Origin of the sequence: Collinsella tanakaei (assembly GCF_021531055.1) — a bacterium.
GTDB lineage: Bacteria > Actinomycetota > Coriobacteriia > Coriobacteriales > Coriobacteriaceae > Collinsella > Collinsella tanakaei_B.
Genome location: NZ_JADYTL010000001.1, coordinates 288200 through 345870, shown reverse-complemented (window position 1 = coordinate 345870; position 57671 = coordinate 288200). Strand labels below are relative to the sequence as shown.

Genomic DNA, 57671 nt, shown 5'->3' with positions numbered 1-57671 from the left:
GGCGCGGGCGACGGCCGTGAGGGCAGCGGTTTGCAACGGGGCGCTCGCGCGATGGCGTGCGGAAAAGTCGAGCCCGATCTCGCCGACATAGGGCGTGCTCGCAAGGTACGCGACGAGCTCGTCGATATCGCGCTCATCGCACGTTTCGTCGGTGAGCCACCACGGGTGCAGCCCCGCTCCCACGCGGACGTTGCTCATCCCGGCATAGGCGTCGCGCGCCTTTTCGTAGACGGCGGGCGTGACGGTCACGTCGAACAGAGCGAGTCCGCGCGCGGCGGCATCGCGTGCCACGTCGGGCCCGTTCGCCATCAGATCGAGATGACAGTGCATGTCGACGAGGCGCATGGGTGCTCCTTTCCGTCGGGCTCTCCGTCAGCCGATGCGGGTGCCGTCCGGTCGGATGCGCTCGCATCCGACGCCCGAGATCCGCCTGATCACCTCGCCGGCGATCATCTGGCCCATGATGGGAGGCATGAAGCTCGCGGTGCCGAGCTCGGGCCGGGTACCTGCGGGGTCGGACGCCTGCGCGCGGGCGGGCGGTTCCTCGCACGAATAGAGGACGCGCAGATGGCGTATGCCGCGACGCCGGCATTCCTTGCGGATCACGCGGGAGAGCGGGTCGCGGACCGTGTCGTGGATGTCGGCGATGCGCAGGCATTCGGGATGCAGCTTGTTGGCCGCGCCCATACTGCTGATGAGGGGGATACCGCGCGCCGGCGCGAGTTCGGCGAGCGCGAGTTTGGTCGCGACGGTGTCGATGGCGTCGACGATGTAGTCGATGTGTCCGTCGCAAGCGGAGAGGCAGTCGTCGAGGAGGGCCTCGAGGTTGTCCGGTAGCACGAACGCGTCGCGGGCGATGACGGTGCAGTCGGGGTTGATGTCGGCGATCATGGCGGCCATGGCGTCGACCTTGCGCTGTCCGACGGTGCTGGTAAACGCGATCGCCTGGCGGTTGATGTTGCTCGGTGCGACGACGTCCTTGTCGACGATGACCAGACGCCCGATGCCGCCGCGCGCGAGCGCCTCGATGCAGTTGGAGCCCACGCCGCCCACGCCGAACACCATGACGGTCGCGCGCTGCAGGCGTGCGAGTCCTTCTGCACCCATGATGATGCGGAGTCGATCGGTAGCTGTCTCTGCCATGCGGATGCCTTTCGCGTCTAGACGGTACGGTCACGATTATAGGGGTCCGTGCCGCTTGACGCGACGCTTGGCGAGCGCGCGACGGGGATGGGGCCCTTCTTACCGCGCGCCCCAGTGGTTTCGTCGTGGAGACGGGTGGCGCGTATCGCGTTCGCCTCCGTTATCTGCGACGATGGTCGCATACGTATCAACTGACCCAACAGGGGAGTTCTTCATGGCAGAGTTCATCTACCAGATGTATCAGGCGCGCAAGGCGCACGGCGACAAGGTCATCCTCGACGACGTCACGCTGTCGTTTTACCCGGGCGCCAAGATCGGCGTCGTGGGCCCCAACGGCATGGGCAAGTCCACACTGCTCAAGATCATGGCCGGTATCGAGGAGGTCTCCAACGGCGAGGCGCGACTTACGCCCGGCTACACCGTCGGCATCCTCGAGCAGGAGCCGCCGCTCGACGACGACAAGACCGTCATCGAGAACATCCGCATGGCGTTCGGTGACCTGCTCGCCAAGGTCGATCGCTTCAACAAGATCGGCGAGGAGATGTGCGACCCCGACTGCGACATGGACGCGCTGATGGCCGAGATGGGCAAGCTGCAAGACGAGATCGACGCGGCCGACGGCTGGGATATCGACAGCAAGCTCGGCCAGGCGATGGACGCGCTGCAGTGCCCCGACGCCGACATGCCGGTAAACGTCCTGTCCGGTGGCGAGCGCCGCCGCGTCGCCCTGTGCAAGCTTCTGCTCGAGGCGCCCGACCTGCTGCTGCTCGACGAGCCCACCAACCATCTCGACGCCGAGTCGGTCCTGTGGCTCGAGCACTTCCTGCACAACTATGCGGGTGCCGTGCTCGCCGTCACCCACGACCGCTACTTCCTGGACAACGTCGCCGAGTGGATCTGCGAGGTCGACCGCGGTCATCTGTATCCGTACAAGGGCAACTACTCCACCTATCTGGAGACCAAGGCCGCGCGTATCGCCGCGCAAGGCCAGCGCGACGCCAAGCTCGCCAAGCGTATGGCCGCCGAGATCGAGTGGGTGCGCAGTTCGCCGAAGGCGCGCCAAGCCAAGAACAAGGCCCGTCTGGCCCGCTACGAGGAGATGGAGGCCGAGGCCCGTGCGAGCCAGAAGCTCGACTACACCGACATCCGCATCCCGGTCGGTCCGCGCCTGGGCGCCAAGGTGCTCGAGGTCGAGCACCTGCACAAGGAGTTCGACGGACGCGTGCTCATCGACGACCTGTCGTTCAGCCTGCCGCGCAACGGCATCGTGGGCGTCATCGGCCCCAACGGCGTGGGCAAGTCGACGCTGTTCAAGATGATCATGGGGCTGGAGCAGCCTACCTCCGGCACGATCACGCTGGGTGAGACCGTGAAACTCTCCTATGTCGACCAGGGTCGCGAGGGCATCGATCCCGACAAGTCGCTGTGGGAGGTCGTCTCGGACGGTAACGACATCATGATCGTGGGCGAGTCCGAGGTGCCGAGCCGCGCCTACGTGGCGAGCTTCGGCTTTAAGGGTTCCGACCAGCAGAAGCGTGCCGGCGTGCTTTCCGGTGGCGAGCGCAACCGCCTGAACCTGGCGCTCACGCTCAAGCAGGGCGGCAACCTGTTGCTGCTCGACGAGCCCACCAACGACCTCGACGTCGAGACACTCTCCTCGCTCGAGGCGGCGCTGCTCGAGTTCCCGGGCTGCTCGGTGGTCATCAGCCACGACCGTATGTTCCTCGACCGCGTGGCCACGCATATCCTCGCGTGGGAGGGTACCGACGAGAATCCGGGCAACTGGTTCTGGTTCGAGGGCAACTTCGAGGCCTACCAGGAGAACCGCGTCGCGCGTCTGGGCGAGGACGCCGCCCGTCCGCATCGCATCCGCCGCAAGCTCACCCGCGACTAGCGACGTATCCGCAGTCGACCCAAGCGACGGGGCCGTCTCGAACCATATGGCTCGAGACGGCCCCGTCCTCATTTGTCCCAATATGCGTCCGGCTGGATTATTCGGCGCTATCGATGATCCAAACGGCGCCACCGGGCGTCGTGTTTCGCTTCAGACGGATGGTGACCGCGTGGCGCGCACCGTCACGCGTATAGCCCATGGGGAACGCGATGCGGTTGCGTCCGACCTCGATCGTGCCGCGCAGGCGGGCGATATGGTAGTACTCCGTGAGGATGCCCATGACGTCGGCCCCGTAGGGGAGCAGATACGAAAGTTCGCTCAGAAGATCGGCGGGGCAATAGACGTCGAGCGCGAAGTCGCAGGGGCTGTCGCTCGGGAGGTCGGGCTCCCGCAGGGGGGCGGCGGCGGGAGCGGGCGTCGCCGGAGTAGCCGCTTCGGGAGCTTCGTCCGCTGCCGGTCGGGTCTGTGCGGTTTCCTCGGACGCGGCCGCATCTTCTTCGGTCGCTGCATCCGTGATAGGTTCCGTCGCATTGATCGCGATGCCGGGCGTGGATTCCAACGTCGTCACGCCGGCGTTGGCGTTTTCGGGATCGTAGATCACCGTGAGCGTGATCGCCGGCTGCTCCGGTTCGTCGACGGAGGTCGGCTGCTGTGCGGGGGCTTCCTCCTCGATCGGTGCGTGCTCGCGCTCCGTATCAGATGCTGTTGGCGCATCGTCGGCGACATGATGTGCGGCCTGGTCGGAGGGTTCGGACGCGGACGCGGCGTCAACGTCCGTGTCGACGACCGGCTCGAACGTCGCCTGTCCGTCCGTCTCGCTTCCGTTTGCCGTATCGGCAGTCGCGACCGGCTCGGCCGCGCCATCGGTGGCCGCGATCGCCTCGACTGCGCCGTCTGCGGTCGAGACGGGCTCTGTCGAAGCATCGCCTTCCGCGATCGGCTCGGTCATGCGCTCGTCCGTCGTGTCGTTCGGCTCGGGCTCGTGTGACGTTTCGCGCCTGACTCGTTTCGGTTTTACGGGCTTCAGGCTCTTGTCGGCCTTCTTGCGCTTCCAGGATTTCGCGGAGCCGCCCTGCTTTTGCTTTTCGGGCGCCGCCAGGGCTTCGTCCCAAGCGGGCTGCGCGACGATGGTGGCGTAGATGCGCCCGCCCTTGAACACCTTCAGCTCGACGAAATCGTCGAGTGCCTCGAGCAGGTCGCGCGTGCTATCGAATCCCAGCTCCTCGGCGGTCATCCGGTCGGACGCCAACGCCTCCTCGACATTGGGCATGAGCGTCTGCTTGCCGCATCCGATCTGCTCGGACAGCAAACGGTACAGGTAGATATGGTTTCCGACCGACAGGGTCGGCTTCATCGCGCGCTCGCCCATGGCTCCTCTTTTCCAGATAGTCGTCTGCGTACCATCTTACCATCCGTATGCCACGAAAAAACGGGACCGGGCCGCACGCCGAAGACGCCTGCGACCCGGTCCCGCGAAGACCGGCACGTAAACGGGGGCTACGCACTCGCTCCGTCGGTCGGCACGGTATGCTCGGTTCCGCTGCCATCGGAGGTTCCGGTGTCCGTGCCCGAGGTGGAGCCGCTATCGGACGATGCGCCGCCGCCCGAGCCCTCGGTGCTGTCGATGTCCGTTGTGCCGCCGGCGTCGGTGGCGTCCTCATCGGTGCCCTGGTCGACATCCGTATCACCCGTAGCTCCCTGCTCGCCCGAGACAGGCGTATCCGTGTCGGGTGCCGCATCGGTGTCGGTCTGGGTATCCCCTATGGCCCCGGTCGTGTCGCCGTCGCCGTCATCTGCGCGCACGGCATCTCCCGCGTCGTCGGCAGACGAGGTCCCGTCCACGTGCTGCGCGGTGCTCGGCATGGAAAAGATCGGCTCGGTCTTCTCGCCGATGCCCTGGCCGGCCGTGCCCAGAAGGATCGCGGCGGCGCAGGCGGCGACCGCGACGGTGGCGATGAGCACCGAGAACACGATGACCTTTCGCTGCGTGGCGGCACGCGCCGCGGCCGCGCGAGCGCGGAGCTTGGAGGGGGCTATGCGCGCGTGCGGCGTGGATGCGGTGTCGAGCTGTGCGGTGACGGCCGCGGTGCCGGTGCCGTCGGCGGGGGAGGAGCCGCGCTGGGGGAGCTTCTCGCCGGCAGCCTTGAGGGTCCGGGCGCTCGCATCGAGGAAGCGACGGTACAGCTGCGAGGATACGACGGTGACGACCGAGCTCACGGCGGCGCCGATGATCGAGCCGGCGAGGCCGATGTACGATGCGAGCGCGACGGAGGTCGCCGCCGCGGCGGCGCCGGCGATGATCTGGGCGACGGAGAGCCCGTCGAACAGCTTGGGTTTGATCTGGATGGCCTGCGTCTGACCGATCAGCTCGTCGCGATCTTTGCCGGTGTTGTCGCCGGGACGCTGGTAGATTCTGGTGCGACGTCGGTTCGTGTACGGATCGTTATAAGGTGCCACGGTAGGTGCCTCCATCATGGCCGGGTGCGATGCTGCGGAAATGACGGCCATCGGAGGACGACGGCCGTCAGGTGTGTCCTTTGCATTTTGTACCCGGTCGGGAAAAATAGAAGCCCCTGCGGCAAGAGCACAAAAAGTGGCGACACACAGGGATATCTTGTGGATTTCCCCGCGTGCCTAGAGCACGGGCGCCACATGCCCGGCTGTCCGCCGTTTCGGAGCGAGCGGGGGCATCGGTTTCCAGCTGCGGTCGCGGTACACCTTGCGCGCGTCGCGCATCCCGCGGATGAGCGCGGGGATGCCGGTCGCAAACGACCGGTCGACCATGACAAGACGGATGAGTTCCTTGGAGAGCGTCGCCGCGGTGCCGATCCCGTAGAGCACACGGTGGTAATCCCCGTTGCAGCGCAGGTACCGTGCGGTGTAGCCGCGGTTGCGCATGATGTAGTAGCGGGTGGCGTCGCTCGTCGAGTTGAGCTGGCGTTTGCCGGCGATATCCCAGCTCGATATCGCGCGGGCGCGCCGCAGGATGACGTCGGCCACCACCGCGGTTCGGAAATGCTTGCTCGCAAGGTATCCGTAGACCGCGTCGTCGCCGTAGATGAAGTATCGAGGGTCGGGAAGCCCGATGGCGTCGACGACGCGCCGCGATACCAGGCCGCCCTCGAAGCACAGCTGGTTCGTGGGACGGTATCCCGCCGGACCGAGATCGCTGGTGGCAAAGGGGCTGGGTATGCCGAGCGGCGTGATGAACCGGTACATCCAATAGAACGCGCCGCCGTCGAAATCGAGCCGTGAGCCCTGGATGACGTCGAAGCGTCCTGTCCAGCGGGCAAGCTTGCCGATGGCGTCGGGTTCGCAGGTCACGTCGTCGTCCATGAGCCAAAACCAGCGCGCTCCGAGCCCATAGGCGCAGCGGATGCCCGCCGAGAATCCTCCGGCACCTCCGAGGTTGTCTGCCTGCGGGAAATAGACCGCGCGGCGCGTGCCGCCGCGATCGTCCGGGTCGGACGGGCCCCATGCCGCCTCGAGCCGGGAGTCGAGCTCGTCGACCATGCGCGCGGTGTCCGAGGAGTCCTCGTTGTCCACGACGACGATGCGCCACGGCTTGCCGGCGAGCGATGCGATCGAATCGAGCAGATCGCGGAGAAGCCCCTGTCGCTTATAGGTCACGATGACGATGGAGAGCCGATCGATGTTCGATCGGCGCGCGATCGCGACGCTGGTCTGAGGTTGTTTTCCAAACGAATGCATGGCTATCGCCCGTCTTTCACCATGGACTGCAAAACATCGGGACGCGCTGCCTTCGCGCGAGCGAGGTCCACGGCGCGCCGATGTTTGCCAGTGCGTACCCGGCTCGTGGCACGGCTATCAGAATTCGCCGTTTCACTATCGAAACGTGATGGTTTCTTTAGCTATGTGAAGAGCGCGTGGCAATAGGATGAAGCGGGATTCGGCGCGTGCGCGCCGGGGAACCATGAGCCGAAAAACTACCGGTTCGGTGAGGTTCGATGCGGATGAGGGAACACGATTGCGATGACGAAAGGCTTGCGGAATCACCTGCTCCGGCGCTTTCGTTGCTCATGCCTATCTACAACATGGAGCGCTACCTGCCCGAAAGCCTTGCCTCGGCCTGCGCCCAGACGCTTTCCGATTTCGAGATCGTCTGCATCGATGATGGGTCGACCGACGGCTCGGCGGCGGTTATCGATGAGTTCGCGCGCCGTGACGACCGCATCCGCGTGATCTCGAAGGCCAATTCGGGGTACGGCGATTCCATGAATCGAGGGCTCACTGCCGCGCGCGGTGTCTACATCGGCATCCTCGAACCCGATGATGTGCTGTATCCCGATAGTCTTCGGCTCCTGTACGACACGGCGCGCAGGACCGACGCCGACATCGTCAAGGGCAATTTCGACCGGTACTGGGCGCGGCCGCGCGAGCGGGTCGAGTTCTCCGAGGTCGTCGATGCCGCCCGCTGCGATGCCGCCGTGTGTCCGCGCAAAGATCCGTTCATCTTTTACGAGCAGCCTTCCATCTGGTCGGCCGTATATCGTCGCGCCTTCTTGGAGCAAGCGGGTATCCGGTTTTTGCCGACGCCCGGCGCGTCGTTCCAGGACTGCTCGTTTGCCTTCAAGGCGTTGGCGGCCGCCGATCGTGTGACCTATGTGCACGACGCGGTGCTGCGCTACCGCCAGGACAACGAAGGATCCTCGGTGCACGCGTCCGACAAGGTCTTTTGCGTCTGCGACGAATATGCCGAGGTCGAGCGGTGGATCGTGCGGGTTTTCGAGCCTCGACACGGGTCGGACGAGGCGGCACGGCTTCTTCGAATCGCCCAGGTCGCTAAGTACGATTCGTATCTGTGGAGCTACGTACGTCTGGCGCCCGAGTACCGCGAGATGTTCCTGACGCGCATGGCACGGGAGTTTGCGCACGCGATCGACCGAGGGTGGTTCGCGCTTGACGACTTGAAGCCTTGGAAACGCGCCAATCTCGAGGCGATCATGTGCGATCCCGCCGCGTGGGTGCGCCGCAACGCCGCGTACGCCGGGGCGGGTCCGGCGGGACGTGCTTGGCACTACCTGCGGCTTGGCGGCCTCGGTCTGCTCGCCGCATATGCGCGGGACAGGTTGCGCCATGGGTAGCGGGGCCAACGCGACGGATTCGCGCACGGCCGAGCCGATCTTCTCGATCATCGTGCCGGTTTACAACACGGAACGGACGCTGCCGGCCTGTCTTGACTCCATCCTGGCGCAGACGTTCGCGGATATCGAGGTCGTGTGCGTGGACGACGGCTCGCCCGACGCCGCGGCGGACGTGCTGGCAACCTACGCCTCCCGCGATCCCCGCATGCGCGTGTTGCGTCAGCCGAACGCCGGTCTCTCGGCGGCACGCAACGCCGGAATGCGCGCGGCATGCGGCCGCTACCTCGTGTTTGTCGATTCGGACGACACAATCGAGCCCATCCTGTGCGAGCGCGTGCTCCAGGCGTTCGAATCCGACGAAGCCGTCGATGCCGTGACGTTCGGGGCGGTGTGCGAGCCCGAGCGGCTCGCGTCGGCGCGCATCCGCATGCTGCTGAGCCCTGTGGATACGGTGTATCGCCGGTTCGATCCCGCGCTGCTGTTCTCGGCTCATGCGCAGCCCTATGCGTGCCGCGTGGCGCTGTGCGCATCCTTTGTCCGCAGATGGGGGCTCACGTTCGACGAATCGCTGCGTTTCGCCGAGGACGTGCCGTTTCTGTTCACCGTCTATCCGCTGGCTCGGACCACGGTGCTCATCTCGGACAAGCTCTATCGCTACCGCATGCAGGAGGGGTCGCTCACGCACGATTTCAACGAACGCTCGTCGTGCGAGCGTAAGCTGGCACAGCACCTTGACGTGTTGGGGAGCATCTTCAGGGAGTGGGAGGTTCGCGGCGTCCGCCCGTCCTGTGCGCCCGAGATGGTGACCTGGTGCTTGGACTTCACGCTGTTCGACATCGTGAGGGCATCTGGGCGGTGTGCGGCTTCAAGCGTCCGCCGCCTTGCGGCCATGCTCGAGCATGCGTTCGGCCCGAACTGGGTGGAGCTGCCGGCGCACCCGGCAGTGCGTTGCGCCGCCTGCGCCGTGGCAGCTGCCGATGGGGATGCGCTTCGCGTGAGCCGTATCGGGTTGGTTCGCTTCTTCGTTGCTACGCGCGGCCTTGCGGCCTGTATCGAGCGGGTTTTAGGACGATAGTGGGACGGACCTTACGTTGCCGTGCCCGGAATCGGATGTTTCCGTCTAGCTCTCGCCTTTCGTTTCGATGGCGTGTTACAAAATCGATGAGTTTCTAGTTAATTCGGAGGCCGCGCTGGTCTATACATAATGTTTCTTATATTGTGAGTCGACCGATGACCGTCCAAGATTTTGCTGCAAGATATCTTATATAAAGAACTAGATATCCATCTGACAGTCTTCTTACCCGATGTCTCATGCAGGCTCGTTTGCTCGCGCGATTTCAACTAGAAACTATCGTATTTTGGAACCAGAGCCGGAACTGAACGATCCGGCTCGTACGGTGCGGCATTGCTCATGCATAATTTGATTGCTCTAAGCCCGTTGCATGTATATTAACGCGGCGATCCTTCCATAGGTTCCCAGAAATGATGTGATGCGGTTGGGCCGTTGTGTTCTGAGAGCGTATCCGGAGTTCGCCATCGCCGGTATTTCCCGTTCTAAGCGGAAGCCCGATCAAAGCGCTCGGGTTGCGGCCACCCTGTGAGCGGCTACAATTACGGGCAGGGATACACGTAAAGGAGCGAGCATGGACCAGCAGACCTTCACACGTCCTGACGGCGGGGCGGCCCAGATGGCCGAGGATGGTTTTTTCCGCATCGCCGCGGCGACGCCTAAGATTCGCGTGGCCGACGTCGAGGCGAACGCCACGGCGGCGCTTGCCTGCATCCAAGAGGCGGCACGGCAAGGCGTCGGCGCCCTCGTGCTGCCCGAGCTCAACCTGACCGGGTATACCTGCGCGGACCTGTTCTTGGACCGCACGTTGCTGCGCGCCTGCGAGCACGCCGTGGAGCGGCTGCTCGACGAGACGCGCGAGCTGCCGATCCTGTTCACGCTCGGCGTTCCCGTCGCGTACGAGGAGTCCCTGTTCAACTGCGTCGCCGTGTGCTGCGCAGGTCGCCTGCTGGGTCTTACCGTCAAGCGCAACCTGCCCACGTACAGCGAGTTCTACGAGCGCCGCTGGTTCGCACCCGCGCCGATCAACCCCATGCGTCCCATCCGCTACGCGGGCCAGGAGCCCGTGTCCATCGGGTGGGGTACCGTCTACCGGTGCGTTGACGCCGGTCTTGAGGACGTGGCGATCGGTGTGGAGGTCTGCGAGGACCTGTGGGTGCCCGCTCCGCCTTCGATCGACATGGCGGTGAGCGGTGGCGCGACCATCATCCTCAACGCGTCGGCCTCCGACGAGGTGATCGGCAAGGCGGAGTACCGTCGCGACTTGGTATGCGGGCAGTCCGCGCGCCTGTACTGCGCCTATGCGTATGCCGATGCGGGCGAGGGGGAGTCCACGACCGATCTGGTCTTCGCCGGCGAGAACCTCATCGCCGAAAACGGCGGCCTCGTCGCCCGTACCGACCTGTTCACCTGCGACATGGCCGTGGCCGACGTCGACCTCGACCGTCTGCTCGCCGAGCGTCGCCGCTGCACCACGTGGGAAAAGCCGGCGTTCGCCCATGGTGCCCGCGGCGTCGTCGACTTTTCCTATCTGGGTGCCGCCTGCGTCGCCGGAGAGGACCGCCCCGCCGCGGTGCCACAGCTCATGCGCTCCGCACTCGCGTGCGATCGCGTCTTTGCCCGCACCCCCTTCGTTCCCGCCGATCGGGGTGATCTTGCCGAGCGCTGCGAGACGATCTTCGGTCTGCAGGCGGCGGGCCTCAAGACGCGCCTTGCCCATACCGGCACCGAGCACGCCGTCATCGGCCTGTCCGGCGGCCTCGATTCCACGCTCGCCCTGCTCGTCACCGTGCGCGCCTTCGATGCCCTCGGTTTGGCGCGTACCGGCATCACCGCCGTCTCCATGCCGGGGTTCGGCACGACGGGGCGCACCAAGGGCAATGCCGAGACGCTCGCTCGCGCCCTCGGCGTGGATTTCCGCGAGATCTCGATCCATGCTGCGGTTGAGCGGCACTTCTCCGATATCGGGCACGATCCGGCCGTCACCGACGTCACCTACGAGAACAGCCAGGCCCGCGAGCGCACGCAGATCCTCATGGACCTCGCCAACGAGCTCGGAGGCTTCGTGATCGGCACCGGCGACCTGTCCGAGCTCGCCCTCGGCTGGGCCACGTACAACGGCGACCATATGAGCATGTACGCGGTGAACGCGAGCGTTCCCAAGACGCTCGTGCGACATCTCGTGCGCTATGCGGCAGGTCTGTACGGCGGCAAGATCGAGGAGACCCTGCTCGATATCCTGGACACGCCCGTCTCGCCCGAGCTGTTGCCGCCGACCGGCGACGGCCAGATCGCGCAGAGGACCGAAGACCTCGTGGGGCCCTACGAGCTGCACGACTTCTTCCTGTATCATCTGCTGCGCTTCGGCTTTACGCCGGGCAAGATCTACCGCATGGCGTGCCGCTCGTTTGCCGGCGAGTACGACGAGCGCACCGTGTGGAGCTGGCTGCGTGTGTTCTACCGGCGCTTCTTCGCCCAGCAGTTCAAGCGCAGCTGTCTGCCCGACGGTCCCAAGGTGGGCTCGGTCACGCTCAGCCCGCGCGGCGATTGGCGCATGCCGTCCGATGCGAGCGCACGTCTGTGGCTCACCGAGATCGACGAGCTCGAGCCCGTATCCTGATAGGGCGTGTCCGGCGCACGGCGTCCCGTCCGACCATCCCGTTGAAACTTTCTACGTAGAGGAGCTATACCCATGCAGTTCTCAAAGCGGCTCGACCAGTTCGGCGACGAGGTGTTCGCCTCGCTCAACCAGCGTCGTCTCAAGCTCGAGGTGGAAGGCCGCACGATCTACAACCTGTCGGTCGGCACGCCGGATTTCGCCCCGTACGACCATGTGGTCGAGGCGCTTCGCTCCGCGGCATCCGAGCCGGCCGAATGGAAGTACAGCCTGGGTGACCTACCCGAGCTCAAGCAGGCGGTGTGCGACTACTACGCGCGCCGTTTCGGTGTCGAGGGCATCACGCCCGACATGGTCGCCAGCTGCAACGGCACGCAGGAGGGCGTGGGTCATCTGGGGCTCGCGCTGCTCGATCCCGGCGACACGGTGCTCGTGCCCGATCCGTGCTACCCGGTGTTCGAGGCGGGCGTGAAGATCGCCGGCGGCGAGCTCGCGTACTATCCGCTCAACGCCGAGCACGACTTTTTGCCGTATGTTGCCGGTATCGATCCCGAGGTGGCCGATCGCGCCAAGTACATGATCGTGTCCCTGCCCGCCAATCCCGTGGGCAGCGTGGGCACGCCCGAGCTCTACGAGGAGATCATCGCCTTCGCGCGCGAGCACGACCTGCTGATCGTGCACGATAACGCCTACTCCGACATCGTGTACGACGGTCCACACGGCGGCAGCTTCCTGAGCTATCCGGGTGCGCTCGAGGTGGGCGTCGAGTTCTTCTCGCTGTCCAAGTCCTTCAACGTGACCGGCGCGCGCATCGGCTTCATCGTCGGCCGCGCGGATGTCGTGGCGGCGTTCGCCAAGCTGCGCGGTCAGATCGACTTCGGTATGTTCTTCCCGATCCAGCGCGCCGCGATCGCCGCGCTTACCGGCCCGCTCGACGAGGTCGAGGCGCAGCGGCTCAAGTACCAGCAGCGCCGTGACGCACTCTGCGACGGCTTGGAGCGCATCGGATGGGAGCGGCCCAACGCCCACGGCACGATGTTCGTGTGGGCCAAGCTGCCCGGCGGGCGTACCGATTCCATGGCGTTTTGCGAGGAGCTCATGGAGCGCGCCGGCGTGATCGTCACCCCGGGTGCGAGCTTCGGTCCGCACGGTGAGGGCTATGTGCGCATGGCGCTCGTGCTGCCGCCCGAGGGCCTGAAAGCCGCGGTCGACGCCATCGAGGCCGCCGGCATCTAAACATCCGACATGGGTCAGTTGGGGACGTATCCCGTCCAGCCCTTTTTGCGCTTACCGGCGCCTCAAATGGGTTGGACCGAACACGTCCCCAACTGACCTATATTGCGACGGGCGATGTGTGCGTCCCGTGTAATTGTTACAAGTGCAGTAGGAATAAAGCCCCGCCCGTCTGGTGTCGGCGAAACGGGATATATTCAACACCGTGGTACACAGACCGATCAACCTGGATAAGGGGTGCACATCATGGTCGATAACAGGAAGGTCGCCGTCGTCGGATGCGGGTTCGTCGGGTCGTCCTCGGCGTTCGCGCTCATGCAGAGCGGGCTGTTCTCGGAGATGGTCCTCATCGACGTCGATCGCGCTCGCGCCGAAGGGGAGGCGCTCGACATCAGCCACGGCTCGCCGTTCGCCGCCCCCATGCGGATCTACGCCGGCGACTATCGCGATGCCGCCGATGCGGCGATGATCGTCGTGACGGCGGGCGCCGCGCAGAAGCCCGGCGAGACGCGCCTCGACCTGGTGAACAAGAACGTCGCGATCTACCGCAGCATCATCCCGAACATCCGCGAGGTGGGCTTCGAGGGCATCCTGCTCATCGTGTCCAATCCCGTCGATGTGCTCACGTACGCGGCCATGAAGATGTCCGGCCTGCCCGAAAGCCGGGTGATCGGATCGGGCACGGTGCTCGACACCGCTCGCCTGCAGGAAGCGCTCGGCGCGCATCTGGGTGTCGATCCGCGCGACGTGGAGGCCTATATCATCGGCGAGCACGGCGATTCGGAGCTCGCGGTCTGGTCGAGCGCCGATGTCGCGGGCGTTCCGCTCAAGGACTTCTGCGAGATGCGCGGTCACTTCGACCACGAGCAGGCCGAGCGCCGCATCGCCGACGAGGTCCGCAACGCCGCCTACGAGATCATCAAGCGCAAGCACGCGACCTACTACGGCATCGCGATGTCGGTCACGCGGCTGTGCACGGCGATCATGCGCGACGAGAAGTGCGTGCTGCCGGTCTCCAGCCTGATGGTGGGGGAGTACGGCCTGTCCGACATCTGCATCTCGATGCCCACGATCGTCGGTCGCGACGGCATCGAGTGCCGCGTGCCGATCTCGCTGGACGACGATGAGTTCGGCGAACTGCACCGTTCGGCGGCCGCGCTGTCGGATGTGATCGACCGGGCGGGGCTTCGCTAGATCCGCGCCGTCCCCTAACCGCCCGTCGCATGGTCCTCTGTGGTGCGCGGCGGCCCCATGGCCGCAGCGTGCCTCGCGTCATGCCATATCGCGCCGGCAAACAGGCTGCATTTCGCCATGATGCGTTCCTTGTTCGTACAAGATGCACGCGATAGAATGACCTCGTAGCGAACGCGTGGAACAGGAGGTCATCATGGTCGATCAGGCGCGTGACTGGTGGAAGCAGGCGGTCGTGTACCAGGTGTATCCGCGTAGCTTCCGCGATGCCGACGGGGATGGTCTGGGGGATATCCGCGGCGTCACGACGGAGATGGATTACCTCGAGCGTCTCGGTATCGACGCCATCTGGCTCTCCCCGTTCTATCCGTCCGAGCTTGCCGATGGCGGCTACGACGTGATCGACTATCGCGACGTCGATCCGCGCTTGGGCACCCTCGTGGATTTCGATGATATGGTCGCCGCGGCGCACGCACGCGGCATCAAGGTCATCGTCGATATCGTCCCCAACCATACCTCGAATCGTCATCGGTTCTTCCAGGCGGCGCTCGCGGCTGGACCCGGTTCCCCCGAGCGCGATCGCTATATCTTCCGTCCCGGCCGCGGCGAACATGGCGAGCTGCCTCCCAACGGCTGGAAGTCCTGCTTCGGCGGTTCGGCCTGGGAGCGCGTCGAGGATGGGGAGTGGTACCTGCATCTGTTTGCCAAAGAGCAGCCCGATCTCAACTGGAAGCACCCCGATGTGCACGAGGAGTTCAAGACGACCCTGCGCTTCTGGTCCGATCGCGGGGTGGATGGATTCCGCATCGATGTCGCGCATGCGCTCGCCAAGGATCTGGAGAGCCGGCCGCTCGATGAGCTCGACCAAGATCCGCGTCAGGGCGAGGGTAACGTATCCAACCCGCTTTGGGACCGCCCGGAGGTGCACGACATCTACCGCGAATGGCGCCGGGTCTTCAACGAGTACGAACCGCCGCGGTTCGCAGTCGCCGAGGCGTGGGTCGCCCCCGAGCATCAACGCTTCTACGCGTCGCCCGACGAGCTGGGTCAGGTGTTCAACTTCGAGTTCGCAAAGGCCGACTGGTTCGCGGCGGACTTCCGCCGCGCGATCGAAGAGGGCCTGTCCTGCGCCGAGCTGTCCGGCTCGACAAGCACCTGGGTGCTGTCGAACCACGACGTGCCGCGCCATGCGACGCGCTACGGCTTGCCGCAGGTCAAGGCGACCGTGCACCACCAGTTCGTGACCGATTGGCTGCTGCGCGACGGTGCGACCTATGTAGAGGATCGCACGCTGGGCACGCGCCGCGCCCGTGCCGCCTTGCTCATGGAGATGGGGTTGCCCGGGTCGGTCTACATCTATCAGGGTGAGGAGCTCGGCCTGTTCGAGGTCGCCGATATCCCGTGGGACCGTCTGGAGGACCCGCAGGCGCGCCGCACCGCCCATGGGGATGCGATCAAGGGCCGCGACGGCTGTCGCGTCCCGCTGCCGTGGGCTGCATCCGACATGCCGAAGCCCGCCGCATGGAACGAGGCGTTCGGTGAGGGGATGACCGGTTCGTTCGGTTTCTCGGCGCCGCAGGCCGGCATGTCCCGCGCCGACGCCTCCGCAGCGCCGCATCTGCCGCAACCGCGCTGGTTCGCCGACCACGCCGTGGACGTCGAGACGGACGATCCCACGTCGATGCTGTCGTTCTACCGTCGTGTTCTCGATCTTCGTGCGCGACTGCTCACGGTGACAGGTGACACGTCGCTTTCGTGGGTTCCCGCAGGAGAGCTCGGCCCGACGCCCGATCAGGTCATCGCCTATCGCCGCCCCGTCGCGTGCGGCAAGACGTTCACCTGCATCGTGAACTTCGGCGCCCAGGCGGTGCCGGCCCCCGAGGGAGAGCTGCTCATGGCATCGGACGACCTGTCCTTCGGTCGCATCCCACAGGATTGCGCTGCGTGGTTCCTTGTCTGACCTCTCGCATGCACATGCGCGCTATCATGGAACGCGTTGGGATCGAATACGGATGGGACGGCGATGGCGGTGCAGGGTGATGAGCGGGATACGCGCCCGTCGGAAGAGGTTGCGGATGCTGCGGTGCACGCGACGGCTGCATCGGGTCCTTCCGAGCGCTCTTCTGACCCGGTAGGCTCATCGCAACGTGCGGAGTCCGCGGGTGCGTCGCAGCCCGACGCGCCCGCGGACGATTCCCGTACCGGCGTGCTCGCCACGATCGTGGCCAAGCTTCCGTTCGGTACGGCGTCGTCTAAGGAATCCGAAGCTCACGATACCGAGCCTCAGCACGGGGACGACGATGCGTCGCCGTCGTCGACGGCAAAGCCCGGTTCCTTTCTGACGTACGCCCAGACGGCGCTCGATCCCTTTACCAAGCGCCCGCTGTGCGAACTCGACAGCCTCGTGTTCTCCTGGTTGGCGTACTATCGGCTTTCCGCCCCGCTTCGTCATGCGCGCACGCGCGAGGGCATCGCCTTGCACGAGCTGCTGCGCGCGGAGGATTTCGAGTCCATGTTCGGCACCAGCTGGGACCCCGAGGGAAGCCGCGAGCTCCTGTTCGCCGTGTGCGCGAGCCCGCGCTTCCGCGATGCGCGCCTGACCTGTTTTGCCTTCAAGACCGATAAGGCATCGGCCGAGCAGTTCGCCGCGATGACGTTCACGCTGCCCGGCGGGGGCGCCTACATCGCGTTTCGAGGGACCGATTCGACGCTCGTCGGCTGGCGCGAGGACTTCGACATGGCCTCGCGTTGCCCGGTGCCCTCGCAGCGCGAGGCGCGCGCGTACGTGGAGCGTGTGGCGTCCCGTGTGGATGGGCCGCTCTACCTCGGCGGTCACTCCAAAGGCGGCAACTTGGCCGTATATGCCGCCGCGACGGTGCCCGCGTCCGTCCAAGACCGCATCGTGCGCGTGTTCTCGCACGATGGGCCGGGGTTCGACCGGGCGCTGGTGGAGGGCGACGGGTATACGCGGATCCGCGACCGCGTGGACAAGACCGTCCCCAAGTCCTCGATCATCGGCCTCATCATGGATACCGAGCGCGATTTTACGGTCGTCGAGAGCGGCGGCATCTCGGTGCTGCAGCACAATCCCTTCCTGTGGGAGGCCGACGGCTGCGAGTTCCGGCGCGCCGACGGCCTGTCGGCGAGCTCGCGGTATTTCGGGGCGACGGTTGCCGATTGGATGGACCGCTTCACACCCGAGGAACGCGGTGCCTTCATCGCGACCCTGTTCGACGTGCTCGGCGTGACCGGCGCGCAGCGTTTCGCCGACATCCGCGATTCCTGGCGCACGAGCCTGCCAGCCATGCGCGATGCCGCGGAATCGCTCGCGCCCGAGCAGCGCGCGTTCGTCATGGACGTGCTCAAGGCGCTCGTCCGGGTGGCGACGATCGACCGTGTCCTCGATGCCTCCTCGTCGCTCGTCGAGTCGCTGCTGCCGTCGCATGAGGAGGAGGACGACGCTACGGCGTGATGCGCCGTGCCGGTTCCCGTGTCGCGTCGGCTTGGTATACTTTGCACGCCCGATCGACGCGAAGGAGACCCCTGCATGAAGATCAACCATGCCATCCTGCATATTCTGGATTTCGATTCCGCGGTGAACGTCATGAGCGCCCGCGAGCTCGATCTCGACACGCGCGCCGTCCGCTCGTTCGTGACGTCGCATCTGCGCCGTGCCCGCACGAGCGCGGACAACAAGCGCGGGTCGTTTGCCGAGAGCAGCGCCTTTGCCGCCGAGCTCAAGGCGTTCCTGTTCGGCGACCGCGACTTCATCGACCTATCGCAGCAGATCGCCGAGTTCTTCGCCGGCGAGCTCGCGAAAGCCGACAAGGCGGAGTCGACCGACATCCTGGTGGCGGACTTCGACGACGATGACGACGTGCGGTGGTTCGCGATCCTGCTCATGGGCAGCCGTATGGCGTTCATGCACGAGGTGGCGCGCGAGGGCGGCGAGGTGCGCAACGACATCGCGCGCCATTACGCCATCCTGCCGAGCCCGTCGCAGAAGGTGTCGAGCTACGCGCTCGTGCGCGCCAGCTCGATGGAGATCTTCTACCAGGACAAGAAGCGCAAGATCGCCGGCGAGGACACGATGATCATCCCCGATGGGCTGCTGCAGTGCTCCACGGGCGTGTCGGGCAAGGAGGTCATCGAGACCGTGACGCGCATCGTGGCCGAGGTCGCCGAGGAGCATGGCGCCAATACCGCCGTCGCCCTCGCGCGCGCCAAGGAGGTCGTGTGCGAGCGCGTGGAGGAGGACGAGGAGATCGCCCCGTGGGACCTTGCCGACGAGATCTTCGAGGACGAGCCGGCGATGCGCGAGCGATTCGAGACGCAGATGCGCGAGGAGCGGCTGCCCGAGCACGTGCCGGTCGAACGCGTCCAAGTGGAGCGCGCGGCGGTGCGCAACCATAAGATCCGCACGGACACGGGCATCGAGATCACCTTCCCCGCCGAGATGCTGCGCAACACCGAGTACGTGCAGTTCGTCAACGAGCCCAACGGTCTGATCTCGATCGAGCTCAAGAACATCGGGAGCATCGAGAACCGCTGATGCGACCATGCGGCGGGGTGGTGCCGGGTGCCGCCCCGTCATATGGCGTCGGCAAGCGGTAGGCGCGCCTGATCCCGACGTCCCGTTCTACGGCAAGAAAAACGCCCCGTGGTCCATCGGAACCACGGGGCGTTGCCGTTGCGATGCGTCGCGGAGGTTACTCGGCGGCGTTCTCGTAGCCCTCGAGCTTGGAGGTGCAGTGCGGGCAACGGGTGGCGTCGTCGGCGATCTCCTGCTTGCAGAAGGGGCAGGTGCGCGGCGCAGGTGCGGCCTCCTCCTCGGCCTGCTTGGCGAGACCGGCCTTCTTGATGGCCATCTCCTTGAGGTCGTTGAAGGTGTTCATACCCTTGATGATGGCGAACACGGCGACGGCGGTGATCAGGAAGCTGATGACCGCGGAGATGAAGGCGCCGAAGTCGACGGTCTGGCCGTTGAGGACCAGCGAGAGGCCCTTGACCTCGGGGCTGCCGCCGATCGCGGAGATGAGGGGCTGGATGATGGTCGAGACGAGCGAGTTCACCACCGAGGTGAACGCGCCGCCGATGATGACACCGACGGCGAGGTCGACGACGTTACCGCGGCTGATGAACTCGATGAATTCCTGGATGATGCTTTTCTTGTCCTGCGCCATGGTGCTCCTTTTGCAATACAGGGTGGGTGAAAAAACCAAACGCTCATTATGACGCGTCGACGCGTGGAGGCTAGACGGTTCAACCGATAGGTGAAGACGCGCGTCAACAGCTTGGCGTCATGGAAAAGCGGCGGCCCTGCAGGAGGGCCGCCGCTTCATGGGGTTGCATGCGGCAGGGGTCTGTCGAACCGCGTGCTCCTATTCGTCGCCGAAGCTGATGCCGAGCGCCTTGGCCTCACGGATGAGGTCGCATTCGGGGTCGACGTACTTGAGCTTGCCGGCGACCTCGGACAGCGGCACGCGCGTCATCCTGCCACCGATCTGGGAGATCATGTAGCCATACTCGCCGGCAAGGCACCCGAGCGCCGCCTCGGCGCCGCACTGCGTGGCGAACACGCGATCCTGCGCATCGGGCTCGCCGCCGCGCTGCGTGTGACCGGGGATGGCGACGCGGGTTTCGCGACCGGTCTTGGCCTCGATCTCCTTGGCGATGTCGTAGACGATGGAGGGAGAGGTGCGCTCGGCGACCTTCTTCTTGTACTCCTTCTTGGACAGCTTCGCGTCCTCCTTGGAGATGGCGCCCTCGGCGACCGCCACGATGGTGAAGCGGCTTCCGCGCTCCATGCGGCGCTCGATGGTGTTGATGACGTTTTTCATGTCGAACGGGATCTCGGGGATCAAGATGACGTCCGCACCGCCGGCGACGCCTGCGTACAGCGGGATCCAGCCGACCTTGTGACCCATGATCTCGATGACGAAGACGCGGCCATGCGAGCTGGCGGTGGTGTGGATGTTGTCGATGCACTCGGTGGCGACCTCCACCGCGCTCGAGAAACCGAAGGTCCGCTCGGTGCCCCAGGTGTCGTTGTCGATGGTCTTGGGCAGCGCGATGACGTTCAGGCCTTCCTGCGACAGGCGGTTCGCCGTCTTGGTCGAGCCGTTGCCGCCCAGCATGAACAGGCAGTCGAGTCGGAGCTTATGGTAGGTCTGCACCATGGCGGGGACCTTCTCGACGCCGTCGGCCTCGGGGGTGTCGAGCATCTTGAAGGGCGTACGGCTGGTGCCCAAGATCGTGCCGCCGCGCGTGAGGATGCCGCTGAAGTCGTGCGGCGTCATGACACGGAAGCGGCTGTAGATGAGTCCCTGGTAGCCATCCTCGAATCCGTAGATCTCAAGGCCGTCCTTGCAGTTGTTCTCGAGCGTCTTGACGATACCGCGCATGGTGGCGTTGAGCGCCTGGCAGTCGCCACCGCTCGTGAGAAGGCCGATCCTCAGCATGGAAATCCCCCCATATCGATTCGGTTGATTCTGCACCGTAGGAAGTGTAGCGCAACGTATGGCCCGCGGTGTCGTGGGTCTGTAAAGTTATCCCATGGCGATGCAGATGTATTGCATATGGGTATGCGGTGGTCCGGCGCGTCCGGTCCCGTGAGGCCGGCGGTTGGGACCGGGCAAAGACGCGGCGGCTCGATCCGCGTGGCGCCGGTCGAACGTGGTATCCTGCTAGATTAAGGCAAACAGCGCGGTGTCAGCGCGAACGATGGGGAAGGCTGGGCTATGAAGGAACTCGAGGATCGCATCCGTCAAGACGGTATCGTCAAGGCTGGAAACGTGCTCAAAGTGGATGCGTTTCTCAACCATCAGTGCGACGTCGAGCTGTTCGACCATATGGGCGCCGAATGGGCCCGTCTATTCGAGGGCGCGAACATCAACAAGATCCTGACGATCGAGGCCAGCGGTATCGGTATCGCCTGCATCGCCGCGCAGCATTTCGGCAACGTGCCGGTCGTCTTCGCCAAAAAGGCCCAGTCCATCAATCTGGACGGCGAGCAGTACGCCACGACCATCTACTCGTTCACCAAGAAGCGCGAGTATCCGGTGATCGTCGGCCGCCGCTTCCTCAACCCCGACGACCACGTGCTGATCATCGACGACTTCCTGGCCAACGGCTGCGCGCTCGAGGGCCTCATCACCATTGTCGAGAGCGCCGGTGCCACCGTCGAGGGTATCGGTATCGCCATCGAGAAGGGTTTCCAGGGCGGCGGCGACAAGCTGCGCGAGCGCGGCTACCACGTCGAGAGCCTGGCGCGCCTGGTCAGCATGGACTGCGAGACCGGCGAGCTCACGTTCGCCTAACGGGGACGTTCCACCCTCTGCTTGGAATCGAATAGGTCCGCGTGGGCATGCTGCCGCGCGGATGGTCGAATGCGCCGTCGCGCGTGTCCTATCGCGCCGGCTTGAGGACGTCGAGCTCGGCGGCTAGGCACGTCACCGTGGCGCGCGTCGCCTCGATGCGCTCACCGTCCGCTTGGATGGGATAGTCCGCCTCGTCGAAGTCGAGCTCGACGTGCGTCGTCCGTTGGGCGTGGATGAGGTTCGAGCCCAGATGGTGCCCGTCTTTCGCGGACAGGAACAGCGGCAGGGCGATGACGCGCGGCGCCGGTCCGCTCGCGTAGCAGATGTCGAACAGACCGTCAGCCGGATCGGCGTCCGGGCAGATCCGATAACCCGATCCGTAGGTCGGGCCGAGCTGGATGGCGAAGATCAGCGTGCGGATTCGCTGCGGCTCGGCGTCGCCGATCGTCACCGTGGCGGGGTAGTCGCGGTAGCGCAGCCCGAAGGTCCGCAGCCCGCTCAGCGTGTAGAGCGGCGCCCCGCGCAGTCCGGTGGAGGTGCGAAGCGTGTAGGTTCCCAGCCCGATCGCCGCGTCGAGTCCGAACGAGCACGTCTCGACGAAGTACTCGACGCGTCGAGCGCTCGATGGCCCCTGCGCCGGCGCATACTCCACGCGCCCGACGTCGAACGGCGTCCTTTCGCACGTGAGGACGCGGGCGAGATCGGTGTCGCAGGAGACCTCCGGGATGCCGAGCGTCTTCGCGAAATCGTTGCCCGAGCCCACGGGCACGACGCCGAGCGCGGGGCGGCTGTCGCGCTCGATGTGCATCAGCCCGTTCGCCACCTCGTGGATGATGCCGTCGCCACCGACGGCGAGCACGCTGTCGAACCGCGCGGCGTCGGCGGCGAGTTCGATGGCGTGGCGCGGCCCCTCGGTGCGCACGAGCTCGAATCGATCCCGGCCATGCAGGTACATGCTCAAAAACCGCTGGAGTCGCTCGCCGACCTCGCCGGCGGCGCCCGACTGGGCGGCGGGGTTCACGATGATGAGGGTGCGCCCGAGGTCGCTTTGCTCGATCATGCGTCGTCACGCTCCTGTCCGGTCGTTTGGTCGCGATGGTGCTCGATGGCCGCCTCGACGGTCGTCCCCGCGTCATCGGCGAGCGAGCGCCGTTTAGGCGTCACGATGCGCTGTGCCGGGTAGACCCCGCGATGGCCCGCCACCAGGTAGCTCACGAAGGCGACGATGACGAAATAGGGTGCCGCCTGTCCGCCGAACATGTCGACGGACAGCATGATGGTGGTGATGGGCACGTTGAGTGCGGCGCCGAACACGCCGATCATCCCGAGCGCCGCCATGAAGCTCGGCTCGACGCCCGTGCTGGTGCCGATCCAGCCTCCCAGCGACGCGCCGATACCGAACAGCGGTGTGACCTCGCCGCCCTGGAAGCCGGCTCCCAGCGTGAGCGCGGTCATGACGAGCTTCGCCGCGGCGTCAAGCGGCGTCGTGGCGCCTTCGAAGCCCGCGCCTACGAGCCATTCCGACAGGCCTCCGTAGCGGGTGAGCCCGAAGGCGAGGTAGACGGCGAGCAGCACGAGCGAGCCCACGAGCGCGGCGACGAGGTAGTTGGTGAAGCGCGCGGCGTAGAAGCGCTTGACGGTGCGGATGGCGAGCGAGAAGAAGCGCGCCACCAAACCGAAGACCACGGCGGACACGACGACGAGCGCGACGGTGGCGGGCTCCATGGCGGGCACCGCGGCGATGGCGTTTTTCGCGTGCGCGATGCCGAGCAGGCGCGCCACGCCGTCGCCGGTGAACGAGGCGACGAGGCAGTAGATACCGGCGCTGTAGTTGAGCTTGCCGATCGTGCACATCTCCATGCCGAAGAACGCGCCGGCGAGCGGCGTTCCGAACACGCCGCCGAAGGCGGCGGAAATGCCGGCGAGCATGAGGTCCTGGCGTTCGCGGCCGTCGAGGTGGAACAGGCCGGCGACGTTGCTCGCGATCGTGCCGCCGATCTGCACGGCGGTGCCCTCACGGCCCGCGGAGCCTCCCGCGAGGTGCGTGGCGACCGAGCAGACGAAGGTCAGGACGGCCATGCGCGCGCGGATGGGCGTTCCGGTGACGGAGCTGTCGATCACGAGGTTGTTGCCGCGCGCGGCGCGCAGACCGTGGTTGCGGTAGACCCACGCGGTCGCCACGCTCACGAGCGGCAGCAGGGCGAACAGCCAGATATGGTGCTCGCGCGCGTCGGTGACGATGTCGAGCGAGGTGAGAAACGCCCACGCCGCGGCGCCCATGAGCGCCGAGACGAGCAACGTGAGCGCAAGGGTCCGTAGGCTCGCGCGCATGTTGCCCCAGTCGCGCACGGCATCCGTGGCGAGCATGCGCTCGGTATGGGCGAGTTCCAGGCCGAGCGTGCTGATGAAGCCGGTGCCGTGGCGGCGCATGCGGCGAAGCATATCGGAAGGTTGGGCGGGCATGGATGGTCTCCTCGATCATCGTGATGGTGACGATGGCCATTATACGTCGGCGCTCACGCGGCGGGATGACGGTTACCGGCTCGACACGCGAGCCCCGCCGTCTGCGCGCCATCCATCTTGCCCGTTGGCGGAAGGAGCGGTGCTCGGGTGTGTAACTCGTGATAGATTGTTCTTGGATGAGAATGATTTATCGCAGGAAAGGGGCCTCCATGGCCAAGGAGATGATTTCACTCGAAGCAGCGCAAGCGATCGTGTTGGATCACGTGACGCCGACGCCGTCGGTGCGCATCCCGTCGTGGCGTGCGTCGGGGCGTCCGCTCGCCGAGGATGTCGTCACCGATATCGACTTGGCGCCGTACGCCAACAGCGCCATGGACGGATACGCCGTCCGGGCGGCCGATCTTGCGGGTGCAGGCGAGGATTCCCCGGTGATCCTGGACGTGATCGGTCACGAGGCCGCCGGCGAGGTGTTCGAGGGCGTCGTCGGCGCGGGCCAGACGATCCGCATCATGACGGGGGCGCCCATGCCCGACGGTGCCGACGCCGTGGTCAAGTACGAGATCGTCGAGGTGCTGGCGGGCGACGGCAACGAAGGCTCGCGGGTTGCCTTCCGTCAGGCGGTCCCTGCCGGCAACGACGTGCGCCGTGCCGGTCTCGAGGCGCGGGCGGGCGATGTCGTCATGCGTGCCGGCGAGGTGCCGAGCGCGGCAGGCGTGGGGCTGCTCGCGTCGGCCGGCGCCGCGCAGGTCGGCGTCCATGCGCGGCCGGTGGTCGGCATCATCTCCATCGGGTCCGAGATCGTGGAGCCCTCGTGCGTGCCTCATCGCGGTCAGATCCGCGATGCCAACGCATCGGTGCTGCTCGCCGCTGCTCGCGAGGCGGGCGCGGAACCGCGGCATTTCGGGATCGTGCCCGATGATCCGGCGGCCATCCGCGAGGTCGTGCTTCGCGCCGCCGCCGAGTGCGACATGGTCATCACCAGCGGGGGCGCCTCGTCGGGCGACTACGATTACGTGACGGCGCTCGTGGCGCAGGAGGGCGAGGTACTGTTCGACCACATCTCGTTGCGCCCCGGCAAGGCCATCACGTTCGGTATGGTTCACGACGTGCCGTTTTTGGGACTTTCGGGCAATCCCGCCGCCGCGGCCGTCGGCTTCGAGATGCTCGCGCGGCCTGCGATTCGCCGTATGCTGGGCTTTGCCGCCGGTTCGCGCCCGGTCCAGATGGCGCGCATCGGACACGACGTGCCCAAAAAGCAAGATCGCCGTTACTACAATCGCGCGCGCGTCGTCCGCGACGATGCGACCGGCGAGCTGGCGGTCACCGAGGCCAAAAGCCAGGACTCCTCGCTGCTCGGCACGCTGCAGCATGCCAACTGCCTCGTCATGGTGCCCGAGGGCAAGCAAGGTTATACGGCTGGCGACCTGGTTCCGTGCGTGCGCATCGACATCGACGAGGGCACGGTCCTGTAATGTGCGGTCAGTCGGGGGTGCAGCGGAGAGGGCGCTGCGTTCCATCTTTGGATTCGGAGGTCGTCATGGATCTTTCCATCGCACTTATTACCTGCTCGGATACGCGCGATGTCGACAGCGACGAGGCGGGGGCGGCACTGGCGGCGCTCGTCGACGCAGCGGGGTGGACGGTCGTCGGGCACGTCGTCGTGCGCGACGACCGGGAACGCATCGCGTCCGAGATCGTGCGCGCGGTCGACGAGCTTGCGGCGGATGTCGTCATCACCTGCGGCGGGACGGGGCTGTCGCCACGCGACGTGACACCGGAGGCGACGAGGGATGCGTGTGAGCGCGACGTCCCCGGCATCGCCGAGGCGATGCGCGCCTATTCGATGAGCAAGACGCGCCGGGCCATGCTCTCGCGCGCGGTATGCATGCAGCGCGGGCGCGCTCTGGTCGTCAACTTCCCGGGTTCCACGAAGGCGGCGCGCGAGAACTGGGAGGCGATCGCCGACCAGCTCGAGCATGCGGTGCGGATGGCAGCAGGCGAAGGGCACTGAGGGGTCAGTTGGGACGTATTCCATCCAACCCATGGCTTCCGCTTACCGCGTACGCTCGACCGTTCCTCTATCCGATAACAATTTCTCCTCGCATCGGTCATCTATTATTCTCAACTGAGTATAATGTTGGGCAAGGAGTTGGATGGGGACGTGTTCCATCCAAACCATGGATGGGTTATTTGGGGACGTGTTCCTTTCAACCCTTGCGTGCCTCGCATACGCCCCGAAACGAGATGAGGAGAAAGGATCGATCCATGTCCATCTCGATATCACGCCGCTTCGTCTGTGTGCTCGGATGCGCCGGCGCGCTCGCCTTCGCGCTTGCCGGGTGCTCTTCGAACACGGCGTGGCATGGATCGACACAAGCCGCCGCAAACGATGGCGAATCCACCGTCGAGCTGCAGATCTTCGCCGCCAACTCCCTCGAGAAGGCGCTGCCCGAGGTCGAAGCCCTCTACACCGAGATGACCGGCGTGACGTTTTCCGACACCCAGTACAAGGGGTCGGGCGATCTGGTCGAGCAGATGCGCGGTGGGGCACCGGTCGATATCCTCATCACCGCCTCCGCCGGTACGATGGACGATGCCGCCGAGGGCGGCCTGGTCGATGAATCGACCCGTCAGGACATGTTCGTGAACGACCTGGTGATCGTGCGCGGTGAGGGTTCGGATATCCAGATCGCATCCCTCGAGGATGTCGCGTCCGTCGACGGCAGGATCGCCATCGGGGAGCCCGGCGCGGTGCCCGCGGGCAAATACGCCAACCAGGCCCTTGCGAGCGTGGGACTTTATTCGGATGCCGAGGGTGAGGGCGGTTCGTACGCCTCGAGCATCGCCGACAAGGTGAGTCTCGCCGACAAGGTCGGTACCGCCGCGCAGTACGTGTCGACCGGCGATTGCGCCATCGGATTCGTCTACAGCTCCGATGTGTACCGCTATGACGGCATCGATGTCGCCTACACCTGCCCCGACGATTCGCACAAGGCGATCGTCTACCCGGGCGCCGTCTCCTCCTCTTCTAAAAACGCCGAGGTCGCTGCCGACTTCCTGGAGTTCTGCATGACGGACGAGGACGCGCTGGCGGTTTGGGCCGAGTACGGCTTCGAGCTGGCGTAGCCGACAAGATGGTGCCAGGTACAATCTAAGATGGTGCCAGGTACAATCTTGTCGCTGAGAACTTCGTGAAAGGTGATGGCGGTGGCCGAAAGAACGGGATGGAGATGCCGGAGCGCGTGCTTGCCGGCCCTCGTGCTCGTCTTGACGTGCATCCTCTCGTTTGCGTGCGTCCCGGCGCGCGCCTGGGCCGGCGATGCCGTCGCGGGTGGGACCCAGGAGGGTTCCGCCGTCGACGAGCAGGCCGGTTTCGGCCTGGAGGGGTTCACGCGCTACAACAAGGGTGCGCAGCGGCTCGTCGACGGGACGGACCTCGGATATCGGTTCCCGGTGGCGGACGGCGGCACGGTGGTGGTCGTGAACACGCCTGGCGCCGTGTGGGTGCATGTCGATGAGCAGGCGGCCGCGGAGGCCGGTCTTGACGCCGACGACCCCGATGACGTGCGGGCACTCACGGATCTTATCATTGAGCTTGACGAGGACCGGGCGCGTGGCGGGTCACTCCTTGGCTCGGCAACCGGGGGCTGGACGGTGACCACGTCCGATGAGACGGTCGAGGGTCCGTATCGCTACATATTCCGTGCGCAGGCGGGCGACGGGTGCTACACGTCCGTGCAGCCCGCCGACATCCCAGCGGGCTCGACGCCTTCCGAGGCCGCGGCGACGAGCGGGCTCGATTTGGGCGATGGGGTGTTGTGGGTCGACGACGCGCGTCTCGTCGCTGCCGCCGACATTGCCACGACGACGGCGCCCTCATGGCAAGACGAGCTCATGTCGTTTTTCGCGGATTTGGATATGAGCCCGTTTTGGGTTTCGCTCAAGACGAGCGGCGTGGCGCTCGCGGTGACCTTCGTGCTGGGGTTGCTCGCCGCATGGAAGACCGTGGGGACCTCGAGTCGGCTCAAAGGCCTGCTCGACTCGGTGTTCACGATTCCCATGGTGTTGCCGCCCACGGTATGCGGCTTTTTGCTGTTGCTGTTGTTCGGCCAGTCCACGGTTGTGGGACGTTGGCTGATCGACCACGGGGTCGCGCTCGTGTTCACCTGGCCGGCCGCCGTGATCAGTGCCATCGTCGTGTCGTTCCCGCTCATGTACCGCACCGCACTCGGCGCCTTCGAGGCGCTCGACGAGCAGATGCTCGATGCGGCGCGCACGCTCGGATGGTCGGAGCGTCGCATCTTCACCGGCATCATGCTGCCGCTTGCCTGGCCGAGTATCGCGGCCGGCACCGTGCTCGCGTTCGCGCGCGCCATGGGCGAATTCGGCTGCACGCTGTTTTTCGCCGGCAACTACACGGGCGTGACGCAGACGATCCCCATCGCCATCTACTTCGAGTGGATGAGCGGCAACACCGACGTCGCGCTGTTCTGGGTCATCGTCGTCATCCTGTTCAGCTTCCTGGTCATCCTGTTCATCAACCTCTACACCGCCCGCGCCCAGCGCTATCGGGAGCGCGGGTCGCGGCGTGCCCGGCGCTCGCGCGGCGCCGACATGCCGGCGGTGGCGGATGGGCTCGAGGCCCACGGCGGCGATGCGGTTCGCATCGACCGCGACGCTCTGGCCGCGTTGCTGGTAGATCCCGATCCAGCGTCCGCCGGCGATGAGGGGAGGTCAAGCTGATGTCGCTGTCCCTGTCGATTAGGAAACGCTATCCGGGCTTCTCGCTCGACGTCGCCTTCGAGGCGGGGGAGGAGCGCATAGGCCTGCTCGGCGCCTCGGGATGCGGCAAAAGCTGCACGCTGCGCTGCATCGCCGGTGTTGACACGCCCGACGAGGGGCGCATCGTCGTCGATGGCATCACCTTCTTCGACTCCGAGGCGGGTATCGATCTGACGCCCCAGCAGCGCACATGCGCCCTGCTGTTCCAGAACTACCAGCTGTTCCCGCACCTGACGGTGCTCGATAACGTCCGCGCGGGCATGGCCGGCTCGATCGGGCGGGACCGGCAGCGCGCCGACGCCATGCGCTTTTTGGAGATCTTCGGCGTGTCCGACCTCGCCGGCCGTTATCCGACGCGTCTGTCCGGCGGTCAGCAGCAGCGCGTGGCGCTGGCGCGCATGCTCGCCGCCCGGCCGCGCATCCTCATGTTCGACGAGCCGTTCTCCGCACTCGATTCCTATCTGAAAAGCGCGCTCGAGCAGAACCTGCTCGACGTGTTCTCCGTCGTGAACCGTACCGTGCTCTACGTGAGCCACGATATCGACGAGGCGTGTCGCCTGTGCGAGCGCATCGTCGTGATGCACGATGGGCGGGTCGAGGAGATCGACCGACCCGATGAGCTCATGGCGCATCCGCAGTCGCTTGCCACCCTTCGCCTGACCGGCTGCAAGAACACGAGCCCCGCGATCAAGGTCGCCCCCACCGTCGTGCGCGCGCTCGACTGGGGCATGACGTTCGACGTGGGTCGCGAGGTACCCGACGATGTGGCATACCTCGGGATCCGGGCGAGCTACTTCCATGAGGACAAGGTGCGGCCCGAAGGGGAGCGCGGCCGCAACAGCTACGATCTGCGTGTCGCGCGCGTGAGCGATTCGAGGTTCGAGCGGCTGGTGCTGCTCGATGTGCCGCGCGAGGATGCGCCGAGCCGTCTTCAGTGGCGCTTGCGCAAGATCGACGTGCCCGAGGATAGCTTGCCGCACGAAGGTGACGTGCTTCGGATGCATTTCGACGCGCGAAGGATCCATCTCGTCACCCGCTGACAGGTGATATCACGTCAGGCGTATGCTCACGCGAGATGCATATACCGTTCGCCGATTGCCAGCTCGCAATTATAGTTTTCAAAGAATGAAGTTTTGCAAGGATAATTTATCATCGTATCGCTCGTGACCGTATGACGTGAAAGGACCAGCCATGGGCGATACCGAGACGAACGCCGACCGCTACCCGTTGCCTCGCACCTTCGAGGAGTTCAACGAACAACGTCGTGCGAGCTTCATCCGGGTGAAGGATTTCAAGCAGGCCGGTGGCCGCCTGGTCGGATACCTCTGCAGCTACACCCCGCTCGAGATCATCGATGCCGCCGGCGCGTCGGGCGTGGCGCTCTGCGGCACCTCCGACGAGGTCATTCCGGCGGCCGAGGTGACGCTTCCGGCGAATCTCTGCCCCCTGATCAAGTCGACCTACGGGTTCGCATCCTCGGAAAAGTGCCCGTTCACCTTCTTTTCCGACATCATCGTCGGCGAGACGACCTGCGATGGCAAGAAGAAGATGTACGAGCTGCTCGACGAGCTCAAGCCGACGCACATCCTGCATCTACCGCAGGGTCGCGATCGCGCGTACGAGCGCGACGCCTGGTATGAGGAGTGCCGCCTGCTCAAGGAGCGGCTCGAGGAGCTCTACGGCATCGCCATCACCGATGACGACCTGCGAGCTGCCGTCCGCCGTCGCAACCGCATGCGCCGGGCGATGACGGCGCTCTACAACCTGCAGGCCGCCGAGCCGCCCGCGATGAGCGGCGTGGAGCTCATGAGCACGATGTTCGCCGCGACGTTCAGCTTCGATGTCGAGGAGTTCACGACCAAGCTCGAGGCGCTTGCCGCCGAGCGCCGTGCACAGTACGAGGCGGGGGAGCGCCCGGTGCCCGCCGATGCCAAGCGCCTGCTCGTGACGGGTTGTCCCATCGGTGGCGTGATCAACAAGATCGGTCGGACGATCGAGCGCAACGGAGGTGTCGTCGTGTGCGCGGACGATTGCTCGGGCGAGCGCACGCAGGCGAGCCTGATCGACGAGGAGGCGCCGGACATCCTGCGTGCCATCTCCGACCGCTATCTCGATATCAACTGCTCCGTCATGACGCCGAATGCCGGTCGTATGGACAATACGCTCAAGATGGTCGAGAAGTACGGCGTCGATGGCGTGATCGAAAGCGTGCTTACGGCCTGCCACACCTTCAATGTCGAGGCGTCGCTCATGGAGCGCGCCATCGAGGGGGCGGGTGTTCCGTACATGAAGATCGAGACCGATTACAGTGCAGGAGATCAGGGTCAGATCGACACGCGTATCGCCGCGTTCATCGAGACGCTGTAAGGGTTGTCGCCGTGCGGCGCTCGGAATCGCTTTCGGACGCCGCACGGGGGAAGGCTGTAAGGGCGGACTGATGGGAAGCAGATACGGAATCGGTGTCGACATCGGGTCGACGGCGACGAAGGTCACGGTGCTCGACGACGACGGCGCTCTGGTGCATAGCGAGCTCATGCCGACGGGTTATTCGAGTGTCGACGCCGCCGATCGCGTCGCGCGTGCGTTGGCTGCCGCTGGGTACGATGTCGAATCGGATGCCGTTCGGATCGTGGCGACCGGATACGGACGCATCGCCGTGCCGTATGCCGATAAGGTTGTGACCGAGATCACCTGTCACGGCATCGGTGCGGCGCGCCTGTTCGGGCCACAGGGAACCGTCGTGGATGTCGGCGGCCAGGATACCAAGGTCATCCAGCTGAAGGGTGGGCGTGTCGTCAAGTTCACCATGAACGACAAGTGCGCCGCCGGAACGGGTAGGTTCCTCGAGATCATGGCGGATCGTCTCGGCGTGTCGCAGGAGGAGATGGCTCGTTTGGCCCGTGAGGGTGCCGAGACCAAGATCTCGAGCATGTGCACGGTGTTTGCCGAGTCCGAGGTGATCTCGCTGGTCGGTCGCGGCGTGCCGCGCGCCGATATCGCGCGTGGCGTGATCGATTCCGTGGTCGCACGCGTCGCAGCGCTCGCTGGGCAGTCGCCCGCGGGTCCGTTTTTCCTGACCGGAGGGCTGTGCGACAACGCCTTCGTGGTCGAGCGGCTCGCAGACGCGCTCGGTGCCCCCGTGACGACGTGTCCCGAAGCGCGCTACGCCGGCGCCCTCGGCGCCGCCGATCGAGCGCTTGCCAGGTGAAATCACACCGCAGGTTAAATTTCGTCAGAGGAAATCACATCTGTCCTGTTGTGCTACGATGCCGAGTTGTTCAAACAAGATGTTGCTCGGAGGCGTCATGCCGGCAGGTTTACTTCCTATCATCTACCTTGCGTTCATAGCCCTTGGACTTCCCGACTCGGCGATCGGGTCGGCGTGGCCCACGATGGCGCCAGCGTTGGGCGCCGGTCTCTCGTGGGTCGGCGCCGTCAGCATGATCATCTCGGCGGGAACGATCGTGTCGAGCTTGATGTCGGTGCGCGTGGTCGACCGGTTCGGCACGGGTCGCGTGACGGCGACGAGCGTGCTGCTGACCGCCGCCGCCCTGATGGGCTTCTCGCTCTCCGGCGAGTTCTGGCAGCTGTGCCTTTGGGCGATTCCCTACGGTCTGGGGGCAGGGGCGGTCGACGCCGCGCTCAACGCGTATGTTGCGGTGCACTATAAATCCCAGCACATGAGCTGGCTTCATTGCATGTGGGGCGTCGGCGCGAGCGGCGGTCCGGTCATCATGTCGATGTGCCTTGGAACCGGAACGTGGAACGACGGCTTTCGCGTGCTCGGTATCGCGCAGCTCGTGATCGTCGCGGTGCTGACGCTGTCGCTGCCGCTTTGGAAGGATCGGAAGCTCCCGCATAAGGCGAGCGGCGACGCAGTGCAGGGGAGGGCGCGTCGCACGCGCCGTGAGCTGCTCGGCGTGCGCGGTGTCGTGCCGGTGCTCATCTGCTTTTTCTGCTACTGCTCCGTCGAGGGAACGTGTGGCAACTGGGCGGCGACCTATTGCACCCTCGCGGGCGGCATCTCGGCGAGCACGGCCGCGAGCTGGGCGTCCCTGTTCTACATCGGCATCACGGTCGGGCGCGGCGTGAGCGGATTTCTTACCATGCGGCTGAAAGACGAGCAGATGATCCGCCTCGGCCAGATTCTGATCGCCGCGGGCGTCGTGGTGATGCTCGTGCCCGGCTTGCGTCATCTGCTGCCCGTCGCGCTCGTGCTGATCGGTTCGGGATGCGCTCCCATCTACCCCTCGATTATCCATGCGACGCCCAAACGCTTCGGAGAGGACGTCGCGTTGGAGTTGACCGGCATGCAGATGGCGATCGCCTATATCGGCTATCTGGTGGCATCGCCTGCGTTCGGCGTGCTCGCTCAGGTGATCTCGGTAGAGCTCTACCCGGTCTATCTTTGTGTGTTCCTGCTCGCCATGATCATCGCCGCCGAATGGACGAACCGCGTGACCCGTCGCGCTTAACGGGATACGGGATTACGTGTGTCCTGATTTCACGCAATCGGGCTGGCTGATCGTCGCACCTACGTTTGGTGGACGCGGGACGAAGTGCACGTTCTTCCATGACGCGAAGGGCCACGCTCCGACGCGGAAGCCCCCGTCTGACGCGAGGGGCCCCGCTCCGACATCGGAAACCCCCATCTGACACGAACGCTCCGCATACAGCCGCTTGTGTCGCGTGGAGGTCTTCGGTGTCGCTTGAGGGTGTCGGATGTCGGGCAGGGGCGTCGGGTGTCGCATGGGGGTTTCCGATGTCACGTGGGTGCGCCGAATGTCACGCGAGGGTTCTAGTTGCCGGAGGACGAGAAATCACGTCTGACGAAGCTTCGCGCTTGGCCCCCGGTGTGGCCCAGGGCATCTAGATACGCAAGCAGGCCAGATGCTTTACGCGTCTGGCCTGCGTTTCTTGTGGAGCGGGCGACGGGAATCGAACCCGCGTCATCAGCTTGGAAGGCTGGGGTTCTACCATTGAACTACGCCCGCAGATATGGTCGGGACGACAGGATTCGAACCTGCGACATCCTGCTCCCAAAGCAGGCGCGCTACCAAACTGCGCCACGTCCCGAAGGTGTTGAGCAGCTAGCGGTCTTCGACCTGTGCTAGTCCCAAGGCCTAACGAGTATAGGCCACCACGGCCATCCGGGCAACAGCAATACACGAGGACGACAAAAGTTCCTGCCTCGTACCGTCGATCGTTCGGCAATCCCAGGCGACCGGCCGCCGACGACTCGATGCTTTATCCTTGCAAATGAATAATTCGATAATAAACTATCCTCAACGCAAGATTGTATGAAGGGAGCCTGTCCCATGATCGAGATCGATTCGTTCGGCGAAACATGTCCGAAGCCCGTGATCCGCGCCATGAAGGCGTTGCAAGACCCCGCATCGGAAGGCTCGGTGCGCGTATGCGTCGACAACACCGTCGCCGTCGAGAACCTCAAACGCCTCGCGACGAGCAAGCGGGGCACGGTCGCGGTCGATGAGATCGACGGCGGCTGGGCGGTCACGATCGCGGACGTCACCGCCGAGGCTGCCGAGAATCCCGCCGGTGACGATGCGGCGCTCGTCGAGGCGAGCATCGCCTGTCCGGTTCCCGAGCCGATCGCTGTCGGCCAGCAGGTTACCGTGTTCGTCGGATCCAAGGCGCTCGGCCAGGGTGCCGCCGAGCTCGGCCACATCCTGATCAAGGGGCTCGTCTACGCCATGTCCCAGGCCGATGAGCCGCCGCATCGCATCGTCTTCTTCAACGACGGCGCCGCGCTCACCTGCGAGGGCTCCGAGCTCGTCGACGACGTCCGCGAGCTCGAGCGTCGCGGCTGCGAGGTGCTGACCTGCGGCACCTGCCTCGATTTCCATGGCCTGCGCGACAAGCTCGCCGTCGGCGGCGTGACCAACCTGTACGCGATCTCGGAGTTCGTGCTCGGCCCCGACAAGATCGTGACCCTGTAACGGTCCGTATCGAACAGCACGGAGTTGCATCCATGATCTACCTGAACAACGCCGCGACCACGATTCAAAAGCCTCCTGCGGTCGCCGATGCCGTCGTGGCGGCGATGTCCGGAGCGGGCAGCTGCTCGCGGGGCGCGTCACCCGACGACCTTGCCGCCGCCCGCTCGGTGGCCGGCGCCCGCGTGAAGCTCGCACGTCTCATCGGCTTTCGCCATCCCGAGCGCGTGATCTTCGCGCACAACGCCACCGTGGCGCTGAACACGGCGATCTTCGGCCTGCTTCGCCCGGGCGATCATGTGATCACCACCGACTTCGAGCATAACTCCGTGCTCCGTCCGCTGCATGAGCTCGAGCGGCGCGGCATCATCGAGCTCGATTACGTTCCCGCCGATCGCGCGGGACGCCTGTGCATGGAGGCGCTCGAGGGCCTGTTCCAACCGAACACGCGCGCCGTGGTGGCGACCCATGCCTCCAACCTCACGGGCGCGATCACCGACGCCGCGACGATTGCGCGCGCCGCACACGCGCACGGCGCGCGCTTCATCCTCGACGCCTCCCAGACGCTCGGCGCGCTTCCGGTCGATATGGCCGCTCTCGGTGCCGATATCATCTGCTTTACCGGGCACAAGGCCCTTATGGGGCCGCAGGGCACCGGCGGACTCGCCGTGGCACCCGACCTCGAGCTGACACCGCTCGTACACGGGGGGACGGGTGTCAAAAGCGCTGATCCCTTCCAGCCTTCGAGCTATCCGGAGCATCTCGAGGCCGGTACCATGAACGCCCACGGGCTCGCCGGGCTCGACGCCGCTCTCGAGTTCCTCCTCGCGCTCGGCATCGATCGGGTGGAGGCGCACGAGCGCGCCCTGCGCGAGCGATTCGTCGAGGGCGTCGCGGCGATCCCGTCGATCACCGTGTACGGCGTCGACGACGGGCATGACCATACGGGCGTGGTCGCCCTCAATATGGCGGGTATCGATTCCTCGAGCTTGGCGGATCGCCTTGCATGCGAATTCGATATCGCCACCCGTGCGGGGCTCCATTGCGCGCCGCGCATGCATGCGGCGTTGGGCACGCTCGAGACCGGCGCGGTGCGCTTCTCGTTCGGGTGGTATACCGATGCGGCGGATGTCGACGTCGCGATCGCCGCGCTCACCCGGATCGCGGACGAGCTTGCTGGGGGGAGTGGCGCGTATGGGGCGTGAGCGCGTCGAGCGCATCGTCGTCTCGTTTGCCAGCACGTTCGATGCGATGGAGGCCGAGCGACTCTGCCAAGAGGCCCAGGTGCCGGGCCGTATCATCCCACTGCCCGTCGAGATCGATTCGGAATGCGGCCTCGCGTGGGCCATGCCGCCCGAAGACGGGGTTCTGGCTTCGTTCAACGCTGCGGTCGAGGGGCATCTCGTACCCGAGGGCATCCATCGCATCATGCTGTAGCGGCCGTGCGTCGGCGCGCGCCGCGATTCGAGGAGGTACCGTTCCATGGAAACCGAGGTCAAATTGACGAAGCTCGCGGAGTGCGCGGGTTGCGGCGCGAAGGTCGGGGCGGGCGAGCTCGCCCAGCTGTTCGAAGGGTTTCCCCAGACCCGGGACCCCAATCTGCTCGTGGGGTTCGACCATGCCGACGACGCCGCCGTCTATCGCCTGCGCGACGACCTCGCCATCGTTCAGACGCTCGACTTCTTCCCGCCGATCGCCGACGACCCGTTCACGTTCGGTCAGATTGCGGCGGCAAACGCCCTATCGGATATCTACGCGATGGGCGCGACGCCGATCACGGCGCTGAACATCATGGCGGTGCCCGAGGATATGCCCAAAGATGCCGTTCGCGAGATCTTGCGCGGCGGGGCGCTCAAAGTCGCCGAGGCGGGCGCCAGCGTCGCCGGGGGCCACAGCATCTACGACGACGAGCCGAAATACGGCCTGTCGGTCACAGGTGTGATCGATCCTGCCGAGCTGCTGCGCAACGATACCGCCCGCGTCGGCGACGTGCTGCTGTACACCAAGCCGGTGGGCATCGGCGTTCTGACCACGGCGCTCAAGGGGGAGCTTGCGGGGGAGGACGAGCGCGCGCTCGTCGAGGGCGTCATGGTTACGCTCAACCGCACAGCTGCCGAGATCGCCCGTCCATATCGTGTGCACGCCTGCACCGATATCACCGGCTTCGCGGTCCTCGGACACGCCCTCGAGCTCGCTCAGGGTTCCGATGCCGCCATCGTGCTGCATGCGGATGCTTTCGAGTTCCTGCCCGGCGTGCTGGACTTCGCCGCCATGGGCATCCTGCCCGCAGGCGTCTATCGCAACCGGCGGTTCGCCGAGGCGGAGGTGGATATCGACGCGGACGTGCCGCTCGCCGTCGCCGACGTGCTGTTCGACCCCCAGACGTCGGGCGGCCTGCTGTTCGCCGTCGACGCGGCCGATGCCGACGCGCTCGAGCGCGCGCTTGCCGCGGCGACCCCTGCCGTGCCGGCGGTGCAGCGCATCGGTGAGGTCCGGCCCTATGAGGGCGCGGCGCGCGTGCGGGTGCGCCGCGGTCGCTAGGACGATCGCCCCCGGCGCTGCATACCCGTCCTCCTCTGTAACGTAGGGAAACACGCGTGAAACGTTTTAGCAACATCACTGCAAGCGCATAGGGCGTGAGCTGCCAAAACTTCATCGTGCGGAAATCCTCCATATACTTTGATGAAATAAAGTCCTTCCTTTGCGTAGTAGTATGGGTGCGCATTCCAGAGACAGTACAGGGGAGGACTACCTATGACGTATTCCGAGAAGGTCATCGCCGAGCTGCGCGATCGCTACGCCGATCAGCCCGAGTTCCTACAGGCTGCCATCGAGGTCCTGGAGACCATCCAGCCTGCGCTCGACGCCCATCCCGAGTTCGAGGCCGAGTCGCTGCTCGAGCGCCTCGTCGAGCCCGAGCGCGTGCTCATGTTCCGCGTGCCGTGGGTGGATGACGAAGGCAAGGTCCAGGTCAACCGCGGCTATCGCGTCGAGTTCAACTCCGCCATCGGCCCCTACAAGGGCGGCCTGCGCTTCAACCCCACGGTCACCCTCGGCATGCTCAAGTTCCTCGGCTTCGAGCAGATCTTCAAGAACGCGCTCACCACGCTGCCCATGGGTGGTGGCAAGGGCGGCTCGGACTTCGATCCCAAGGGCAAGTCCAACCGCGAGGTCATGGCGTTCTGCCAGTCCTTCATGACCGAGCTTTCGCGCCACATCGGCCCCGACACCGACGTTCCCGCCGGCGATTTGGGCGTGGGCGGCCGCGAGATCGGCTATATGTTCGGCCAGTACAAGCGCCTGCGCAACGAGTGGAGCGGCGTGCTCACCGGCAAGGGCCTCACCTTCGGCGGCTCGCTCGCCCGCACCGAGGCGACCGGCTACGGCCTCGTGTACTTCGTCGACGAGTACCTCAAGAGCCGCGGCGATTCGTTCGAGGGCAAGAAGGTCGTCGTGCACGGCTCCGGCAACGTCGCGATCTATGCGATCCAGAAGGTCGCCCAGCTCGGCGGCACGGTCATCGCCGCGTCCGACACCAAGGGCTGGATCGAGGACCCCGACGGCATCGACTACACGGTGCTCGAGGACATCTACAACCAGAAGCGTTCCGGTCACGACCAGGGCGTGAGCCTGGCGATGTATGTCGACCAGCGCCCGAACGCGGTCTGGCACGCCGGCGACGGCCGCGGCGTGTGGCAGCTTCCCTGCGATATCGCCCTGCCTTGCGCCCGCGAGAACACGCTCGACCTCGATGACGCCAAGACGCTCGTCGCGAACGGCTGCAAGGTCGTCGGCGAGGGCGCGAACATGCCCACCACGCCCGATGCGACCATCTACCTGCAAGAGAACGGCGTCGCCTTCATGCCCGGCAAGGCTGCGAACGCCGGTGGCGTGCTCGTGTCCGGCCTCGAGATGAGCCAGAACGCCGAGCATCTCTCCTGGACGTTCGAGGAGGTCGACGGCAAGCTCGAGAGTCTTATGCGCGGCATGTTCCACAACGTCGACGACACCGCCCGTACCTACGGTCACGAGGGCGATTTCGTCACGGGTGCCAACATCGCCGGCTTCCTCAAGGTCGCCAACGCCATGATGGCCCAGGGCATCTGCTAAGCGCGTTTCCGCAAACACCCCTTCGAGGACCCCGCACGTCTCGCCGCGTGCGGGGTCTTCCCATGTATGGGGGTCCTTCCATGGGGTACGGGCGTGTTCGTCGCAGTGCGGTCGCCTGCTTTGCGCCGAATGTGCCCGATCCCCAGGGCGGGTTAATCATGCGCTTGCGATGCGGGAACGGCCCTCGTCACATAACTTCGGCATTCTCCGGTACACTGGGTCTGGAATATCCCGTATGAGAGATGGGGGAGGAATGCTCAAGTTCCAACGGTTCGTCCGTGCGGCGAACATCGACGACGCGTTGGAGGTGCTCAGGTTCCGCAAGGGTGCCCAGGTCATGGGCGGCGGGATGTGGATGCGTCTCTCCAAGCGCACGGTGCCCTGCGTGATCGATCTTTCCGATTGCGGGTTGGACGCGATCGAGGAGACCGCCGACGAGTTCCGCATCGGCGCCTACGTCACCCTGCGCCAGCTCGAATGCGACGCCGCACTCAACGCCGCTACCGGCAACGTGCTGACCGCCGCCGTCCACGATATCGTGGGTGTGCAGTTCCGCCAGCTCGCGACCGTCGGCGGCAGCGTGTTCGGACGGTTCGGCTTCTCCGACGTGCTGTGCGCGCTGCTCGCCCTCGACGCCGAGGTCGAGCTCGCCGAGGCCGGACGCGTGCCGCTCGCGACGTTTGTCGACATGCCCTACGAGCTCGATATCCTCACCCATGTGATCATCAAGAAGCACGACTACCGCGCCGCGTACCGCTGCGTGCGCAAGGCCGCGACCGATTTTCCGACCATCAACACCTGCGCGGCGTATTGGGATAACGACTGGCATCTTGCCGTCGGCGCCCGTCCGGCCAAGGCGCGCCTGCTCACCGGGGCCGAACTCGGCGTTACGTCCGCCGAGCCCACCGCCGGCGAGCTCGCCGGCGCCATCGAGGCGGTCCGCGGGCTCGCGTACAGCTCGAACATCTGGGGATCCGAGCGCTATCGCCGCCATCTCGCCGGTGTGCTCGCCGCCCGCGCCATCGTCGCGGCGGCCCCGTATGCGACGCAGGAAGCCCGCGATGCGGCAAGTGCCGCCTGCGCTCACGAGGAGGCGATCCGATGAGCGATAAGCTGATGGATATCTCGATCACGCTGAACGGCAAGAAGGTCGCCGCCAGCGTGGCACCCGATATGTCGTTGCTCGCGTTCGTGCGCGAACAGGGCTGCAAGTCCGTCAAGTGCGCGTGCGAGACCACCAACTGCGGTCTGTGCACGGTGTGGCTCGACGGGCGCGCGGTCCTGTCCTGCGCCGTGCCCATGATGCGCGCGAACGGCCACGACGTCACCACCCTCGAGGGCCTGCAGGCCGAGTCCGCCGATTTCGCCCGCTGCATGGCCGAGGAGGGCGCGGAGCAGTGCGGCTTCTGCTCGCCCGGCCTCATCATGAACGTGCTCGCCATGGAGCGCGAGATCCGCGACCGTGCCGCCGAGCAGGGTGTCGAGCACGTGATGCCCTCCGATGAGGACATGGACTCCTATCTGGCCGGCAACCTCTGCCGCTGCACCGGGTACACGAGCCAGCGCCGCGCCATCCGCCGTTACATGGCGAGCCGCTTTCCGTCGCTGCCCGAGGGCGCGGCATCGTGCGGCCTGATCGTCGGAGAGGGGGAGTAGTCCATGAGCATGATCGTCACGCGCGAGGCCGAGCGCGCGAATCTCGAGCGCATCGGCGAGCGCACCGTCAAGAAGGACGCCGCCGCGCTGCTTTCCGGCAAGCCCCTGTTCACCAACGACCTCGTTCCCGCCGATACGCTGACGGTGAAGATCCTCCACAGCCCGTACGCCTTCGCGCGGATCCGCGATATCGATACCTCGCGGGCCATGAAGGTTCCCGGTGTCGCGGCCGTCTACACCTATCGCGACGTTCCGGACAGGCGCTTCACCCTCGCCGGCCAAAGCTATCCGGAGGCGAGCCCCTACGACCGCCTCATCCTCGACGAGGTCGTCCGCTACGTGGGCGACGAGGTTGCCATCGTCGCCGCCGAGACCGACGACGCGGCCGATCGCGCCCTCAAGCTCATCAAGGTCGACTACGAGGTCATGGAGCCCGTGCTCGACTTCACGCAGGCCAAGGGTAACCCGGTCGTCATCCACACCGAGGATAACTACCACGTCAACGGCGCGTGGATCAACAACGACCGCATGAACAACGTCGTGGCGTCGGGCCTCTCCGAGCATGGCGACCTTGATGCCGCTTTCGCCGAGTGCGATATCGTGGTCGACGAGACCTACCACACGCTCGCCGACGCCCAGGCGATGATGGAGACCTTCCGTTCCTTCGCCGAGATCGACGCCTATGGGCGCATCACCGTGACCAGCTCCACGCAGGTGCCCTTCCATGTGCGCCGCATGGTCGCCGGCGCGCTCGACATCCCGCAGTCCCGCGTGCGCGTGGTCAAGCCGCGCATCGGCGGCGGCTTCGGCGCCAAGCAGAGCGGCTGCAACGAGATCTTCTGCGCCTTCGTGACGTATAAGACCGGACGTCCGAGCAAGATCATCTACACCCGCGAGGAGACGCTCGCCTCGTCCAACTCCCGCCATGAGATGCAGATGCACGTGCGCCTGGGTGCCAAAAACGACGGCACGATCGTCGCGATCGACCTGCACACCCTGTCCAACCAGGGCGCATACGGTGAGCACGGCCCCACGACGGTCGGCCTGTCCGGCCACAAGAGCCTGCCTTTGTACAACCACGCCAAGGCGAGCCGCTTTTCCTTCGACGTCGTGTACACCAACACGATGCCCGCGGGCGCCTATCGCGGCTACGGTGCCACCCAGGGCCTGTTCGCCGTGGAGTCCGCCGTCAACGAGCTGGCCGACCGGCTCGGCATGGATCCCTGCGAGGTTCGCCTTAAGAACCTCGTCACGCCCGGCGAGCGTCTGGCGCAATACGACGACAACGAGCTCTATTCGTGCAACGCCGCCGAATGCCTGCGCCGCGCGATGGATATGATCGGATGGTCCGACAAGCCGCTCGTCCGCGATCTGGGTGATCGCGTGCGCGGATTGGGCGTGGCGCTGTCCATGCAGGGCTCCGCCATCGCCAAGATCGATATCGCCTCGGTCGATCTGCGCGTCGAGGAGACCGGGTTCTACACCCTGTCCATCGGCGCGACCGACATGGGCACCGGCTGCGACACGATCCTGGCGCAGTTCGCCGCCGAGGCGCTGCGCTGCGACACCGACCGCATCGTGGTACACGGCGTCGATACCGACGTGTCACCGTTCGATACCGGTTCGTACGCGAGTGCGAGCACCTATCTGACCGGTATGGCCGTTCTCAAGGCGTCCGAGAAGCTCATCGCCGAGCTGCGCGCCCGCGCCGCCGGCTTCATGGGCGTGAACGTGGACGACGTGCTGTTCGACGGCGAGGAGCTGCTCGCCTACGCGCCCGGAACGCTCGAGGTGCCCGACGATGCCGACCGCCCCGAGTTCTCGGGCATCTACGATGACGTCGAGGCCATCGCGCGCTCCTACCATATGGCCCAGGCGGCGCCCGATGCGGAGCCCATCGCCCGTATGACCTTGACCGAGCTCGCCAACAAGCTCGTCGCGGGGGGCGACGGCGACTGCCTGACCGCGCACGCCGCGGCTAGCTCTCCGACGAGTCCTCCGCCGTTCATGAGCGGCATCGCCGAGGTCGACGTCGACAAGGCGACGGGTAAGGTGACCGTGGTGGATTACGTGAGCGTGGTCGACTGCGGTACGGTCGTCAACGAGAACCTCGCCCGCGTGCAGGCAGAGGGCGGCATCGGGCAGGGTATCGGCATGGCGCTCACCGAGGACGTCCAGTACGACGCGCGCGGTCGCATGCGCACGCGTTCGTTCATGACCTACAAGGTGCCGACGCGTCTCGATATCCCGCGGGTCCGCGTGGAGTTCGCGCCGAGCTACGAGCCGACCGGTCCGTTCGGCGCCAAGTCGATTGGCGAGGTGGTCATCAACACGCCGAGCCCTGCCATCGCGAGCGCCGTCGCGCATGCCACCGGCCACTACATCCGCACGCTTCCCATCACGCCCGAGAAGGCGCTGTTCGGGGAGGATTCCGGCAAGTAGCACCGCGACAAGATGGTGCCCGACAAGATGGTGCCAGGTACAAACTTGTCGGGGCGCCCCGGTCGTAAGCCGCGGGCGACAAGATGGTGCCAGGTACAAACTTGTCGCGAACTTGTTGCGACCGTATGCAGCACGGGGAGCGGACCGCACGTCTTGCGGTCCGCGCCCGACTCATGTGCGCGTCGCGTGAGCCGGAGCATCTTCATGCGCGGGCGGGGCGCATCTGCTATCATGCTTAGACTGTGCGTCGCTATGCGGGCGTGGCGGAATTGGTAGACGCGCTGGATTTAGGTTCCAGTGGGCTTCCCGTGAAGGTTCGAGTCCTTTCGCCCGCACCAACGCGCAAGACGGTCATCAAGGGGCTATCGGCACCCTACCCATGCCGAACCAGGTAAGAGGAGGAACGTTGAACATCACTTCTGACGTGAAGGACGCAAAGCTCACCGCGACGGTCACCATCCCGGCCGCCGACGTCGACGCTGCCATCAAGAAGGCCTATCGCGACGCTGCCAAAAAGTACCGCTTCCCGGGCTTCCGCGCTGGTCATGCTCCCCGTCCCGTCATCGACAACATGCTCGGCGCGGGCGCGGTGCTCGCCCAGGCGACCGAGGACGTCCTGCAGGCCAACGAGCCCAAGGTGCTGAATGAGCTCGACATCGTGCCGGTCAAGAACGCCGACTACAGCGGTGTCGAGAACATGCTCGTCGACCACGAGGACTACGTGTACACCATCGAGTTCGCGCTCCGTCCGAGCTGCGAGCTCATCTCCTACGATCCGGTCGAGATCGAGATGCCGCCCGCGGAGGTCACCGAGGGCGAGATCGACGCCCAGATCGATATGCTCATGGGCTATCACGCCACCTTCGCCGATGTCGACCGTCCGGTCGCCGAGGGCGATTACGTCACCGTCGACATCGAGGACGTCAAGGGCGCCGAGGCGCTGGCCGGCGAGGGCCGCATGATCGTCGCGGGTTCCGGCAGCATCTCCGCGGCCTTCGACGAGGGCCTCATCGGCATGGCCAAGGACGAGTCCAAGGAGATCTCCTGGACCCCCGAGGGCGACGACGCCGAGGAGGTCACCGTCAAGGTCACCGTCAAGGGCATCCGTGAGCGCACCCTGCCCGAGCTTACCGACGAGTTCGCCAAGGAGTCCTTCGGCTTCGACGACATCGCCGCCATGCGCGACGCCGTGAAGATCGAGCTCGACGCCGACAAGTCCTCCAAGCTCCCGGGCATCAAGGAGAACCGCGCCGTCGCCAAGCTCGCCGAGCGTCTCGAGCTCGAGAAGGTCGACGAGGACTACGAGCAGTCCGTGTTCTCCGAGCTCGGCCAGAACTTCCTGCAGAGCCTCGCCGGCCGCGGCATGACGCTCGACACCTGGCTGCAGATGTCCAACATGTCCACCGAGGCGTTCCTGGCCGACCTGCACCGTCAGGCCGACGACGTCGCCCGCGAGTCCCTCGCGCTCGACGCGCTGGCCCGCCAGCTCAACGTCGAGGTCTCCGATGAGGATGTCGACGCCGAGTTCGAGCGCGCCGGCGTCGAGGATCCGGCTGCCTCCAAGGCCGCCTTCATCGCCGAGGGCCGCATGCCCGCCATCCGCGATTCCATCCGTCGTTCCAAGGCCTGCGACTGGCTCGTCGAGACCGCCGTCGTGACCGAGGTTGATGAGTTCGCGAAGGCTGACGCCGAGTAGGTTTACCGCCTCAAGACGGGTATCATACCGGGAGACCGGACCTGAAACGTTACGGTGCATCGATGGTGAGCGCGCGCTGTCCATCGTGCGCCGTAACGCTTTGTATGTAAGAATGCGAAAGGGGAGTGCTCCATGCACCGGATCGATTCCGCGCTCGTGCCGTACGTCATCGAGCAGACGCCGCGCGGCGAGCGCAGCTACGACATCTATTCCCGCCTGCTCAACGACCGCATCATCTTCTTGGGCGAGGAGATCAACTCCGTGACCGCCAACCTCGTGATCGCGCAGCTGCTGCATCTCGAGAGCCAGGATTCCGAGAAGGACATCTCGCTGTACATCAACTCGCCCGGCGGCGAGGTGTACTCGGGTCTTGCCATCCTCGACACCATGAACTTCATCAAGCCCGACGTGTCGACCATCTGCGTGGGCATGGCCGCTTCCATGGCTGCCGTCCTGCTCGCGAGCGGTGCGCGCGGCAAGCGCTTCTGCCTGCCCAACTCGATGGTCATGATCCATCAGCCGAGCGGTGGCGTCCAGGGTCAGCAGACCGAGATCGAGATCGTCGCCCGCGAGATCCAGGAGAACCGCCGCAACCTCAACCAGATCCTGGCCGACGCCACGGGTCAGCCGTTCGAGAAGGTCGAGGCCGACACCGAGCGCGATCACTACATGCGCGCCGCCGATGCGCTGGCCTACGGCCTGGTCGACCGCGTCATCACGTCCCGTTCCGAAGCCGTCAAGGGGAGTGCCGAGTAATGGCTGACAACACGTCGGATCAGATGTACTTCGGGCCCATCCACTGCTCGTTTTGCGGCAAGACCCAAGATCAGGTTCGCAAGCTGGTCAAGGGCCCGAGCAACATCTTCATCTGCGACGAGTGCGTTGCGGCGTGCTCCGACATCCTCGAGGAGTCGCTCGCCCAGGACTTCTTGGAGCAGCACCAGCACATGCCCTTCGACCCGCAGTCGATGATGTACCAGGCTTCCGACCAGCCCGAGCCCGAGCCTGCCGTCGACGAGGCCCATGTCGCCACCAAGCTCATCACGCGCGTTCCGACGCCGCATCAGATCTACGACGAGCTGTCGGCGTACGTCATGGGCCAGGAGGACGCCAAACGCGCGATGTCGGTGGCGGTGTACAACCACTACCGTCGCGTGCTGGAGCGCGAAGCCGACGGCGATCGTGCGCAGGCGGGTACGGCGAACGATCTCGATGACGTCGAGCTCGCCAAGAGCAACATCCTGCTGCTCGGTCCGACCGGTACCGGTAAGACGCTGCTCGCCCAGACGCTCGCGCGCATCCTGGAGGTCCCCTTCGCCATCGCCGACGCCACGGCGCTCACCGAGGCGGGCTATGTGGGCGAGGACGTCGAGAACATCCTGCTCAAGCTCATCAACGCCGCCGACGGCGACGTCGCCCGCGCGCAGATCGGCATCATCTACGTCGACGAGATCGACAAGATCGCGCGCAAGGCCGAGAACCTCTCGATCACCCGCGACGTGTCCGGCGAGGGCGTGCAGCAGGCGCTGCTCAAGATCCTCGAGGGCACCGTGGCGAGCGTGCCGCCCACAGGCGGGCGCAAGCACCCGCAGCAGGAGCTCATCCAGATCGACACGACGAACATCCTGTTCATCTGTGGCGGCGCCTTCGTGGGGCTCGACAAGATCATCTCCGACCGCGTGGGCAACAAGGGTGTGGGCTTCAACTCCGAGATCGCCGGTCCCACGAGCGCCGACGAGAACGATCTGCTCAAGCAGGTGCTCCCGCAGGACCTGAACGCCTTCGGCATGATCCCCGAGTTCATCGGTCGCACGCCGGTGATCACGCAGACCAACGCGCTGACCGAGGACGACCTCGTCTCGATCCTCACCGAGCCCAAGAACGCCATCGTGCGTCAGTATCGCAAGATGTTCGAGCTCGAGGGCTGCGATCTGCAATTCGAGGACGAGGCGCTGCACGAGATCGCCAAGATGGCCCTCGCGCGCAAGACCGGTGCGCGCGGCCTGCGCAGCATCTGCGAGGATCTGCTGCAGCAGACGATGTTCGACTTGCCGAGCGAGCAGGGCGTGACGCGCGTCGTGGTGACCGCCGCCTCCGTGCGCGGCGAGGAGCAGCCCCGCCGCGTTTTCGACGTCGACCTCGACTGATTCACTTGATCCGTCTTGGGACGGTGTCGTTTTACGTCATTTCGGCACAAGGCCGCTGCGGACCCATCCGCAGCGGCCTTGTGCGTTTGGGGATATCCCGATGATCGACTCGTGTCCTTCCGACGGGCTCTTACGCTTTCCGGCACCAGCTGCCGTCGTTTCCGGTCGTTTCCCGCGCATCGCGGATATCGGCGGCGACTGCTTTCCTGATCACCCAATACAGCGCGAACAGCATGATCCCGTACGCGATGATCATGGCGAGTATGTCCATGGCCGTTCCTTTCGTGGGAAAAAAGGGACTGTCCCTATTTTCCCACCGGAACATGGGACGGGCACTTATTTCCCACGGGCGGCATGTGCACGGTCGGTTAATCTTGCCTGCTCGCACGGCGCACCCATGCATTCGTGGTAACCTCATCTCTTGTGTATCGCAACAGAAAGGGAATTTCGCATGGAAGAGATGCCCAAGACATACGATCCGGCCGAAAACGAGCCGAAGATCCTGCAGAAGTGGCTCGACGGCGGCTATTACCAGCGCCGTCCGGGCGTGGGCGACTGCACCGTCACCATCCCGCCTCCCAATGTGACCGGCAAGCTGCACATGGGACATGCGCTCGACGATTCCATCCAGGATGCCATCGTGCGCCAGGCGCGCATGCGCGGCCGCTCGACCCAGTGGATCTTGGGCACCGACCATGCCGGCATCGCCACCCAGACCAAGGTCGACAAGAAGCTCAAGGAGGAGGGCAAGAACCGCCTCGAGATGGGTCGCGAAGCCTTCCTGGAGGCCTGCTGGGACTGGACGCACGAGTACGGCGGCACCATCAAGGAGCAGATCAAGCGCATGGGCTGTTCGGTCGACTTCGAGCACGAGCGCTTCACCATGGACGCCGATTACGCCGAGGCGGTCCGCAAGGTCTTCTGCGATTGGTATCATGACGGCCTCATCTACCGCGGTAAGCGTATCGTCAACTGGTGCCCGTCCTGCACGACGGCCATCTCCGACGACGAGGCGGAGTACAAGGAGGAATCCGGTCACCTGTGGCACCTGCGCTACCCGCTGACCGAGCCGGTGAACGGCCAGGACTACATCGTCGTCGCCACCACGCGTCCCGAGACCATGCTCGGCGACACCGGCGTTGCCGTCTCTCCGAAGGATCCCGAGAAGGCCGCCTTCGTGGGCAAGACCGTGATGCTGCCCATCGTTGACCGCGAGATTCCGATCTTCGAGGACTGGCATGTCGACGCGGGCTTCGGCTCGGGCTTCGTCAAGGTCACACCCGCGCACGACCCCAACGACTACGCGATGGGTCAGGCGCACGACCTGCCGCAGATCAACATCTTCGACGAGCACGCCGTCGTGGTCGAGGGCTACGGCGAGTTCTCGGGCATGACCCGCGACGAGTGCCGCGCGGCCGTCGTCGCGTGGTTCGAGGAGCACGGCCTGCTCGACCACATCGAGGAGCACGACCACTCCGTCATGCATTGCTACCGCTGCGACACCACGCTCGAGCCGTGGCTGTCCGAGCAGTGGTTCGTCGCGGTCGACAAGCTCAAGCAGCCCGCTATCGACGCCGTCGAGTCCGGTCGCGTGCGCTTCAACGCCGATCGCTGGAAGCAGAGCTATCTCACGTGGATGGAGAACCTGAAGGACTGGTGCATCTCCCGCCAGCTGTGGTGGGGCCACCGCATCCCCGTGTTCTACTGCGAGGACTGCGGCTGGGAGGACGCACTCATGGAGGACGCCGACGTGTGCCCGAAGTGCGGCGGTCACCACGTGCATCAGGACGAGAACGTGCTCGATACCTGGTTCTCCAGCCAGCTGTGGACCTTCGCGACGCAGGGTTGGCCGCAGAATCCCAAGGCGCTTGAGGGCCATCATCCCACCACGGCGCTCGTCACCGCGCGCGACATCATCGCGCTGTGGGTCGCCCGTATGATCATGAGCTCCGAGTACTTCCTGGGCGAGGAGCCGTTCCGTGACGTCGTCATCTATCCCACGATCCTCGCCAAGGACGGCAGCCGTATGTCCAAGTCCAAGGGCAACGGCGTCGATCCCATGGACCTCATGGACAAGTACGGCGCCGACGCCATGCGTTTCAACCTGCTGTCGCTGTTCACCAACAACCAGGACGTCAAGTTCGACGCCGATATCGACAAGAAGACCCATGAATTCTTGGGTAGCCCCCGCACCGAGCAGGCGCGCGCGTTCGTGACCAAGATCTGGAACGCGAGCCGCTTCCTCCTCATGAACATGGAAGGCTACACGCCGGGCGAGCCGGTCGCCGAGACCGCCGCCGACGCGTGGATGTTCAGCCGTCTCGCCAAGATGGTGAAGTCCGTGACCGAGGGTATCGAGGGGTACACGTTCGGCGATGTCGCCCGCGGTATCCAGGCCTTCTTCTGGAACGAGGTCTGCGACTGGTACGTCGAGGTCACCAAGGCCCGCCTGAAGGACGACGGCGCCCGTGCTCAGGCGCAGCGCAACCTCATCTTCGTCCTCGATACGAGCCTGCGCCTCATGCATCCGCTCATGCCGTTCGTTACCGAGGCCATTTGGGACGCCATGCCGGCGAGCTGCCTCGATATGGACGGGGAGCGCGCCGACGCCCTCATGGTCGCCGCGTGGCCCGAGCCCGCCGACTACGAGCGCTGGATCGACGAGCCCGCCGAGCGCGCCTTCGAGCTCACCCGTGCCGTGGTCATCGACGTGCGCTCCACGCGCGCCCGCTACCGTATCAGCCCCAAGGAGGCGCTGCCGGTCGTCGTGTGCGCCCATACCGATGCGGCGGCGCAGGCCATCGACGGCATGAACGGCTTCATCTGCAACCTGGCGAACGTGAGCGAGCTCACGTTCGCCGGTGAGGATGGCTTCGCGAAGCCCGACGCGGCGATCGCGCTTGCCGGCCCCGACTTCGATGCGTACGTGGTCGTGGGCGACCTCGTGGATTTCGCCGCCGAGAAGGCGCGCATCGAGAAGGCCATCGCCAAGAACGAGAAGGAGCTCGCGAGTGCGAACAAGACCCTGTCCAATCAGGGCTTCATCGCCAAGGCGGCGCCTGAGGTCGTGGCCAAGAAGCGCGAGCGCGCCGCCGAGCTCGAGGCCGAGATCGCGGCGCTGACCGCCCAACTCTCCGACTTCGCCTAGTCGGCATCTCCAGGTACCCGATCTCGCCCTTCAATCGTCGGGCATGGCCCTCAAGGCCTATGCCCTCCTCTTTCAGGGCGACCTTGGGCACCTGGGCCAGCCTTGTCGGTCGCTCCGGGCACCGCACCTTGCCGCTTAATCGTCGGGCATGACCGAAGGTCTATGCCCTCCTTCGCGGCAATCTGCGGCACCTGGGCCGGCCGTGGGGTTGGCTCGGCTGTCGCGTTCAGGTCGCGATCCTTCCTCCTTCTGGCTATTTCGAGCACCTGGGCCAGCTCTGTCGGCCGCCCGGGTGACGCGCCTTGTCAGCAACACTCCGGATCACGGGAAACGTAGGAGTTGATCATCCATGCCCAAGCGCTCAGGCGCCTATCGCGTGCCGTTCGCGGTCAGCGAGCTATCCTTCGACGAGGCTGTGGAGCTCGCCGCCGACACCGGCAAGATCTCGGGGGATGCAGGGCCGCTGCTCGAGACGGTCGTCGATATGCTCGACGAGCTCGAGCGCCCCGATGAGCATTACGACTGCCTGCAGGTCGCCGGCACCAACGGCAAGACGTCCACGACGCGATTCGCCGCAGCGATCCTTCGCGGCGAGGGGCTTCGCTGCGCGCTCTACACCTCGCCGCAGCTCGTGCGCTATCCCGAGCGCATGGAGATCGACGGTCGCGTCGTCTCGGATGCGGCGTTCGCCCACGGTGTCTCGGTCGCCGTCGAAGCGGGACGGCGCGTCAACGCTACACGCGCGGCGGCGGGCGACCGCGCCTATACGATCACCCCGTTCGACCTGTTGACCGTCGCGTCACTCGTCATCTTCGCCGAGGCGAAGGTCGACGTCGCCGTACTCGAGGTGGGCATGGGCGGACGTTGGGATGCGACGAGCGCCACCGATCCGGTCGCGGTCGCCATCACGGGGATCGGCCTCGACCATATGCGGATCCTCGGCGATACGCTCGCCGAGATCGCCGCCGAGAAGGCCGCGGTGATCAAGCCGGGCCGTATCGTCGTGCTCGGTGAGGGGACGCACGAGCCGTCGGTTCAATCCGTCATGGACGAACGATGCCGTGCCTGCGACGTCGAGCCGCTCATCGTCGAGCATCGCACCATCGCGGTGCCGCATGCGCTCGGAGCCGATGTCGAGTTCTGCTGTCCTACGGTGCGCGCTACCTATACGGTGCGTATGCCCAAGCCGACGTACCAACCCCAAAACGCCGCCTGCGCGATCATGCTCACGGAGGCCTATCTCGGGCGCACGCTCGATGAAGGTGCCTTGAACGCGAGCTTGACGGCATGCCCGACGCCGGGCCGATTCGATATTGTCCGCACCGAGCCGCTCGTGCTGGTCGACGCCTGTCATAATCCGCAGAGCTGCGAGCAGTTCGTCGCCGCGCTTAACGGCATCGATCCGGACATGTCCCGTCGCCCGACCTTGCTGATCGCGGCGCTTGCCGACAAGGACGTCGCCGGCATCGTGCGTATCCTCGTGCCGGCGTTCCCCCGCATCGTCGTCACCGTGACCGCCTCGGATCGCGCGCTGCCCCAAGATGAGCTCGGAGATCTCGTCGCCGCGGAGCTTGCGCGACAGGGGAGGGGTGCGTCGGATATCGTGGGGTCCTACGGATCGGTTCGCGAGGCGCTCGAAGCCCTGACGCGCGCCTCCATGCCCGTCGTTGCCGCCGGAACGATCACCCTCGCCGGCGAGGTCGCGGGTCTGCTCCGCTAGCGCATCGTCGGCGCGCCACATCGTTCGGAGAACCCCGGTTGTGCACAAAGTATCAAGTTCTACTTTAAGGTGAGACTCTGACCTATACTTATGGACGACTGCTACCGTTGATTGGAGCCGTTCGTATATGACGGATATCGCTTTGAGCAAGGATTCGATGACCCGCGGCGCGCGTTTCGCCATCACCGCGGGCCTTACCGCCGCGCTTGCGCTGGGCAGCGTGTGCGCGCCGTTCGCCTCGAGCGCCTACGCCGCTTCCGCGCAGACCACCGCTGAACTCGCCGCGTTGACCGAGCAGGTCAACCAGGCCGCGCAGCAGCATGCCGAGGCCATGGAGAAGGTCGAGGAGCTCGACGCGCAGATCGACGAGCTCGCCGACGAGGTGCTCCATATCGAGCAGGAGGTCATCCCCGAGAAGCGCGAGCACGCCTCCGATGCCGCCGCCAATCTCTACAAGATGGGGGAGTCGTCCTCCAACATCGTCACGATGCTGCTCAAAGCCGATTCGCTGTCCGACTTCATCACGCAGACCAAGTACCTCACCGCCGTCCAGGACGATAACGTCTACGCGCTCGAGCAGCTCAGCGAGACGCGCGACGACCTGAACGCTAAGCTCGCTAAGATCTCCGAGTCCCGCGACGAGGTCGCGCGCGAGGAGCAGCGCGCCGCCGATGCGCTCGAGCAGGTCTCCGAGGCCCAGGCCGCGCTACAGCAGCGTGCGGCGAGCGAGGATGCCGCCGAGGCCGCTGCCGCGCGCCGTGCCGCCGAGGAGGCCGCTGCGGTCCAAAAGCAGATGGAACAGCAGTCCTCCGGCGATACCTCGGCAAGCGAGGAATCGTCCGTTGCACAGGAATCTTCCGACGACTCCTCGAACGAGCCCTCGACGGACACCTCCCAGGGTTCCTCCGAGTCCCAGGACACCTCGACGTCCACGCCCGATCCCGAGCCCGCCCCCGAACCCGATACCGACACCGATTCGGGCGGTTCCTCGTCGAGCTCCAGCGACGATAGCGGCTGGATGACCGGCGTCGCCTCGCATTACGGCACCGGCGACGGATTCATGGGCGGCATCACGGCGAGTGGCGACATCGTCACCGAGACCTCGATGGGCGTCGCCATGCTCAACGTCCCGCTCGGCACCTACGTCGAGATCCGCTACAACGGCCGCTCCGTCGTCGCCGTCGTCAATGATCGCGGTCCCTACGTGCATGGTCGCGTGATCGACATGCAGCCCGCCGTCGCCCGTGCGCTCGGCTTCCTGTCGGTCGGCGTCGGCACGGTCGAGTACCGTTTCCTTTAACAGATCTCATTCCGCACGCGTCGACGAGGAGGTTCCTTCATGGCGCAGGTCGATGAGGGGCGTATCGGGCGCGTGCTCGATCGCCTTGAGGCGTCCCATCCCGGAGCGCAGGTGCTCGTCACCGATCCGTGGTCGATCTATTACCTGACCGGGTTCTACGCCGAGATGTTCGAGCGGTTCTCCGGTGTGTTGCTCCGCCGTGGCGTGCGACCGGTCGTCTTCGTGAACGCCTTGCACCGCCTCGACCCGTTCGATAATGCCGACGTCGTCGTCTTCGATGACACCGACGACATCTTCGCCATACTCGCCGCCCATATCGACCCTGCGGTTCCGCTCGGCATCGATGCCCAGATGCGCTCCGGCTTTTTGCTGCCGCTGATCGAGCGCGGCGTGGCGGCGTCCTTCTTCCTCGGCTCCGATGCCGTCGCGCGGACCCGTGCGATCAAGGACGCGCGCGAGCAAGATCTCATGCGCCGCTCGAGCCGGATCAACGACCAGGTCATGGCCGATCTCCCGGGGCTGCTCCACGAGGGCGTCACGGAGCACGAGGTCGCCGCGCAGATGCTTTCCCTCTACCGCTCGCACGGTGCCGACGACTTCTCCTTTCCACCCATCGTGAGCTTCGGCGCCAACGCGGCCGACCCGCACCATGAGCCCGATGGCACGAGGCTCGCGGCCGGCCAGGCCGTGCTGTTCGATATCGGCGGTCGTCTCGAAGGGTATTGCTCCGATATGACCCGCACGTTCCTGTGGGGTGAGGCCGATGCCGAGACGCTGCGTATCCACGATGTGGTGCGACGCGCCAACGAGGCGGCCGAGGCCATGATCCGTCCGGGGGTGCGCTTTTGCGACGTCGACCGCTGCGCGCGTTCGATCATCGAGGAGGCTGGCTACGGTCCGTATTTCACGCATCGGCTCGGGCATTCGATCGGCTTGCAGGACCATGAACCGGGAGACGTCTCCGCGATCAACGAGGATCGCATCGAGGTGGGGATGACCTTCTCCATCGAGCCGGGGATCTATCTTCCCGGACGCACCGGCGTGCGCATCGAGGATCTGGTGCTCGTGCGCGAGGACGGCGCGGAGATTCTCAACGTCTACCCGAAGGACGCCCGCCGCATCGACGGGTAGGGGATGGCGGCCTGCGTTCGATACGGCACTTGTATGTCGATAGCGTGTCGTCATCGGCGCGCCCGACGCTTGGGTATAGAATGCATAGCAAGTCTGTGTGTATATCGTGACTGAAAGGCTGATCGGCTCATGCTCGACACCATACTCCAGGAGATCATGTCTCCCCAGCTCCAGATGGCCATCTACCTGTTCGTCGGCTTCATCGCCGCGCTGTATGTGCTATCTGTCGTCTACGTGTTCATCGACGCCAAGCGCCGCGGCGTGGGCGCGTTTTGGGCGTGGGGCATCGTCGGTCTTATCCCGTTCGTCGGTCTGATCGCCTACCTCGTCCTGCGTCCCAACTCCTATCTCGCCGACCGCGAGGAGCAGGAGCTCGATATGGCGCTGCGTGAGCGTCAGCTCTCCGCGTACGGCACCTGCCCGCAGTGCGGCTCGCCGATTGAGAAGGACTTCGTCGTCTGCCCGGTGTGCAACACCCAGGTGCGCAACGTCTGCCCCTCCTGCCATCGTCCGCTCGATGCGCACTGGAAGGTGTGCCCGTACTGCCGCACCCACATCCAGTAGCTGTTCCACGGGCCGCGCGATGCGGCCCGTTCGGTATCGTCTCGCGAATAAGCGAAAGGTTCCCCGCGATGCTGTGCATCTTTCATTTCCTGACACGTACCCAGACTATCTAGGCGTCTGTCCTTTCCCGGCCGATCCGGCCACGGGCAGGCGCCGTATATCGCCCGCACACGCATCCGGCGCGCGCCGGCGATTCGTCTGCGTGCCATGCGGCATATTCGTGCACAGGTATCGCACGCGGTATCCCATCGGAACCGAACGATCACGTATAACGAAGGAGCTATCCCATGAAAGCGCTGTATAACGACGGTACGGTAGCCGAGCTGCCCGCCGAGGAGGTCACGCACGTCATCCGCCACTCCGCCGCCCATATCATGGCGCAGGCAATCAAGCGCCTGTACCCCCAGGCGGATTTCGCCTACGGTCCGGCCACCGACAACGGGTTCTACTACGATGTCGACCTGGGCGACGCGACGCTGTCCGAGGACGACCTTCCCGCCATCGAGGCCGAGATGAAAAAGATCGTCAAGGAGAACCTCAAGTTCAACGCGTTCGAGCTTCCGCGCGAGGAGGCCATCGCGCTTATGCAGGAGCGCGGCGAGAAGTACAAGGTCGAGCACATCGGCGATCTGCCCGAGGATGCCCGCATCACGTTTTTCCAGCAGGGCGACTACATCGACATGTGCGTGGGTCCGCACATCACCTACACCAAGGCGCTCAAGGCCTTCAAGCTCACCGGCGTGTCCGGTGCCTATTGGAAAGCGGATAAGAACAACAAGATGCTCACGCGCGTGAACGGCACCGCGTTTGCCACCAAGGACGAGCTCGACGAGCATCTGCGTCTGCTCGAGGAGGCCAAGAAGCGCGACCACCGCAAGATCGGTCGCGAGATGGACCTGTTCATGATGCGCGACGAGGCGCCCGGTTTCCCGTTCTTCCTGCCCAACGGCATGATTCTCAAAAACGAGCTGCTGAACTACTGGCGCGAGATCCATCACAAGGCCGGCTACGTCGAGATCTCCACGCCGCAGATCATGAGCAAGCATCTGTGGGAGACCTCCGGCCACTGGGACCACTACAAGGACAACATGTACTCCACGATCATCGACGACGAGGAGTACTGCATCAAGCCGATGAACTGCCCCGGCGGCGTGCTCGTGTACAAGAGGCATCCGCACAGCTATCGTGAACTGCCGATCCGTGCCGGCGAGATCGGTCTCGTGCACCGTCACGAGCTCAAGGGTGCCTTGCACGGCCTGTTCCGCGTGCGCTGCTTCAACCAGGACGACGCCCATCTGTTCGTGCGTCCCGACCAGCTCACCGACGAGATCGTGGGTGTGGTGAACCTCATCGACTCGGTGTACCAGAAGTTCGGCTTCACCTACCATCTCGAGCTCTCCACGCGCCCCGAGGACTCCATGGGTTCGGACGAGGATTGGGCGCGCGCCGAGGCTGGTCTGCGCGAGGCGCTCGAGCGTCTGGGCAAGGACTATGTGGTCAACGAGGGCGACGGTGCCTTCTACGGCCCCAAGATCGATTTCCATCTGGAGGATTCGCTCGGCCGCACCTGGCAGTGCGGCACCGTGCAGCTCGACTTCCAGATGCCGCTCAACTTCGACCTGGAGTACACGGACGCCGACGGCACCAAGAAGCGTCCCATCATGCTGCACCGCGTGGCGTTCGGCTCCATCGAGCGTTTCATCGGCATCCTGATCGAGCACTATGCCGGTAAGTTCCCGACTTGGCTCGCCCCGACGCAGGTCAAGGTCCTGCCCGTGTCCGAGAAGAGCCGCGCGTACGCGCATACGGTCGCCGACCGGCTCGAGGCTGCGGGCATCCGTGTGGTGGTCGACGATCGCGACGAGAAGATCGGCTATAAGATCCGCGAGGCCCGCGGCGTCGATCGCGTCCCCTACATGCTCATCTTGGGCGAGAAGGAAGCCGAGGCCGGCAACATCTCGGTGCGCGACCGCACCAACGAGACGCATGCCGCCACGGTCGAGGAGTTCATCGACCAGGTGAGCGCCGAGATCGCGGAGCGCCGCAGCTGACATCGGCGCGTTCGTGCGAGGCATATCGTGAGTTTGCGGGCACATTTTGGTCCAACCCACCGGTTGAGGGCCAAAACGTGCCCGCTATCCGTTGAATGTGCAGGTATACTGAACACATTGGCGACATCGGGGAGGGTGATCGGCTATGGGGAACGACGTCTTCGAGCTCGCGCAGGCGTATGCGCAGGTTCATCATGCCCGCTTCTCCTGGTTCACGACCGCCGACGACGTCGCCTGCGCGCTCGCCAAACTGGGCCTGATCGGTCCGAGTGACCGTCTGGTCGTGCGCGCCAACGATGCGACCGAGACGTATCTTCGCCATTTCGGGGCCGGTGTCCTGACCTTTGCCGTCGATGAGACGGCGGATGCCTTCGTCGCCGCGTCGCATGCGTCCGCGCATCCCGCCGCCTCGGGGCGTATGGAGCCGCGCGAGGAGGGTCATGCCTCCTACGCGGATGGCGCCGGCATGCGTTTCGACCGTCTGTTCTGGCTCGTCAACTCCATCGGGTGCCGCGGGCTGCACGTGCCCGATATCCGCGCGCTCGCCGAGGCCGCCTATGCCGAGGGCGCCATCCTCATCATCGACAACACCATCGCGTCGGCTCGGTGCTGCCAGCCGCTCACACTCGGTGCGCATATCGTCTGCGAGGCGCTCGATCGCGTCGCCGCAGGGTTGCTCGGCACCAAGGTCGTCGCCTTTTCGGTCGCGCATGATGCGACGGGTCACGGCAGGCGCCGTCGCAGCGTTCCGCTCGCGCACGAAGCCTATTGCATGCTCGCGCAGCGACTCGGCGGGCAGCATACGGGTACCGTCTGCAACGTCGCCGGAGACGATCTCGCCGCGATCCGCCGCGGTCTCGACACGCTCGATTCGCGCCTGCAGCGACAGAGCGACCACGCGCGCGTCATCGCCGAGTATCTGGCAGCGCATCC

46 protein-coding genes and 3 tRNA genes (2 of these 49 running past the window's edge) are annotated in these 57671 nt (G+C 65.3%); 37 read left to right on the top strand and 12 right to left on the bottom strand.

The features are described 5' to 3' along the window. Positions 1-345 carry the 5' end (the start) of a TatD family hydrolase gene (locus tag I6E04_RS01555; RefSeq protein WP_235421393.1) on the bottom strand. It extends 420 nt beyond the left edge of the window, so only the first 345 of its 765 coding nucleotides appear in the window; the start codon lies at positions 343-345; the stop codon falls past the left edge of the window. 27 nt (positions 346-372) lie between these two features. Then, positions 373-1143 (bottom strand): tRNA threonylcarbamoyladenosine dehydratase, encoded by a 771-nt coding sequence (locus I6E04_RS01550; RefSeq protein WP_235421392.1) that lies wholly within the window; start codon positions 1141-1143, stop codon positions 373-375. A 214-nt stretch (positions 1144-1357) separates the two neighbouring features. Here I6E04_RS01550 and ettA point away from each other — a divergent pair, with 214 nt between their 5' ends. After that, the gene (ettA, locus tag I6E04_RS01545; RefSeq protein ID WP_235421391.1) at positions 1358-3037 is read left to right on the top strand and encodes an energy-dependent translational throttle protein EttA; all 1680 of its coding nucleotides are present in this window, start codon (positions 1358-1360) and stop codon (positions 3035-3037) included. Positions 3038-3134: 97 nt separating this feature from the next. Here the strand turns inward: ettA and I6E04_RS01540 are convergent, their stop codons facing one another. The 3 genes from I6E04_RS01540 to I6E04_RS01530 form a co-directional block, all read right to left on the bottom strand. Further along, a complete protein-coding gene (locus I6E04_RS01540) occupies positions 3135-4406 on the bottom strand; it encodes a hypothetical protein (RefSeq protein ID WP_235421390.1) in 1272 nt (423 codons plus the stop codon). A gap of 128 nt (positions 4407-4534) precedes the next feature. Next, entirely contained in the window at positions 4535-5494 is a 960-nt protein-coding gene (locus I6E04_RS01535; protein ID WP_235421389.1) for a hypothetical protein, read from the bottom strand. A 177-nt stretch (positions 5495-5671) separates the two neighbouring features. Beyond that, positions 5672-6748 (bottom strand): glycosyltransferase, encoded by a 1077-nt coding sequence (locus I6E04_RS01530; RefSeq protein WP_235421388.1) that lies wholly within the window; start codon positions 6746-6748, stop codon positions 5672-5674. A 263-nt stretch (positions 6749-7011) separates the two neighbouring features. Between I6E04_RS01530 and I6E04_RS01525 the strand changes: the two genes are divergently transcribed. From I6E04_RS01525 to I6E04_RS01490, 8 genes are all read left to right on the top strand, one after another. Beyond that, complete coding sequence (locus I6E04_RS01525) at positions 7012-8142, top strand: glycosyltransferase (RefSeq protein WP_235421387.1); 1131 nt, start codon at positions 7012-7014, stop codon at positions 8140-8142. Next, positions 8135-9217: a glycosyltransferase family 2 protein gene (locus I6E04_RS01520; protein WP_235421386.1), complete on the top strand. Its 1083-nt coding sequence runs from the start codon at positions 8135-8137 to the stop codon at positions 9215-9217. The genes I6E04_RS01525 and I6E04_RS01520 overlap by 8 nt, the downstream gene beginning before the upstream one ends. 568 nt (positions 9218-9785) lie before the next feature. Further along, positions 9786-11831, top strand: a complete 2046-nt coding sequence (locus tag I6E04_RS01515) for an NAD(+) synthase (protein WP_235421385.1) — start codon at positions 9786-9788, stop codon at positions 11829-11831. A 72-nt stretch (positions 11832-11903) separates the two neighbouring features. Then, positions 11904-13064, top strand: a complete 1161-nt coding sequence (locus tag I6E04_RS01510; RefSeq protein WP_235421384.1) for a pyridoxal phosphate-dependent aminotransferase — start codon at positions 11904-11906, stop codon at positions 13062-13064. A gap of 243 nt (positions 13065-13307) precedes the next feature. Beyond that, positions 13308-14255, top strand: coding sequence for an L-lactate dehydrogenase (locus I6E04_RS01505; RefSeq protein WP_235421383.1), 948 nt, complete (start codon positions 13308-13310; stop codon positions 14253-14255). Between the two features lie 193 nt (positions 14256-14448). Next, positions 14449-16212: a glycoside hydrolase family 13 protein gene (locus I6E04_RS01500; RefSeq protein WP_235421382.1), complete on the top strand. Its 1764-nt coding sequence runs from the start codon at positions 14449-14451 to the stop codon at positions 16210-16212. Positions 16213-16275: 63 nt separating this feature from the next. Beyond that, complete coding sequence (locus I6E04_RS01495; RefSeq protein WP_235421381.1) at positions 16276-17724, top strand: Mbeg1-like protein; 1449 nt, start codon at positions 16276-16278, stop codon at positions 17722-17724. A 75-nt stretch (positions 17725-17799) separates the two neighbouring features. Beyond that, complete coding sequence (locus I6E04_RS01490) at positions 17800-18804, top strand: nucleoid-associated protein (protein WP_235421380.1); 1005 nt, start codon at positions 17800-17802, stop codon at positions 18802-18804. A 157-nt stretch (positions 18805-18961) separates the two neighbouring features. Here I6E04_RS01490 and mscL read toward each other — a convergent pair whose 3' ends face one another. Then, entirely contained in the window at positions 18962-19435 is a 474-nt protein-coding gene (gene mscL / locus I6E04_RS01485) for a large conductance mechanosensitive channel protein MscL (protein WP_235421379.1), read from the bottom strand. Between the two features lie 198 nt (positions 19436-19633). Further along, positions 19634-20713: a 6-phosphofructokinase gene (locus tag I6E04_RS01480; RefSeq protein WP_235421378.1), complete on the bottom strand. Its 1080-nt coding sequence runs from the start codon at positions 20711-20713 to the stop codon at positions 19634-19636. A 279-nt stretch (positions 20714-20992) separates the two neighbouring features. Here I6E04_RS01480 and I6E04_RS01475 point away from each other — a divergent pair, with 279 nt between their 5' ends. Continuing rightward, a complete protein-coding gene (locus I6E04_RS01475; RefSeq protein WP_235421377.1) occupies positions 20993-21571 on the top strand; it encodes a xanthine phosphoribosyltransferase in 579 nt (192 codons plus the stop codon). A gap of 88 nt (positions 21572-21659) precedes the next feature. Here I6E04_RS01475 and I6E04_RS01470 read toward each other — a convergent pair whose 3' ends face one another. After that, positions 21660-22631, bottom strand: a complete 972-nt coding sequence (locus I6E04_RS01470) for a diacylglycerol/lipid kinase family protein (protein ID WP_235421376.1) — start codon at positions 22629-22631, stop codon at positions 21660-21662. Beyond that, positions 22628-24034 (bottom strand): chloride channel protein, encoded by a 1407-nt coding sequence (locus I6E04_RS01465; protein ID WP_235421375.1) that lies wholly within the window; start codon positions 24032-24034, stop codon positions 22628-22630. Before I6E04_RS01465 ends, I6E04_RS01470 begins: the two co-directional genes overlap by 4 nt. 209 nt (positions 24035-24243) lie before the next feature. Here I6E04_RS01465 and I6E04_RS01460 point away from each other — a divergent pair, with 209 nt between their 5' ends. The 8 genes from I6E04_RS01460 to I6E04_RS01425 all read left to right on the top strand — a co-directional run bounded on the left by I6E04_RS01460 (position 24244) and on the right by I6E04_RS01425 (position 33291). Continuing rightward, positions 24244-25506 (top strand): molybdopterin molybdotransferase MoeA, encoded by a 1263-nt coding sequence (locus I6E04_RS01460; RefSeq protein WP_235421374.1) that lies wholly within the window; start codon positions 24244-24246, stop codon positions 25504-25506. Positions 25507-25571: 65 nt separating this feature from the next. Beyond that, positions 25572-26045, top strand: coding sequence for a MogA/MoaB family molybdenum cofactor biosynthesis protein (locus I6E04_RS01455; RefSeq protein ID WP_235421373.1), 474 nt, complete (start codon positions 25572-25574; stop codon positions 26043-26045). A gap of 254 nt (positions 26046-26299) precedes the next feature. Beyond that, a complete protein-coding gene (gene modA / locus I6E04_RS01450) occupies positions 26300-27160 on the top strand; it encodes a molybdate ABC transporter substrate-binding protein (protein ID WP_235421372.1) in 861 nt (286 codons plus the stop codon). A gap of 120 nt (positions 27161-27280) precedes the next feature. Further along, positions 27281-28777 (top strand): molybdate ABC transporter permease subunit, encoded by a 1497-nt coding sequence (gene modB / locus I6E04_RS01445; protein WP_235421371.1) that lies wholly within the window; start codon positions 27281-27283, stop codon positions 28775-28777. Then, complete coding sequence (locus I6E04_RS01440; protein ID WP_235421370.1) at positions 28777-29856, top strand: sulfate/molybdate ABC transporter ATP-binding protein; 1080 nt, start codon at positions 28777-28779, stop codon at positions 29854-29856. The genes modB and I6E04_RS01440 overlap by 1 nt, the downstream gene beginning before the upstream one ends. A 151-nt stretch (positions 29857-30007) precedes the next feature. Beyond that, positions 30008-31183 carry a double-cubane-cluster-containing anaerobic reductase gene (locus tag I6E04_RS01435; protein ID WP_235421369.1) on the top strand — a complete coding sequence of 392 codons (1176 nt, stop codon included), beginning with the start codon at positions 30008-30010 and terminating at the stop codon, positions 31181-31183. Between the two features lie 70 nt (positions 31184-31253). Then, positions 31254-32024 carry an acyl-CoA dehydratase activase gene (locus tag I6E04_RS01430; protein WP_235421368.1) on the top strand — a complete coding sequence of 257 codons (771 nt, stop codon included), beginning with the start codon at positions 31254-31256 and terminating at the stop codon, positions 32022-32024. Between the two features lie 97 nt (positions 32025-32121). Next, a complete protein-coding gene (locus I6E04_RS01425; protein WP_235421367.1) occupies positions 32122-33291 on the top strand; it encodes an MFS transporter in 1170 nt (389 codons plus the stop codon). A 445-nt stretch (positions 33292-33736) separates the two neighbouring features. On the opposite strand, the gene I6E04_RS01420 is transcribed toward I6E04_RS01425, so the two are convergent. Together I6E04_RS01420 and I6E04_RS01415 are read right to left on the bottom strand one after the other, a co-directional pair. Then, a tRNA-Gly gene (locus I6E04_RS01420) sits at positions 33737-33810 on the bottom strand. A gap of 5 nt (positions 33811-33815) precedes the next feature. Continuing rightward, a tRNA-Pro gene (locus I6E04_RS01415) sits at positions 33816-33892 on the bottom strand. 242 nt (positions 33893-34134) lie between these two features. On the opposite strand from I6E04_RS01415, the gene yedF reads away from it, so the two are divergent. From yedF to clpX, 12 genes are all read left to right on the top strand, one after another. Continuing rightward, a complete protein-coding gene (gene yedF, locus I6E04_RS01410; protein WP_235421366.1) occupies positions 34135-34776 on the top strand; it encodes a sulfurtransferase-like selenium metabolism protein YedF in 642 nt (213 codons plus the stop codon). A 32-nt stretch (positions 34777-34808) separates the two neighbouring features. After that, positions 34809-35978, top strand: a complete 1170-nt coding sequence (locus tag I6E04_RS01405; RefSeq protein WP_235421365.1) for an aminotransferase class V-fold PLP-dependent enzyme — start codon at positions 34809-34811, stop codon at positions 35976-35978. After that, positions 35968-36210, top strand: a complete 243-nt coding sequence (locus I6E04_RS01400) for a DUF3343 domain-containing protein (RefSeq protein ID WP_235421364.1) — start codon at positions 35968-35970, stop codon at positions 36208-36210. The genes I6E04_RS01405 and I6E04_RS01400 overlap by 11 nt, the downstream gene beginning before the upstream one ends. A 45-nt stretch (positions 36211-36255) precedes the next feature. Then, positions 36256-37314, top strand: a complete 1059-nt coding sequence (selD, locus tag I6E04_RS01395; protein ID WP_235421363.1) for a selenide, water dikinase SelD — start codon at positions 36256-36258, stop codon at positions 37312-37314. A 213-nt stretch (positions 37315-37527) separates the two neighbouring features. Continuing rightward, positions 37528-38883 (top strand): NADP-specific glutamate dehydrogenase, encoded by a 1356-nt coding sequence (gene gdhA / locus I6E04_RS01390; RefSeq protein WP_235421362.1) that lies wholly within the window; start codon positions 37528-37530, stop codon positions 38881-38883. A gap of 253 nt (positions 38884-39136) precedes the next feature. Beyond that, positions 39137-39988, top strand: a complete 852-nt coding sequence (locus tag I6E04_RS01385) for an FAD binding domain-containing protein (protein WP_235421361.1) — start codon at positions 39137-39139, stop codon at positions 39986-39988. Beyond that, positions 39985-40539, top strand: coding sequence for a (2Fe-2S)-binding protein (locus tag I6E04_RS01380; RefSeq protein WP_235421360.1), 555 nt, complete (start codon positions 39985-39987; stop codon positions 40537-40539). Before I6E04_RS01385 ends, I6E04_RS01380 begins: the two co-directional genes overlap by 4 nt. A gap of 3 nt (positions 40540-40542) precedes the next feature. Further along, the gene (locus tag I6E04_RS01375; protein ID WP_235421359.1) at positions 40543-42981 is read left to right on the top strand and encodes a xanthine dehydrogenase family protein molybdopterin-binding subunit; all 2439 of its coding nucleotides are present in this window, start codon (positions 40543-40545) and stop codon (positions 42979-42981) included. Positions 42982-43235: 254 nt separating this feature from the next. Next, positions 43236-43319: transfer RNA gene (locus I6E04_RS01370), tRNA-Leu, on the top strand. Positions 43320-43387: 68 nt separating this feature from the next. Continuing rightward, entirely contained in the window at positions 43388-44677 is a 1290-nt protein-coding gene (tig, locus tag I6E04_RS01365; protein ID WP_235421358.1) for a trigger factor, read from the top strand. Positions 44678-44809: 132 nt separating this feature from the next. Beyond that, complete coding sequence (locus I6E04_RS01360; protein WP_235421357.1) at positions 44810-45433, top strand: ATP-dependent Clp protease proteolytic subunit; 624 nt, start codon at positions 44810-44812, stop codon at positions 45431-45433. After that, positions 45433-46824 carry an ATP-dependent Clp protease ATP-binding subunit ClpX gene (gene clpX, locus I6E04_RS01355; protein WP_235421356.1) on the top strand — a complete coding sequence of 464 codons (1392 nt, stop codon included), beginning with the start codon at positions 45433-45435 and terminating at the stop codon, positions 46822-46824. Before I6E04_RS01360 ends, clpX begins: the two co-directional genes overlap by 1 nt. Positions 46825-46954: 130 nt before the next feature. On the opposite strand, the gene I6E04_RS01350 is transcribed toward clpX, so the two are convergent. Next, a complete protein-coding gene (locus I6E04_RS01350) occupies positions 46955-47095 on the bottom strand; it encodes a hypothetical protein (protein ID WP_235421355.1) in 141 nt (46 codons plus the stop codon). Between the two features lie 180 nt (positions 47096-47275). Here I6E04_RS01350 and I6E04_RS01345 point away from each other — a divergent pair, with 180 nt between their 5' ends. The 7 genes from I6E04_RS01345 to I6E04_RS01315 all read left to right on the top strand — a co-directional run. Beyond that, entirely contained in the window at positions 47276-49972 is a 2697-nt protein-coding gene (locus I6E04_RS01345) for a valine--tRNA ligase (RefSeq protein ID WP_235421354.1), read from the top strand. Between the two features lie 349 nt (positions 49973-50321). Continuing rightward, entirely contained in the window at positions 50322-51692 is a 1371-nt protein-coding gene (locus I6E04_RS01340; RefSeq protein WP_235421353.1) for a bifunctional folylpolyglutamate synthase/dihydrofolate synthase, read from the top strand. 142 nt (positions 51693-51834) lie between these two features. Further along, a complete protein-coding gene (locus I6E04_RS01335) occupies positions 51835-52992 on the top strand; it encodes a septal ring lytic transglycosylase RlpA family protein (protein ID WP_235421352.1) in 1158 nt (385 codons plus the stop codon). Between the two features lie 39 nt (positions 52993-53031). Beyond that, the gene (locus tag I6E04_RS01330) at positions 53032-54123 is read left to right on the top strand and encodes a M24 family metallopeptidase (protein WP_235421351.1); all 1092 of its coding nucleotides are present in this window, start codon (positions 53032-53034) and stop codon (positions 54121-54123) included. A 129-nt stretch (positions 54124-54252) separates the two neighbouring features. Beyond that, entirely contained in the window at positions 54253-54687 is a 435-nt protein-coding gene (locus tag I6E04_RS01325) for a double zinc ribbon domain-containing protein (protein ID WP_235421350.1), read from the top strand. A 287-nt stretch (positions 54688-54974) separates the two neighbouring features. Beyond that, complete coding sequence (gene thrS / locus I6E04_RS01320) at positions 54975-56738, top strand: threonine--tRNA ligase (protein ID WP_235421349.1); 1764 nt, start codon at positions 54975-54977, stop codon at positions 56736-56738. Between the two features lie 145 nt (positions 56739-56883). Then, positions 56884-57671 carry the 5' portion of a PLP-dependent transferase gene (locus I6E04_RS01315; protein ID WP_235421348.1) on the top strand. It continues 316 nt past the right edge of the window, so only the first 788 of its 1104 coding nucleotides appear in the window; it begins with the start codon at positions 56884-56886; its stop codon lies off the right edge, out of view.

Coding starts and splice junctions, on each gene's coding strand:
- I6E04_RS01550 (WP_235421392.1), bottom strand. CDS start 1,143: ATGGCAGAGACAGCTACCGATCGACTCCGCATCATCATGGGTGCAGAA.
- ettA (WP_235421391.1), top strand. CDS start 1,358: ATGGCAGAGTTCATCTACCAGATGTATCAGGCGCGCAAGGCGCACGGC.
- I6E04_RS01540 (WP_235421390.1), bottom strand. CDS start 4,406: ATGGGCGAGCGCGCGATGAAGCCGACCCTGTCGGTCGGAAACCATATC.
- I6E04_RS01530 (WP_235421388.1), bottom strand. CDS start 6,748: ATGCATTCGTTTGGAAAACAACCTCAGACCAGCGTCGCGATCGCGCGC.
- I6E04_RS01525 (WP_235421387.1), top strand. CDS start 7,012: ATGAGGGAACACGATTGCGATGACGAAAGGCTTGCGGAATCACCTGCT.
- I6E04_RS01520 (WP_235421386.1), top strand. CDS start 8,135: ATGGGTAGCGGGGCCAACGCGACGGATTCGCGCACGGCCGAGCCGATC.
- I6E04_RS01515 (WP_235421385.1), top strand. CDS start 9,786: ATGGACCAGCAGACCTTCACACGTCCTGACGGCGGGGCGGCCCAGATG.
- I6E04_RS01510 (WP_235421384.1), top strand. CDS start 11,904: ATGCAGTTCTCAAAGCGGCTCGACCAGTTCGGCGACGAGGTGTTCGCC.
- I6E04_RS01505 (WP_235421383.1), top strand. CDS start 13,308: ATGGTCGATAACAGGAAGGTCGCCGTCGTCGGATGCGGGTTCGTCGGG.
- I6E04_RS01500 (WP_235421382.1), top strand. CDS start 14,449: ATGGTCGATCAGGCGCGTGACTGGTGGAAGCAGGCGGTCGTGTACCAG.
- I6E04_RS01495 (WP_235421381.1), top strand. CDS start 16,276: ATGGCGGTGCAGGGTGATGAGCGGGATACGCGCCCGTCGGAAGAGGTT.
- I6E04_RS01490 (WP_235421380.1), top strand. CDS start 17,800: ATGAAGATCAACCATGCCATCCTGCATATTCTGGATTTCGATTCCGCG.
- mscL (WP_235421379.1), bottom strand. CDS start 19,435: ATGGCGCAGGACAAGAAAAGCATCATCCAGGAATTCATCGAGTTCATC.
- I6E04_RS01480 (WP_235421378.1), bottom strand. CDS start 20,713: ATGCTGAGGATCGGCCTTCTCACGAGCGGTGGCGACTGCCAGGCGCTC.
- I6E04_RS01475 (WP_235421377.1), top strand. CDS start 20,993: ATGAAGGAACTCGAGGATCGCATCCGTCAAGACGGTATCGTCAAGGCT.
- I6E04_RS01470 (WP_235421376.1), bottom strand. CDS start 22,631: ATGATCGAGCAAAGCGACCTCGGGCGCACCCTCATCATCGTGAACCCC.
- I6E04_RS01465 (WP_235421375.1), bottom strand. CDS start 24,034: ATGCCCGCCCAACCTTCCGATATGCTTCGCCGCATGCGCCGCCACGGC.
- I6E04_RS01460 (WP_235421374.1), top strand. CDS start 24,244: ATGGCCAAGGAGATGATTTCACTCGAAGCAGCGCAAGCGATCGTGTTG.
- I6E04_RS01455 (WP_235421373.1), top strand. CDS start 25,572: ATGGATCTTTCCATCGCACTTATTACCTGCTCGGATACGCGCGATGTC.
- modA (WP_235421372.1), top strand. CDS start 26,300: ATGTCCATCTCGATATCACGCCGCTTCGTCTGTGTGCTCGGATGCGCC.
- I6E04_RS01440 (WP_235421370.1), top strand. CDS start 28,777: ATGTCGCTGTCCCTGTCGATTAGGAAACGCTATCCGGGCTTCTCGCTC.
- I6E04_RS01435 (WP_235421369.1), top strand. CDS start 30,008: ATGGGCGATACCGAGACGAACGCCGACCGCTACCCGTTGCCTCGCACC.
- I6E04_RS01430 (WP_235421368.1), top strand. CDS start 31,254: ATGGGAAGCAGATACGGAATCGGTGTCGACATCGGGTCGACGGCGACG.
- I6E04_RS01425 (WP_235421367.1), top strand. CDS start 32,122: ATGCCGGCAGGTTTACTTCCTATCATCTACCTTGCGTTCATAGCCCTT.
- yedF (WP_235421366.1), top strand. CDS start 34,135: ATGATCGAGATCGATTCGTTCGGCGAAACATGTCCGAAGCCCGTGATC.
- I6E04_RS01405 (WP_235421365.1), top strand. CDS start 34,809: ATGATCTACCTGAACAACGCCGCGACCACGATTCAAAAGCCTCCTGCG.
- I6E04_RS01400 (WP_235421364.1), top strand. CDS start 35,968: ATGGGGCGTGAGCGCGTCGAGCGCATCGTCGTCTCGTTTGCCAGCACG.
- selD (WP_235421363.1), top strand. CDS start 36,256: ATGGAAACCGAGGTCAAATTGACGAAGCTCGCGGAGTGCGCGGGTTGC.
- gdhA (WP_235421362.1), top strand. CDS start 37,528: ATGACGTATTCCGAGAAGGTCATCGCCGAGCTGCGCGATCGCTACGCC.
- I6E04_RS01385 (WP_235421361.1), top strand. CDS start 39,137: ATGCTCAAGTTCCAACGGTTCGTCCGTGCGGCGAACATCGACGACGCG.
- I6E04_RS01380 (WP_235421360.1), top strand. CDS start 39,985: ATGAGCGATAAGCTGATGGATATCTCGATCACGCTGAACGGCAAGAAG.
- I6E04_RS01375 (WP_235421359.1), top strand. CDS start 40,543: ATGAGCATGATCGTCACGCGCGAGGCCGAGCGCGCGAATCTCGAGCGC.
- I6E04_RS01360 (WP_235421357.1), top strand. CDS start 44,810: ATGCACCGGATCGATTCCGCGCTCGTGCCGTACGTCATCGAGCAGACG.
- clpX (WP_235421356.1), top strand. CDS start 45,433: ATGGCTGACAACACGTCGGATCAGATGTACTTCGGGCCCATCCACTGC.
- I6E04_RS01350 (WP_235421355.1), bottom strand. CDS start 47,095: ATGGACATACTCGCCATGATCATCGCGTACGGGATCATGCTGTTCGCG.
- I6E04_RS01345 (WP_235421354.1), top strand. CDS start 47,276: ATGGAAGAGATGCCCAAGACATACGATCCGGCCGAAAACGAGCCGAAG.
- I6E04_RS01340 (WP_235421353.1), top strand. CDS start 50,322: ATGCCCAAGCGCTCAGGCGCCTATCGCGTGCCGTTCGCGGTCAGCGAG.
- I6E04_RS01330 (WP_235421351.1), top strand. CDS start 53,032: ATGGCGCAGGTCGATGAGGGGCGTATCGGGCGCGTGCTCGATCGCCTT.
- I6E04_RS01325 (WP_235421350.1), top strand. CDS start 54,253: ATGCTCGACACCATACTCCAGGAGATCATGTCTCCCCAGCTCCAGATG.
- thrS (WP_235421349.1), top strand. CDS start 54,975: ATGAAAGCGCTGTATAACGACGGTACGGTAGCCGAGCTGCCCGCCGAG.